The sequence below is a fragment of the Enterobacter sp. 302C9 genome (assembly GCF_034106085.1).
Lineage (GTDB): Bacteria > Pseudomonadota > Gammaproteobacteria > Enterobacterales > Enterobacteriaceae > Enterobacter > Enterobacter asburiae_B.
In genome coordinates this window covers 1-55,564 of sequence record NZ_JAWNBW010000009.1, presented here as the reverse complement: position 1 = coordinate 55,564, position 55,564 = coordinate 1, and the positions used below count along the sequence as shown (strand labels likewise).

The 55,564-nt window shown below is 59.2% G+C and carries 55 protein-coding genes and 5 tRNA genes (1 of these 60 cut by a window edge); 34 read left to right on the top strand and 26 right to left on the bottom strand.

Translation table 11 applies throughout. The annotated features are described in order from the left end of the window. On the top strand, positions 1-166 hold the 3' end of the coding sequence (rpoS, locus tag UR289_RS16510) for an RNA polymerase sigma factor RpoS (RefSeq protein ID WP_008499600.1). The gene continues 827 nt to the left of window position 1, outside the view; 166 of the gene's 993 nt are visible here — the last part of the coding sequence; its start codon lies beyond the left edge, outside the window; its stop codon occupies positions 164-166. Between the two features lie 52 nt (positions 167-218). Here the strand turns inward: rpoS and UR289_RS16505 are convergent, their stop codons facing one another. After that, positions 219-596, bottom strand: coding sequence for a DUF4440 domain-containing protein (locus UR289_RS16505; RefSeq protein ID WP_320710958.1), 378 nt, complete (start codon positions 594-596; stop codon positions 219-221). Then, positions 593-1,795, bottom strand: a complete 1,203-nt coding sequence (locus tag UR289_RS16500; protein ID WP_320710956.1) for an MFS transporter — start codon at positions 1,793-1,795, stop codon at positions 593-595. The genes UR289_RS16505 and UR289_RS16500 overlap by 4 nt, the downstream gene beginning before the upstream one ends. 108 nt (positions 1,796-1,903) lie before the next feature. Here UR289_RS16500 and UR289_RS16495 point away from each other — a divergent pair, with 108 nt between their 5' ends. Then, positions 1,904-2,791: a LysR family transcriptional regulator gene (locus tag UR289_RS16495; protein WP_320711029.1), complete on the top strand. Its 888-nt coding sequence runs from the start codon at positions 1,904-1,906 to the stop codon at positions 2,789-2,791. Here the strand turns inward: UR289_RS16495 and UR289_RS16490 are convergent. Beyond that, positions 2,788-3,195, bottom strand: coding sequence for a MarR family winged helix-turn-helix transcriptional regulator (locus UR289_RS16490; protein ID WP_023308984.1), 408 nt, complete (start codon positions 3,193-3,195; stop codon positions 2,788-2,790). The two genes, UR289_RS16495 and UR289_RS16490, sit on opposite strands and share 4 nt — an antisense overlap. 171 nt (positions 3,196-3,366) lie before the next feature. Here UR289_RS16490 and UR289_RS16485 point away from each other — a divergent pair, with 171 nt between their 5' ends. Genes UR289_RS16485 through UR289_RS16475 form a run of 3 tightly spaced genes read left to right on the top strand, consistent with a single transcriptional unit; the run spans position 3,367 to position 5,618 of the window. After that, positions 3,367-3,969: a non-oxidative hydroxyarylic acid decarboxylases subunit B gene (locus UR289_RS16485; protein ID WP_008499595.1), complete on the top strand. Its 603-nt coding sequence runs from the start codon at positions 3,367-3,369 to the stop codon at positions 3,967-3,969. Then, on the top strand, positions 3,959-5,386 hold the full coding sequence (locus tag UR289_RS16480; RefSeq protein WP_047059974.1) for a non-oxidative hydroxyarylic acid decarboxylases subunit C: 1,428 nt from the start codon (positions 3,959-3,961) through the stop codon (positions 5,384-5,386). Before UR289_RS16485 ends, UR289_RS16480 begins: the two co-directional genes overlap by 11 nt. A gap of 10 nt (positions 5,387-5,396) precedes the next feature. Further along, positions 5,397-5,618, top strand: coding sequence for a non-oxidative hydroxyarylic acid decarboxylases subunit D (locus UR289_RS16475; RefSeq protein WP_033146398.1), 222 nt, complete (start codon positions 5,397-5,399; stop codon positions 5,616-5,618). A 139-nt stretch (positions 5,619-5,757) separates the two neighbouring features. Here UR289_RS16475 and mutS read toward each other — a convergent pair whose 3' ends face one another. Next, positions 5,758-8,319 carry a DNA mismatch repair protein MutS gene (mutS, locus tag UR289_RS16470; RefSeq protein ID WP_039263367.1) on the bottom strand — a complete coding sequence of 854 codons (2,562 nt, stop codon included), beginning with the start codon at positions 8,317-8,319 and terminating at the stop codon, positions 5,758-5,760. Positions 8,320-8,432: 113 nt separating this feature from the next. Continuing rightward, positions 8,433-8,663, bottom strand: a complete 231-nt coding sequence (locus tag UR289_RS16465; protein WP_023333217.1) for a SymE family type I addiction module toxin — start codon at positions 8,661-8,663, stop codon at positions 8,433-8,435. Positions 8,664-8,838: 175 nt separating this feature from the next. Here UR289_RS16465 and UR289_RS16460 point away from each other — a divergent pair, with 175 nt between their 5' ends. Further along, positions 8,839-9,183, top strand: coding sequence for a nitrous oxide-stimulated promoter family protein (locus UR289_RS16460; RefSeq protein WP_048979264.1), 345 nt, complete (start codon positions 8,839-8,841; stop codon positions 9,181-9,183). Between the two features lie 5 nt (positions 9,184-9,188). On the opposite strand, the gene UR289_RS16455 is transcribed toward UR289_RS16460, so the two are convergent. From UR289_RS16455 to hypA, 10 genes are all read right to left on the bottom strand, one after another. Then, positions 9,189-10,409 (bottom strand): MFS transporter, encoded by a 1,221-nt coding sequence (locus UR289_RS16455; RefSeq protein WP_320710952.1) that lies wholly within the window; start codon positions 10,407-10,409, stop codon positions 9,189-9,191. A gap of 16 nt (positions 10,410-10,425) precedes the next feature. Further along, entirely contained in the window at positions 10,426-11,187 is a 762-nt protein-coding gene (locus UR289_RS16450; protein WP_167818884.1) for an ABC transporter ATP-binding protein, read from the bottom strand. Further along, entirely contained in the window at positions 11,187-12,224 is a 1,038-nt protein-coding gene (locus tag UR289_RS16445; RefSeq protein WP_033146393.1) for a FecCD family ABC transporter permease, read from the bottom strand. The genes UR289_RS16450 and UR289_RS16445 overlap by 1 nt, the downstream gene beginning before the upstream one ends. Next, positions 12,224-13,222 (bottom strand): ABC transporter substrate-binding protein, encoded by a 999-nt coding sequence (locus tag UR289_RS16440; RefSeq protein WP_033146392.1) that lies wholly within the window; start codon positions 13,220-13,222, stop codon positions 12,224-12,226. The genes UR289_RS16445 and UR289_RS16440 overlap by 1 nt, the downstream gene beginning before the upstream one ends. A 153-nt stretch (positions 13,223-13,375) precedes the next feature. Further along, positions 13,376-15,448 (bottom strand): formate hydrogenlyase transcriptional activator FlhA, encoded by a 2,073-nt coding sequence (gene flhA / locus UR289_RS16435; protein ID WP_320710949.1) that lies wholly within the window; start codon positions 15,446-15,448, stop codon positions 13,376-13,378. Positions 15,449-15,511: 63 nt separating this feature from the next. After that, entirely contained in the window at positions 15,512-16,522 is a 1,011-nt protein-coding gene (gene hypE / locus UR289_RS16430; protein ID WP_033146390.1) for a hydrogenase expression/formation protein HypE, read from the bottom strand. Further along, positions 16,519-17,640: a hydrogenase formation protein HypD gene (gene hypD, locus UR289_RS16425; RefSeq protein ID WP_320710947.1), complete on the bottom strand. Its 1,122-nt coding sequence runs from the start codon at positions 17,638-17,640 to the stop codon at positions 16,519-16,521. The genes hypE and hypD overlap by 4 nt, the downstream gene beginning before the upstream one ends. A 2-nt stretch (positions 17,641-17,642) precedes the next feature. Further along, positions 17,643-17,915, bottom strand: coding sequence for a HypC/HybG/HupF family hydrogenase formation chaperone (locus tag UR289_RS16420; protein WP_023308975.1), 273 nt, complete (start codon positions 17,913-17,915; stop codon positions 17,643-17,645). Further along, on the bottom strand, positions 17,906-18,769 hold the full coding sequence (hypB, locus tag UR289_RS16415) for a hydrogenase nickel incorporation protein HypB (RefSeq protein WP_320710946.1): 864 nt from the start codon (positions 18,767-18,769) through the stop codon (positions 17,906-17,908). The genes UR289_RS16420 and hypB overlap by 10 nt, the downstream gene beginning before the upstream one ends. Before the next feature lie 3 nt (positions 18,770-18,772). Then, the gene (hypA, locus tag UR289_RS16410) at positions 18,773-19,123 is read right to left on the bottom strand and encodes a hydrogenase maturation nickel metallochaperone HypA (RefSeq protein WP_047059961.1); all 351 of its coding nucleotides are present in this window, start codon (positions 19,121-19,123) and stop codon (positions 18,773-18,775) included. A 211-nt stretch (positions 19,124-19,334) separates the two neighbouring features. Here hypA and hycA point away from each other — a divergent pair, with 211 nt between their 5' ends. The 9 genes from hycA to hycI all read left to right on the top strand — a co-directional run bounded on the left by hycA (position 19,335) and on the right by hycI (position 27,143). Next, on the top strand, positions 19,335-19,799 hold the full coding sequence (gene hycA, locus UR289_RS16405) for a formate hydrogenlyase regulator HycA (protein WP_045404197.1): 465 nt from the start codon (positions 19,335-19,337) through the stop codon (positions 19,797-19,799). A gap of 70 nt (positions 19,800-19,869) precedes the next feature. Then, positions 19,870-20,478, top strand: coding sequence for a 4Fe-4S dicluster domain-containing protein (locus UR289_RS16400; RefSeq protein ID WP_320710945.1), 609 nt, complete (start codon positions 19,870-19,872; stop codon positions 20,476-20,478). After that, the gene (gene hycC / locus UR289_RS16395) at positions 20,475-22,289 is read left to right on the top strand and encodes a formate hydrogenlyase subunit 3 (protein ID WP_320710944.1); all 1,815 of its coding nucleotides are present in this window, start codon (positions 20,475-20,477) and stop codon (positions 22,287-22,289) included. The genes UR289_RS16400 and hycC overlap by 4 nt, the downstream gene beginning before the upstream one ends. A 1-nt stretch (position 22,290) precedes the next feature. Continuing rightward, entirely contained in the window at positions 22,291-23,214 is a 924-nt protein-coding gene (locus UR289_RS16390; RefSeq protein WP_320710942.1) for a respiratory chain complex I subunit 1 family protein, read from the top strand. A 15-nt stretch (positions 23,215-23,229) separates the two neighbouring features. Beyond that, entirely contained in the window at positions 23,230-24,939 is a 1,710-nt protein-coding gene (hycE, locus tag UR289_RS16385) for a formate hydrogenlyase subunit HycE (RefSeq protein WP_047059952.1), read from the top strand. A 9-nt stretch (positions 24,940-24,948) separates the two neighbouring features. Next, entirely contained in the window at positions 24,949-25,491 is a 543-nt protein-coding gene (locus tag UR289_RS16380) for a formate hydrogenlyase complex iron-sulfur subunit (RefSeq protein WP_182071570.1), read from the top strand. Next, positions 25,491-26,258, top strand: coding sequence for an NADH-quinone oxidoreductase subunit B family protein (locus UR289_RS16375; protein ID WP_320710940.1), 768 nt, complete (start codon positions 25,491-25,493; stop codon positions 26,256-26,258). The genes UR289_RS16380 and UR289_RS16375 overlap by 1 nt, the downstream gene beginning before the upstream one ends. Beyond that, entirely contained in the window at positions 26,255-26,665 is a 411-nt protein-coding gene (locus tag UR289_RS16370; RefSeq protein ID WP_039263385.1) for a formate hydrogenlyase maturation HycH family protein, read from the top strand. Before UR289_RS16375 ends, UR289_RS16370 begins: the two co-directional genes overlap by 4 nt. Beyond that, entirely contained in the window at positions 26,658-27,143 is a 486-nt protein-coding gene (gene hycI / locus UR289_RS16365; protein WP_048975984.1) for a hydrogenase maturation peptidase HycI, read from the top strand. Before UR289_RS16370 ends, hycI begins: the two co-directional genes overlap by 8 nt. A 108-nt stretch (positions 27,144-27,251) precedes the next feature. Here hycI and UR289_RS16360 read toward each other — a convergent pair whose 3' ends face one another. Both UR289_RS16360 and ascF read right to left on the bottom strand, forming a co-directional pair. Further along, a complete protein-coding gene (locus UR289_RS16360) occupies positions 27,252-28,676 on the bottom strand; it encodes a 6-phospho-beta-glucosidase (RefSeq protein ID WP_054830370.1) in 1,425 nt (474 codons plus the stop codon). Between the two features lie 18 nt (positions 28,677-28,694). Next, on the bottom strand, positions 28,695-30,146 hold the full coding sequence (ascF, locus tag UR289_RS16355; RefSeq protein WP_032660344.1) for a PTS cellobiose/arbutin/salicin transporter subunit IIBC: 1,452 nt from the start codon (positions 30,144-30,146) through the stop codon (positions 28,695-28,697). A 214-nt stretch (positions 30,147-30,360) separates the two neighbouring features. On the opposite strand from ascF, the gene UR289_RS16350 reads away from it, so the two are divergent. From UR289_RS16350 to UR289_RS16335, 4 genes are all read left to right on the top strand, one after another. Then, complete coding sequence (locus UR289_RS16350; protein WP_320710935.1) at positions 30,361-31,374, top strand: LacI family DNA-binding transcriptional regulator; 1,014 nt, start codon at positions 30,361-30,363, stop codon at positions 31,372-31,374. Positions 31,375-31,508: 134 nt separating this feature from the next. Next, positions 31,509-32,054, top strand: coding sequence for an electron transport protein HydN (gene hydN / locus UR289_RS16345; RefSeq protein WP_319876675.1), 546 nt, complete (start codon positions 31,509-31,511; stop codon positions 32,052-32,054). Positions 32,055-32,059: 5 nt separating this feature from the next. Continuing rightward, the gene (gene hypF, locus UR289_RS16340; protein WP_320710932.1) at positions 32,060-34,276 is read left to right on the top strand and encodes a carbamoyltransferase HypF; all 2,217 of its coding nucleotides are present in this window, start codon (positions 32,060-32,062) and stop codon (positions 34,274-34,276) included. A 1-nt stretch (position 34,277) separates the two neighbouring features. Next, a complete protein-coding gene (locus UR289_RS16335) occupies positions 34,278-35,300 on the top strand; it encodes a HoxN/HupN/NixA family nickel/cobalt transporter (RefSeq protein WP_033146376.1) in 1,023 nt (340 codons plus the stop codon). Between the two features lie 449 nt (positions 35,301-35,749). On the opposite strand, the gene norW is transcribed toward UR289_RS16335, so the two are convergent. Both norW and norV read right to left on the bottom strand, forming a co-directional pair. Then, positions 35,750-36,883 carry an NADH:flavorubredoxin reductase NorW gene (gene norW / locus UR289_RS16330; RefSeq protein WP_320710930.1) on the bottom strand — a complete coding sequence of 378 codons (1,134 nt, stop codon included), beginning with the start codon at positions 36,881-36,883 and terminating at the stop codon, positions 35,750-35,752. Then, entirely contained in the window at positions 36,880-38,325 is a 1,446-nt protein-coding gene (gene norV, locus UR289_RS16325) for an anaerobic nitric oxide reductase flavorubredoxin (RefSeq protein WP_064673533.1), read from the bottom strand. The genes norW and norV overlap by 4 nt, the downstream gene beginning before the upstream one ends. 186 nt (positions 38,326-38,511) lie before the next feature. Here norV and norR point away from each other — a divergent pair, with 186 nt between their 5' ends. Further along, on the top strand, positions 38,512-40,026 hold the full coding sequence (norR, locus tag UR289_RS16320; protein ID WP_320710928.1) for a nitric oxide reductase transcriptional regulator NorR: 1,515 nt from the start codon (positions 38,512-38,514) through the stop codon (positions 40,024-40,026). Here norR and gutQ read toward each other — a convergent pair. From gutQ to srlA, 7 genes are all read right to left on the bottom strand, one after another. Then, positions 40,023-40,988: an arabinose-5-phosphate isomerase GutQ gene (gutQ, locus tag UR289_RS16315; protein WP_033146372.1), complete on the bottom strand. Its 966-nt coding sequence runs from the start codon at positions 40,986-40,988 to the stop codon at positions 40,023-40,025. The two genes, norR and gutQ, sit on opposite strands and share 4 nt — an antisense overlap. Then, the gene (srlR, locus tag UR289_RS16310) at positions 40,981-41,754 is read right to left on the bottom strand and encodes a glucitol operon DNA-binding transcriptional repressor SrlR (protein WP_032640855.1); all 774 of its coding nucleotides are present in this window, start codon (positions 41,752-41,754) and stop codon (positions 40,981-40,983) included. Before srlR ends, gutQ begins: the two co-directional genes overlap by 8 nt. A gap of 63 nt (positions 41,755-41,817) precedes the next feature. Beyond that, positions 41,818-42,177 (bottom strand): transcriptional regulator GutM, encoded by a 360-nt coding sequence (gene gutM, locus UR289_RS16305; protein WP_236902443.1) that lies wholly within the window; start codon positions 42,175-42,177, stop codon positions 41,818-41,820. 67 nt (positions 42,178-42,244) lie between these two features. Then, entirely contained in the window at positions 42,245-43,024 is a 780-nt protein-coding gene (gene srlD, locus UR289_RS16300; RefSeq protein WP_320710925.1) for a sorbitol-6-phosphate dehydrogenase, read from the bottom strand. A 14-nt stretch (positions 43,025-43,038) separates the two neighbouring features. After that, entirely contained in the window at positions 43,039-43,401 is a 363-nt protein-coding gene (gene srlB, locus UR289_RS16295; protein ID WP_023308951.1) for a PTS glucitol/sorbitol transporter subunit IIA, read from the bottom strand. A gap of 12 nt (positions 43,402-43,413) precedes the next feature. Further along, a complete protein-coding gene (locus tag UR289_RS16290) occupies positions 43,414-44,373 on the bottom strand; it encodes a PTS glucitol/sorbitol transporter subunit IIB (protein ID WP_023308950.1) in 960 nt (319 codons plus the stop codon). Then, entirely contained in the window at positions 44,370-44,933 is a 564-nt protein-coding gene (srlA, locus tag UR289_RS16285) for a PTS glucitol/sorbitol transporter subunit IIC (RefSeq protein ID WP_023333189.1), read from the bottom strand. Before srlA ends, UR289_RS16290 begins: the two co-directional genes overlap by 4 nt. 252 nt (positions 44,934-45,185) lie before the next feature. Here srlA and mltB point away from each other — a divergent pair, with 252 nt between their 5' ends. From mltB to UR289_RS16215, 14 genes are all read left to right on the top strand, one after another. Beyond that, on the top strand, positions 45,186-46,286 hold the full coding sequence (gene mltB, locus UR289_RS16280) for a lytic murein transglycosylase B (protein ID WP_176690050.1): 1,101 nt from the start codon (positions 45,186-45,188) through the stop codon (positions 46,284-46,286). 313 nt (positions 46,287-46,599) lie between these two features. Continuing rightward, entirely contained in the window at positions 46,600-47,253 is a 654-nt protein-coding gene (locus UR289_RS16275; RefSeq protein WP_087823292.1) for a metal ABC transporter ATP-binding protein, read from the top strand. Next, positions 47,250-48,110, top strand: a complete 861-nt coding sequence (locus UR289_RS16270; RefSeq protein WP_039263400.1) for a metal ABC transporter permease — start codon at positions 47,250-47,252, stop codon at positions 48,108-48,110. The genes UR289_RS16275 and UR289_RS16270 overlap by 4 nt, the downstream gene beginning before the upstream one ends. A gap of 14 nt (positions 48,111-48,124) precedes the next feature. Then, positions 48,125-49,003, top strand: coding sequence for a metal ABC transporter substrate-binding protein (locus UR289_RS16265; RefSeq protein ID WP_320710921.1), 879 nt, complete (start codon positions 48,125-48,127; stop codon positions 49,001-49,003). A 129-nt stretch (positions 49,004-49,132) separates the two neighbouring features. After that, positions 49,133-49,630 carry a nicotinamide-nucleotide amidase gene (gene pncC / locus UR289_RS16260; RefSeq protein WP_023308944.1) on the top strand — a complete coding sequence of 166 codons (498 nt, stop codon included), beginning with the start codon at positions 49,133-49,135 and terminating at the stop codon, positions 49,628-49,630. 89 nt (positions 49,631-49,719) lie between these two features. Next, on the top strand, positions 49,720-50,778 hold the full coding sequence (gene recA, locus UR289_RS16255; protein WP_023308943.1) for a recombinase RecA: 1,059 nt from the start codon (positions 49,720-49,722) through the stop codon (positions 50,776-50,778). 68 nt (positions 50,779-50,846) lie between these two features. Next, positions 50,847-51,347: a recombination regulator RecX gene (gene recX, locus UR289_RS16250; RefSeq protein ID WP_033146366.1), complete on the top strand. Its 501-nt coding sequence runs from the start codon at positions 50,847-50,849 to the stop codon at positions 51,345-51,347. A 131-nt stretch (positions 51,348-51,478) separates the two neighbouring features. Then, positions 51,479-54,106, top strand: a complete 2,628-nt coding sequence (alaS, locus tag UR289_RS16245; protein WP_045888112.1) for an alanine--tRNA ligase — start codon at positions 51,479-51,481, stop codon at positions 54,104-54,106. Between the two features lie 241 nt (positions 54,107-54,347). Next, the gene (csrA, locus tag UR289_RS16240) at positions 54,348-54,533 is read left to right on the top strand and encodes a carbon storage regulator CsrA (RefSeq protein ID WP_000906486.1); all 186 of its coding nucleotides are present in this window, start codon (positions 54,348-54,350) and stop codon (positions 54,531-54,533) included. Positions 54,534-54,875: 342 nt separating this feature from the next. Next, positions 54,876-54,968: transfer RNA gene (locus UR289_RS16235), tRNA-Ser, on the top strand. Between the two features lie 4 nt (positions 54,969-54,972). Further along, a tRNA-Arg gene (locus tag UR289_RS16230) sits at positions 54,973-55,049 on the top strand. 64 nt (positions 55,050-55,113) lie between these two features. Further along, positions 55,114-55,190 (top strand) — tRNA-Arg (locus UR289_RS16225). 29 nt (positions 55,191-55,219) lie between these two features. Beyond that, positions 55,220-55,296 (top strand) — tRNA-Arg (locus UR289_RS16220). A gap of 160 nt (positions 55,297-55,456) precedes the next feature. Then, positions 55,457-55,533, top strand: a tRNA-Arg gene (locus UR289_RS16215). Positions 55,534-55,564: the final 31 nt, after the last annotated feature.

Sequence of the window (55,564 nt, the reverse complement as noted above, 5' to 3'; positions counted from 1 at the left end):
TCGTTTCGGTTTACTGGGGTATGAAGCTGCGACACTGGAAGACGTCGGCCGCGAAATTGGCCTGACCCGTGAACGTGTTCGTCAGATTCAGGTTGAAGGTCTGCGCCGCCTGCGTGAAATCCTGCAGGGGCAAGGTCTGAACATCGAAGCGCTGTTCCGCGAATAAGCAACCTTTCGTCAAAAAAGGCCCGTCGTGAGACGGGCCTTTTTCTTTTGCGCTACGGCTTAGCCGTTTCGTGCAGCAGACGCCACACTATCCGATCGCCTTCCTGATTGAGCACCGCGGTTGACCAGCGCACGTTGACGGGCAGGTCCGGCCGGGTTTGCGTCTCCTGGTAGTGGAGCACCGCGCCACGATCCCAGCGCTGGATCGTGGACAATTCGTCAATGACGATCTTCAGTCCTGGACGGCTTCCGCGCTGGTTTTCCAGAAAACTGGCAAGACCGATATAGTCGATCTGAACGCCGCCCGGCGGGATCATCAGAAAATCCGGGCTGAAGCGGGCGAGCAGGGCGTCGGGATCTCCTTCACCTTTGCCTAACCAGTTTTCAAGCGCAATGTGGAGGTCGATAATGTCGTGTTCGAAAGGCGTCATGAATTCTCCTGTCGCAGCTGGGTGAGCACCTGCGTATTGTTAAGACGAAAAACGTACGGTACAGGCAGCAAGGTCATGCCTGCGGCAAAAATAAACATCCCATGCCAGGCCGCGAGCGGCGGCAGCCAGACCTGCGCAAGGTTCAGCGCCTGCGCCAGCAGCAGGGCACCGGCAAAAAAGCTCAGCTGCCGATTTAGATTCCACAGCGCGCTGGCATCCGGCATCTCTTCCCGGCGCGTCGCCAGAAAAGCGCTGCTTTGAGCCGTACTGCTGCACAGGCTTCCCCCCGCGCCCATCAGGATAAACGCAGCGGCAGACAGCAGCGTAGCCGAACTGACGTTAATCAAAAGCAGAATACCCGTCGCCTGCAGCAGGCAGCCGATGACGATCAGCGGTCGGGGGCCGATACGGTTAAAATAGCGTCCCGTTGCCGTGATGGCGATAAAGGATGCCACGGACCACGGCAGCATGAGCATCCCCGTTGCGGCTGGGCTCATGTTCGCCACATGCTGAAGATAAAACATGCCCGTGACGTTCACCCCAATAAACATGCCGGGTACGCAGAGATAGACAAGCATGGAAAAACGCAAAAGCGGGTCCGCGAGCAACGACAGGTTTAGCAGTCTGGCCGCTTTCATCGCGGGCATTTCGTGTTTAAGCCACAGGCAGGCCAAAACAAAGGTCACGATAGCGACCGGTAGCGTGGCTAAAAATATCCATCGCCAGCTGAACGTCTGCACCAGCAGGCCTCCTATCGCAGGAGAGCAGGCCGGGGCAAGCAACGCCACCAGCATCACCGCCGAGGAGAGTCGGGCCCGCTCGTGAGGCCTGAACTGTTGCCAGGTCAGCGCCTGTCCGACGGGGATCAGTAAGCCCCCTCCCACGCCCTGGAGTACTCGCCAGGCGATCAGACTTTCAAGCGTTGCAGACAGGCCCGCCGCAGCGGAGGCAGCGCTGAACAGAAAAAGCGAGAGCAGGATGACTCGCTTTGGCCCGATGCGGCGCGTGAGCACGCTGCTAAACGGGATCACCAGCGTCAGGCCGGCAATGTACCCGTTACTGACCCAGGCAAGGGCTGAAAGCGTGGTGTTAAAGGCGTGAGCCATTGCCGGGAAGGCGACGCTGGCAATGAACATGTTGATCAAATCAAGAAAAAAGCCCAGCAGGTAAACAACGGCGACTTTGCTGCGATACGTCATGGTGGATCCTCCGGTGAGGTGGCGTATCGTATCGATCCGGGAAGAACGGATAAACCTGACAAAGCGCGATATACTGTCAAAAATATTTTGACAGTAAAAGGCGTGATGATGATTAACCTGCAGCGGGCGCAGATGTTTGTCGCGGTGGCCGATACCGGCAGTTTCACTGCCGCAGCCGAGGCAATGGGGCTGACAAAAGCCGTGGTCAGCTTCAATATTCGCCAGCTTGAAGATGAGCTGGGCGTTACGCTGCTGCTGCGCTCCACCCGCCGTCTGACGTTAACCGAGGCGGGCGCGCTTTTTCATCAACGCAGCGTGGCGCTTCTGAAGGATGCGGAACGGCTGCAGGAAGATGTCCGCGCGAATCATGCGGGGCTTACTGGCGAACTGCGGATCACGACGACGCCCGAGTATGGTTCACAGGTGGTGGTGCCGCTGCTGGCCAGGTTTAGCCAGCAACACCCGGATCTTCGCGTGCGGCACGTTTCGTCCTCCCTGCACGCCGACCTTATCTCGGAGCGCTTTGACGTAGCTATCCGGCTGGGAACGCTTGCCGATTCGCGCAACCACGCCGCGCTGATTTCGCACTTCTCGATTCTCCCCGTCGCGACGCCCGGGTGGCTCGTTAACCATCCGATCGAAACGCTTGCGCACCTTGCCAACGCCGACTGGATTATTCACGAGCGCCTGGCCTCGCCGCTGCGCTGGCAGGTGAAGGATGCCCGCGGTGCGCCCGAAACGCTGGAGATAAAAAAAGCGCCGCGCCTGTTTGCCGACAGCGCACAGGCTCTTATGGCCTTTGCACTCGCGGGCGGAGGCGTGGCGTTACTGCCGGAATGGCTGGCGCGCGATGCGCTTGATGCGGGAAAACTGGTCCCGGTTTTACCGGTATATACCTTTGCGCAGCAGGGCATCTATGCGGTTTATCCCGATGCCCGGCACGTGTCGGCGAAGGTGCGCACGTTTATCGATTTTATGCGCACCAGCGTGAATTAATCGTGCATCATCTTTTTGATGAGCGCGGAGAACTGCTCCCGCTCGGCCTTGTTAAGACGTCCTAAAAACGCCTCATCCACCTCGTTGCCAACCGGTTTACAGCCTGCAAGCAGGGCTTCTCCTTCCGGCGTCAGGAAGACAAACCGGCGGCGCTTATCGGCCGGATCGTGCTCGCGTTTGACCAGACCGCGCGCCTCCATGCGGCTGAGCATCTCCGCCAGGGTCGCTTTCGTGCTGACCGCCACTTCGGTCAACGCCACCTGTTCAATACCCGGATGCTCGGCAATAGAGCGCATCACCGCATACTGTGGCTTGGTCAGTTCCGGTAAGGCATGTTGCCACTGCGCGGTATGCTGTTGAAAAAGCTGACGTAACAGGTGGAACGCCTCTTGTCTTAGTTCCATGAACACTCCGACGGAAAAAATCTCCCCCTATGATAGCCGCTATTGCTCTCAATTTTAACGCGGCATCATTTAGTCATTCGTGTGATCGTATGCGAACGATCTTGTCAGGTAAACGATCCTGGAGTAGCTTATTTATAATGTTCGTACACGAACAAAATATTGAGGTGATGAATGAGATTGATAGTGGGAATGACGGGGGCAACGGGTGCACCGCTGGGCGTGGCGCTGCTGCAGGCGCTGCGGGAAATGCCGGAGGTGGAGACGCATCTGGTGATGTCTAAGTGGGCAAAAACCACCATTGAGCTGGAAACGCCCTACACCGCGCAGGACGTTGCTGCTCTGGCTGACGTTGTCCACAGTCCGGCTGACCAGGCCGCCACCATCTCCTCCGGCTCGTTTCGCACCGACGGCATGATCGTCATTCCCTGCAGCATGAAAACGCTGGCGGGGATCCGCGCGGGCTACGCCGAAGGGCTGGTGGGACGCGCGGCTGACGTGGTGCTAAAAGAGGGGCGCAAGCTGGTGCTGGTTCCGCGTGAAACACCGCTCAGCACCATTCATCTTGAGAACATGCTCGCACTTTCCCGCATGGGCGTGGCGATGGTGCCGCCCATGCCTGCGTATTACAACCACCCACAAACCGCAGATGACATTACCCAGCACATCGTGACCCGCGTGCTCGATCAGTTCGGGCTGGAGCATAAAAAGGCGCGCCGCTGGAACGGGCTGCGGGAGGCGAAACATTTTTCACAGGAGAATAAAGATGGCATTTGATGATTTGAGAAGCTTCCTGCAGGCGCTCGATGAGCAAGGGCAGCTGCTGAAAATTGAGGAAGAGGTTAACGCCGAGCCCGATCTGGCGGCGGCAGCCAACGCGACCGGCCGCATTGGTGACGGCGCGCCCGCGCTGTGGTTCGACAACATTCGTGGCTTTACCGATGCCCGCGTGGTGATGAACACCATCGGCTCCTGGCAGAACCACGCCATTTCGATGGGGCTCCCTGCGAACACTCCGGTAAAAAAACAGATCGACGAGTTTATCCGCCGCTGGGATAAATTCCCCGTCACGCCGGAGCGTCGCGCCAACCCGGCCTGGGCGCAGAATACGGTGGACGGTGAAGACATTAACCTTTTCGATATCCTGCCGCTGTTTCGCCTGAACGACGGTGACGGCGGTTTTTATCTCGATAAAGCGTGCGTTGTCTCGCGCGATCCGCTCGACCCGGACAACTTCGGCAAGCAGAACGTCGGGATCTACCGTATGGAAGTGAAGGGCAAGCGCAAGCTCGGCCTGCAGCCTGTTCCGATGCACGATATCGCCCTGCATCTGCACAAGGCGGAAGAGCGCGGTAAAGACCTGCCGATTGCGATTACGCTGGGCAACGACCCGATCATCACCCTGATGGGCGCCACGCCGCTGAAATACGATCAGTCCGAGTATGAAATGGCCGGCGCGCTGCGTGAAAGCCCGTACCCGATTGCCACCGCGCCGCTGACCGGCTTCGATGTGCCGTGGGGGTCTGAAGTGATCCTTGAAGGGGTGATTGAAGGCCGCAAGCGTGAAATCGAGGGGCCATTCGGCGAGTTTACCGGGCACTATTCCGGTGGCCGTAACATGACGGTGGTCCGTATCGACAAAGTCTCTTACCGCACCAGACCGATTTTCGAATCCCTTTACCTCGGCATGCCGTGGACCGAGATTGACTACCTGATGGGACCGGCTACCTGCGTGCCGCTCTACCAGCAGCTTAAAGCGGAATTCCCGGAAGTGCAGGCGGTGAACGCAATGTATACCCACGGTCTGCTGGCGATTATCTCCACCAAAAAACGCTACGGTGGTTTTGCCCGCGCGGTCGGTTTACGCGCCATGACCACGCCGCACGGCCTCGGCTACGTGAAGATGGTAATCATGGTGGATGAGGATGTCGATCCGTTCAACCTTCCGCAGGTGATGTGGGCGCTGTCGTCGAAAGTGAACCCGGCAGGGGATCTAGTGCAACTGCCGAACATGTCGGTCCTTGAACTCGATCCCGGTTCCAGCCCGGCGGGCATTACCGACAAGCTGATTATCGATGCCACCACCCCGGTTGCACCGGACACCCGAGGCCACTACAGCCAGCCGGTACAGGATCTGCCTGAAACCAAAGCCTGGGCCGAAAAACTGACCGCGATGCTGGCAGCACGCCAATAAGGAGGAAAAGATGATTTGTCCACGTTGTGCCGATGAGCATATTGAAGTGATGGCGACCTCGCCGGTAAAAGGGGTCTGGACCGTTTACCAGTGCCAGCATTGTTTGTATACCTGGCGTAATACTGAACCGCTGCGCCGTACCAGCCGCGAGCATTACCCGGAAGCGTTTCGCATGACGCAGAAGGATATTGACGAGGCGCCGCAGGTGCCGACGATCCCGCCGCTGCTGTAAAAAAAAGCCCGGTGGCGCTGCGCTTGCCGGGCGATAACATCGTGCGGTCTTTTGCCCGGTGGCGCTGCGCTTACCGGGCCTACGGTTTTGTAGGTCGGGTAAGGCGAAGCCGCCACCCGACAAAACAGACCGCAGAAAACTAAACCAGACTCTTCAACCTGTAAATCCACTCCAGCGCCTGACGCGGCGTCAGTGAATCCGGGTCGAGGTTCTCCAGCGCTTCCACCGCAGGCGACGTCTCTTCCGCAGGCACCAACAGCGACATCTGCGTACCATCAATCTGCGTCGCTGCCGCATTCGGTGACAGGCTTTCCAGCTCACGCAGTTTCTGACGCGCGCGCTTGATCACCTCTTTCGGCACACCTGCCAGCGCCGCGACGGCCAGGCCATAGCTCTTGCTCGCCGCGCCATCCTGCACCGTGTGCATGAAGGCAATGGTATCGCCGTGCTCCAGCGCATCCAGATGAACGTTCGCAACCCCTTCCATTTTCTCCGGCAGCTGCGTCAGTTCGAAATAGTGGGTGGCAAACAGCGTCATGGCCTTGATTTTATTCGCAAGGCTTTCCGCACAGGCCCATGCCAGCGACAGACCGTCATAGGTTGACGTTCCGCGCCCGACCTCGTCCATCAGCACCAGGCTGTGCTCCGTCGCGTTATGCAGAATGTTTGCCGTTTCGGTCATCTCGACCATGAAGGTTGAGCGACCGCTCGCCAGATCGTCCGCTGCCCCGACGCGGGTAAAGATACGGTCGATGGGGCCAATCTCCACGTTTTGCGCCGGGACGTAGCTGCCGATATACGCAAGCAGCGCAATCAGCGCCGTCTGACGCATATAGGTACTCTTACCGCCCATGTTCGGACCGGTAATGATCAACATTCTTCTCTGCGGTGACAGGCTCAGCGGGTTGGCGATGAACGGTTCGTTCAGCACCTGTTCTACCACCGGGTGACGGCCTTCAGTGATGCGAATGCCGGGCTTGTCGGTAAAGGTTGGGCAGGTGTAGTTCAGCGTTTCAGCGCGTTCTGCCAGATTGACCAGCACGTCCAGCTCCGCCAGCGCGCTGGCGCTCTGCTGCAGGTCGCCCAGGTGCGGCATCAGCATGTCGAACAGCTCTTCATACAGCTGTTTTTCCAGGGCCAGCGCCTTGCCTTTCGAGGTGAGGACTTTGTCTTCGTACTCTTTCAGTTCAGGAATGATATAGCGTTCGGCGTTTTTCAACGTCTGGCGACGCACGTAGTGAATCGGCGCCAGGTGGCTCTGCCCGCGGCTAATCTGAATGTAGTAACCGTGTACCGCGTTATACCCCACTTTCAGGGTGTCGAGCCCAAGACGCTCGCGCTCGCGGATTTCCAGCTTATCGAGGTAGTCCGTCGCACCGTCGGCCAGCGCGCGCCATTCGTCCAGCTCCTCGTTGTAGCCTGGGGCAATCACGCCGCCATCACGCACCAGAACCGGAGGTGCATCGATAATAGCGCGCTCCAGCAGTTCGCGAAGCTCGGTAAATTCGCCCATGGTTTCGCGGAGTTTCTGTACCGGCGCGCTGTCAACGTCACTCAGCTGCGCACGCAGTTCCGGCAGCTGCTGGAAAGCATGACGCATCCGCGCGAGATCGCGTGGTCGTGCTGTTCGCAGTGCCAGACGCGCAAGGATACGCTCCAGATCGCCCACCTGGCGCAGAACCGGCTGCAGTTCGGTATAGCGATCCTGCAGCGCGGCAATCGTCTGCTGACGGCAAACCAGCGTCTCGGTATCGCGGATCGGCATATGCAGCCAGCGTTTCAGCATGCGGCTGCCCATTGGCGTTACCGTACTGTCGAGGACCGACGCGAGCGTATTTTCTACGCCACCCGCCAGGTTCTGCGTGATCTCCAGGTTACGGCGCGTGGCGGCATCCATGATGATGCTGTCCTGCTGGCGCTCCATGGTGATAGAGCGGATATGCGGCAGTGCGGTGCGCTGGGTATCTTTCACGTACTGCAGGAGACAACCGGCCGCACATAGCCCGCGCGGGGCGTTTTCAACGCCAAAGCCAATCAGATCGCGGGTGCCAAACTGCAGATTCAGCTGCTGGCGCGCGGTATCAATTTCGAATTCCCACAGCGGACGACGGCGCAACCCGCGACGACCTTCAATCAGCGCCATTTCGGCGAAATCTTCGGCATAGAGCAATTCTGCCGGGTTGGTGCGCTGCAGTTCGGCGGCCATCGTTTCACGGTCAGCCGGTTCACTCAGACGAAAACGTCCGGAGCTAATATCCAGCGTCGCGTAGCCAAACCCTTTACCGTCCTGCCACAGCGCTGCCAGCAGGTTATCCTGGCGCTCCTGCAACAGGGCTTCATCACTGATGGTGCCGGGCGTAACGATGCGCACGACTTTGCGTTCCACCGGGCCTTTTGAGGTCGCCGGATCGCCGATCTGTTCGCAGATGGCAACGGACTCGCCCTGATTCACCAGCTTCGCCAGGTAGTTTTCTACCGCGTGGTGCGGGATACCTGCCATAGGAATGGGCTCGCCTGCCGATGCGCCACGTTTGGTCAGCGAGATGTCGAGCAGCTGCGATGCACGCTTAGCATCGTCATAAAACAGCTCGTAAAAATCGCCCATACGGTAAAACAGCAGGATTTCCGGATGCTGTGCTTTCAGCTTCAGATACTGCTGCATCATCGGCGTATGTGCGTCGAAATTGTCGATTGTGCTCATGGAGTTATGATGTCCATTTCTTTGAAAATAAACCGTTTTGATGGGCTCAATGGCCGTTTGTTCCTTCTATTGTCGCATGAAAAAAAGGTCCGGCGCAGAAAAATGTCGTGGCTTTACGAGGCATCTTCCGCCATTAATTCGATGACAATTTTTCCATGCTCCACGCCCACCCTGACTCGGGAATGGGTTGTAAATCCCGCCTTTTCAAGCCAGTCACCTTTCAAGCTCAGCGCCGCATGCACGCTGTAGCGCTTCGGTATCTTGGTATTGCGGTCTTCATGGCGCTTTCTAAAATATCCCACTTTCAAATGGCGATAGGGTTTGCCGATCGTGAGCTCTTGCATAGGGTCTCCAGACAACACGGACAAAGGTCATTTCTGATGCCTGTATAAAATACCAGTGATTGTTCGCCGGTGCAGGACTAAAACTGGAATCAGCCTTCAGGAAACGAAATGCAACCGCTGAAATCCAGCGTTGAAAGGTGTATTATTGATGCACTTTATTATTCGGTAATCCGCTATGTCCGGTAAACGCATCTCACGAGAAAAAGAGACCATCGCGAAAATGATCGCGTTGTATGAAAAGCAGTGCCCGCAGGCCTCTCAGGAGGAAGGGTATTATCAGGCGCTCAACGCGTATGCCGATAAGCGCCTGGATAAATGCGTTTTCGGTGAGGAAAAGCCGGCCTGCAAGCAGTGCCCCGTACACTGCTACCAGCCTGCCAGACGTGAAGAGATGAAGCAGGTTATGCGCTGGGCAGGCCCGCGTATGTTATGGCGTCATCCTATTCTTACCGTTCGCCATCTGATGGATGACCGCCGTCCCGTGCCGGAACTGCCGGAGAAGTACCGTCCGAAAAAGTGATCGGTTCAGCGTCTCAGCGGACGGCAAATCAGCTTCAGGGCCAGCGCGCTGCAGAGAGGGAAGAGGGCCAGCAGCAGCCAGGGATACATCGCCTGCGTAGAGGGCACCAGCGCGCGGTCCAGCAGGCTGCCAAACACCAGGTTTCCCGCCAGTACCGCTATGCCTCCGGCGGTGGCGAGTGCGCCGTAGTGCGCGCCAAGCGTGGATTCCTCCGCAAACCGAGGGATCAGATCTTTAGCCGAGGGCACCAGCAGCATTTGCCCCAGCGTCAACAGCGTCACAAAACAGACAGAAGGCAGTAAGCGCAGCCAGCCTTCCGGCGGCGTCATCGGGGCAAACGTCGCCACGCTCGCAAAGGCGGCTGAAAGGAGCAAAAATCCCACCGGCAAAATTCTCACCGCGCCCACGCGACGGGCGAAGCGCGCCAGCGGCAGCTGTAAGGTGATGATCAGAACGGAGGCCAGCATAAAAAGCGGGCCGAGATCTTTCTCGTTACCGCCAGAACGCTGGATTTCCACCGGCAGCGCCAGATAAAGCTGGTTATAGCTTAACAGCCACGAACTGTAGGCAATGATAAAGGCGACAAAGCGCGGCTGACGGAACGTTGTCCACCAGGGCTGTATTTTCAGCGTCTGTGAACGGTGGCCAGCAGCAGGCAGGCAAAAGTAGAGCACCACTAGCGCAATGATGAAGACGCCAGCTCCCGCCAGCGCCACCTGACGAAAGCCGAGGCCGGTGAGCAGGGCGCCAGCAACCGGGCCCAGTACCGCGCCGAGCTCTCCGCAGACGGCAAAGAGCGCAAACCACTCCGCGCGGCTGCGTTTGCCTTTTGCCTCACTGTGAGTGCCCGCTTTTGCCAGCAGTGCCTCAATCGAGGGGGAGAATAACGCGCCGCCAACGCCCGTCAGACACGCGCCCAGAATAATCGGCCACAGGGATTCCCCGAAGGCCAGCAGCAGATAGCCTGAAACACGAACAATACAGCCGCTGAGGATAATCACTTTCGCGCCAAACCGGTCCGAGAGCGCACCGCCAACGATAAACATCCCCTGCTGGGAGAAGGTACGCAGGCCCAGGATCAGCCCGATCAGTCCGCCGGAGAGCAGCATGTCGTCGCGCAGGAATATCGCCAGGAAGGGAACGACGGCGTAAAAGCCAATGTTGAAAACAAACTGGCTACCCAGTAAGACGGGCGGCCAGAGCGTGGCGGCAGGGCGAAGGGGCATCGTCGTTCACTCGCCCCTAAACGATAAAGTGGATGTGCTTTTTGCCATGGAACGGCGAGATCTCGATTTTGGTTTTGACCCGGAAGACATCCCACAACAATGACTCGGATAAGATGTCCTGCGGTGTCCCCGTCGCCACAATTTGCCCTTTCTGCATCACAATCAGCGAGTCGCAGAACATCGAGGCGTGGTTGAGATCGTGGATAGCGACAATGCTGGTGACCGGTAATTCGCTGATCAGCTGCATCAGCTGCATCTGATGATGAATGTCCAGGTGGTTGGTCGGTTCGTCCAGCAGGATTTCCGTTGGGGTTTGAGCCAGGGCGCGGGCAATATGCACGCGCTGGCGCTCTCCGCCGGAGAGGCTCAGCCAGCCCTGGCCGCTTTTATCCAGCATATCCACGCGCTGCAGGGCGGCGGTGACGGTTTCGTCATCGTGGTTGCTCCAGTTGGAAAAAGCGGAGTGGTGCGGAATACGCCCGAGTTTCACCACGTCGCGCACGCGCATGTTGGCGTCCGTCATGCCGTGCTGCTCGACGAAGGCGACCCGGCGCGCCAGCTGCTTTTTGGCGATGCGGGAGATGTCCTGCCCGTCCAGAGTGACGAGTCCAGCATCCGGGCGACGAAGCCCCGCGAGGATCCGTAAAAGAGACGATTTACCGCAGCCGTTAGGGCCAAGCAGCCCTACCGTTTCGCCCCGTGACACCTTCAGCGAGACGTTGTTAACGATGACCTTTTTGCCGACCTTCCAGGTAATATTTTCAGCGCAGATACTCATCACTTATTCCTTGAACGGTAGATAATCACGGCAAAGAAAGGCACGCCAACCAGCGCGGTGACCACGCCGACGGGCAGGCTTTGCGGCGCAATCAGCATGCGCGAGGCAATGTCTGCCAGCACCATCAGGATCGCCCCTGCCAGCGCGCTGGCAATCAGTAGCGTGCGGTGCAGCGGCCCGAACAGGAAACGCATCACGTGCGGGACCACCAGCCCGACAAAGCCGATTGAGCCCGCCATGCTGACAATCGTCGCGGTAATCAGCGCGGTAGTGGTAAAGAGCGTCAGGCGCACCCACGGGACGGCAATACCTAAAGAGGCGGCGGCGTCATCACCGAACGTGAAGGCATCCAGCGCCCGGGAATAGTAGAGGCAAACGGCTAATCCAGTCAGCACCACCACCAGCGCCAGCTGGAATTCCGGCCAGCGAACGCCGCTGAAGCTGCCCAGCAGCCAGAACATCACGTCGCGCGCCTGCTGGGCGCTGGCGGAGGTGCTGATGGTGTAGGCAGTAATGGCGTTGAACAGCTGTGAGGCGGCAACGCCAGCCAGAATGGTACGTTCATTTCCCCCGCGCGCGCCGTTCGTCAGAAACGCGACAAACGCAAAGGCGGCGAACGCCCCGGCAAAGGCCCCGGCAGACAACGACACCGCACCCGTGCCAATCCCCAAAACGACGACCGACACCGCCCCGGTTGAGGCACCTGCCGACACGCCGAGCACGTAAGGTTCCGCCAGGGCGTTCTTCAGCAGGCTCTGCAATACGGCACCGCAGATGGCCAGCCCCGCGCCGCAGCAGGCCGCCACCAGCGCGCGGCTCAGGCGAAAGTCCCAGATCACGCTCTCATAGATGCGGGTGAGCGGAACCTCGGTGAGCCCCATTTTATTGCTGATGGCGTAAAACACCTTATCCAGCGGGATGGACAACTCGCCGACGCTGACGCTCAGCGCGATCGTCAGAGATAACAGTACCAGGGCGAGCAAACCCGAGGTCGTCAGAACCAGGCTCTGCCGGGCCTGAAGAACGGCGGTTGTCATCAGTTCAGCCCCAGCTTTCTGAGCTGTTCGCCGACCTGCTCAGCCCCGTAAATCGTACGGATCGTCGGGTTCATCGCCTGGCCGTCCATCACCACGATATGGCCTTTTTTCACCGCGTCCAGCTGGCTGACCGCCGGATCGCTCTTCAGGAATTTGATTTTTTCTTCCGCGTTATCCAGCGCCCAGCGGTTGCGGTCCAGGCTGGACACCACAATGACATCCGGATTGGCGGCAATAATGCTTTCCCAGCCTACGGTTGGCCATTCGGTCTCGGACGTAATGGCGTTATGGCCGCCCATCAGGCTGGCGATAAACCCTGAGGGGCTATTTTTACCGCCGACGTAGGCGTCAGCAGAAGGGGACGAACTGGAGAACCAGAAGACAAACGAAAGGTCTTTTTTACTCTTGCCGAATTCCTTACGCAGGTCGGCCTCGCGGTTTTTGAAATCGGCAATAACGGCCTGACCGCGGTCTTCAACGTTAAAGATTTTGGCGAAATCCTCAATCTCTTTATAGAGATACGTCATATCCCACAGCTTCTGGCGGCTGCCGTACATATCGCCGGTGGCTTTTTTGGTCGCGCACATGCCCGGCGACACGTAGCTGTTCACGCCCAGGGTCATCAGGTCTTCGCGTTTTGCGACCTTACTTTCAGGCCCCAGCAGCAGCGGGGACTGCGCCGGGACAAAGTCAGGATTTTGCGCAAGAACGGATTCAAGGGTCGGGATTTCGACCGTCAGGGTTTTGATTTTTGCGTTCTGTTCCGCCAGCTGCGGCAGCACTTTGGTCGGCCAGAAGGCGCTGGCCTTCACCTTATCTTCCAGGCCCAGCAGGAGCAAAATTTCGACGGTGTTCTGGCCCAGGGCCACGACGCGTTCCGGCGCTTTGGTGAACGTCTCTTTGTAGCCACAGTTTTCAATCGTCAGGGGATAGGTGGTTGCCAGAGCAGAACCGACCGACGCAATCGCCAGGCCTAACGCGCAGATGACCTTTTTCATGAAACGCTACCCTTCATTAAAATTATTATTGATGCAAATGAAACTCATTATTAAGGCGGAATTTTATACAGAGGAAACGATTTTGTGTCAATGAGGGACAATTACGCAGGGGAACAAAAGGCGGTGTCAGAAAAACACCGCCGGAATAAGGTCTTAAATGAGGCTCTCTTTATCAATCCCGAGACGCTTCATGCGTGACAGCAGGGTGGTGCGTTTTAACCCCAGACGCTGGGCGGCACCTTTTGGCCCGGCGACCACGCCGTTGGTCTCTTTCAGCACGCGCATAATGAGCTGATATTCATCTTCTCCCTCTTTTGCGGTCTCGGCGGCGGGCGCGGTCACGTCAGGAAGCGTAACCTCAGGCAGGGAGAGTTGCAGCACGTTACCGCGCGTCAGCAGCACCGCGCGTTCGATGACGTTTTCCAGCTCGCGCACGTTGCCGGGCCATTCCATCGATGAAAGAGTGCGCAACGTCTCGGCAGGAATACTGTCGATGTTTCGCCCCATCCGGCGAGCGATCTTCGCGGTAAAGGCTTTGACCAGCAGGGGGATATCTTCCGGGCGCTCGCGCAGCGGCGGCAGGAAGATCGGGAAGACGTTCAGACGATAGTAAAGATCGCTGCGAAACTCGCGGTCGGCGACCATTTTTTTTAGGTCACGGTTGGTGGCGGCAATCAGCCGCACGTCGGTCTGGATAAGCTTGTTGCTGCCCAGGCGCTCAAACTCCTGCTCCTGCAGGACGCGCAGCAGTTTCGGCTGTAGCTCCAGCGGCATATCGCCCACTTCGTCGAGGAACAGCGAGCTTTTGTCCGCCAGCTCAAAACGGCCCAGCCGCTGGCTGCTGGCCCCGGTGAATGCACCGCGCTCGTGGCCGAACAGATCGCTTTCCAGCAGTCCCGCAGGCATCGCGGCGCAGTTCATCTTCACCATACGTCGGCTGTTGCGGTTGCTCAGGTTGTGGATGGCGCGGGCTATCAGCTCTTTACCCGTGCCGGTTTCGCCCAGAATCAGCACCGTGCTGTCGCTTTGCGCCACCATCTCAACCTGCTTAAGCACGCTGTACATGGCGTCGCTGCGCCCGATGATTTCACCAAACTCGCTGTCCACGTTGTTGAGCTGTTCGGTCAGGGCCAGGTTCTCATCCACCAGCCGCTCTTTCAGGCGATGAATTTCCTGATAGGCGAGGGCGTTATCCAGGGCAATAGAGATACGCTCGGCAATCTGGCGCAGCAGCTTCAGGTTAGCGGTGGTAAACACGCCCTCCTCGCACTGCGCCAGCTTTAGCACGCCCAGCATGGTGTTGCCGGACATCAGCGGCAGCAGGCACAGGGTCTGAATTTTATTGCCCCAGGTGTTAAACAGCATCCGCTCGTACGGCGCGACCGGGTCCTGCTCGTTCAGGTTGAGCAGGAGGATCTCTTTGCTTTTGAAGACCCGCTCGGAAAGGGTGCCCGCTTCGTCCACCTCGCTCTGCTCGTGAGCCGGGTTGGCTTCATCGAGATAGTGCGTGGAGTAGATGTTCAGCTTGCCCTTGCGATGGCCGCGCAGCGCAATGCTGATGGCGTCGATTTTGAAATAGTGGTGGATCTCTTTCGAGACTTCGCTGACCAGCTCGTCCATGTCCAGGCGGGAGAGCACGGCGTTGGTGATGGCGACCAGAATGCGGAAGTTGTCGCGCTCGCGGCTCAGCAGGTCGTAATCGACGTTATTGGTGACGCGGCTTTGGATCTGCTCCGCGACGACGGCCACAATCTGGGTAAAGGTATGCAGGCGCTCGTATTCCGCCTCGCTCCAGGGCTGGTCGGTCGTGCGGATAAACTCGCAGCGGCCAAAAATCTGGCCCTCTGCCGCCAGCGGCAACATGCAGTAATGCCCGAAAGGCTGATAGAGGTCGCTTTCCGCCAGCTTCGGCCACGCCTGACGGAATTCCGCAAAGTTGCAGTGCAGCACTTCAGGCCGGGAGAGTATGCGGCGCACCGGGCCGTGCGCAAGATACGTTTCGTCTTCGTATTCAAACGTTTTGCCATTATCACGCGTCGAGTAGTAGCTCGCGCGCTGCGTTCCGCTATGCCAGAGCACAATCGCGGCGCTGTCCGCCAGCGCCGATTGCCTGACCAGCCGCGTCAGGGCATCGCTCAGCGCGCCGAGATCGGGCTGCTGTAAAAGTGTGCGCGTGATGTCAAACAGGCCCTGCTGTCCAAGATCGCTCATCGGTGTATACGGCATATTGCTTTCCAATAGAAACTGGCAAAAAAGAGACATTCAGTGCTGACCGCTTTTGGCGCGGTTCTAGCAAATACGGGGTAAGGGTTCCGCATGCGGCAGATCCAGCGTCCGCTTCACGCCATACAGCCCGGCCAGGCGCACCCCTTTGCGCTCAACCACTTCACCAATCATCGCCGCCTCTTTTCCTGACGGATGAGCCCGCAGCTGTTCAAGAACCGCTTCCGCTGACGCGCGTTCAACGCCAATCACCAGTTTGCCTTCGTTGGCGAAGTTGAGCGGGTCAAGGCCCAGCAGTTCGCAAAGGCCGCGAACGGCAGGCTTAACGGGCAGGCTGCGCTCGGTGAGTTCAATCCCGTACCCGCAGCTTGCTGCAAATTCGTGGACCACGGCGTTCACGCCGCCTCGCGTCGCGTCCCGCAGGGCTTTCACGCCGGGAATACCCCGCAGCGTCTGGATCAGCGGGGTGAGTACCGCGCAGTCGCTGCGCAGTTCGCCATCCAGCCCCAGACCTTCGCGCAGGTTAAGGATGGTCGCCCCGTGGCAGCCCAGCGTCCCGGTCACGATCAGCACGTCGCCCACGCTAAGATGCTGTGCCGCCCAGTGAATATCGGCGGGGATCGCCCCCATGCCGGCGGTGTTGATAAACAGCTTGTCGGCCGCGCCGCGCTGCACCACTTTGGTATCGCCGGTGACGATAGCTATCCCCGCCTCGCGCGCGGTCTGCGCCATGCTGTTGACCACTGCCGTGAGCGTCTCCATCGGTAACCCCTCTTCGAGGATGAATCCGCAGGAGAGGTAGCGCGGAATGGCGCCGCTGACCGCCACGTCGTTGGCCGTGCCGCAGACGGCGAGCTTGCCGATATCGCCGCCGGGGAAGAACAGCGGGTCAATCACGTAACTGTCGGTGGAGAAGGCCAGCCTGTCGCCCTGCGCGGTGAGGGTGGCGAGGTCAATGCGCGCCTGGTCTTCCTGTTCGGCGAGCCAGGGGTTGTTGAAGGCTTCCATAAACAGCCGGTTAATCAGCTGCTGCATCGCCTGTCCGCCGCTGCCGTGCGCCATTTCAACCGTATTCATGCTTCACTCTCCTGGTTGCGATACTGATACCACGCGGCACACGCCCCTTCGGAGGAGACCATCAGCGCGCCAAACGCCGTTTGCGGGTTACAGGTATCGCCAAATAACGGGCATTGATGCGGTTTGCATTTACCGGTGAGCACGTCGCCGCAGCGGGCCCGGGGATCGTCGCAAACCTGCTGCGGCTGCGGGCGGAAATGCGCTTCGGCGTCGAACGCGCGATAGGTCGGCGTCAGGCGCACGCCGGATTCGGCAATCAGCCCCAGACCACGCCATTCGCTGTCGCCCTCAACGCTGAACACATCGGCTATCGCCTGCTGCGCCCGCTCATTTCCCGCATCCGGTACCACGCGGCGGTACTGGTTTTCCACGGTACTCAGGGCCGCTATTTTCTGCTCAACCAGCATGGTGACACCTTGCAGTAGATCAAGTGGTTCGAAACCAGCGACCACTAACGGACGATTGTACTGTTCAGCGATAAAACCGTAGGCGTCTGTGCCAATTACCATGCTGACATGCCCCGGTGCCAGAAAGGCGTCAATGCCGTTTCCCGGCTCTTCCAGCAGGCTGCGCAGCGTGGGAATGAGCGTAATGTGCTGGCAGAAGAAGAAAAAATTCCCGACGCCGCGCGCTTTCGCCTGCTGCAGCGTGATGGCGGTGGCGGGCATGGTGGTTTCAAACCCCAGGCCAAAAAACACCACCTTGCGCGCGGGGTTGTCCTCCGCCAGCGTCAGGGCATCCATCGGCGAATAGACGATCCGGATGTCGGCCCCGCGCGCTTTCGCCTGCAGCAGCGAGCCGTTTTTCCCCGGCACGCGCATCGCGTCGCCAAAGGTGCAGAAAATGACGTCGGGCTGGCTGGCAATTTCAATACAGCTGTCGATGCGCCCCATCGGCAGCACGCACACCGGGCAGCCGGGGCCGTGGATAAACTCGATATTCTCCGGCAGCAGCTGGTCGAGGCCAAATTTGAAGATGGCGTGCGTGTGTCCGCCGCACACCTCCATGATCCGCAGCGGTCTCTCTTTGGTGTAGTCCAGCAGCGCCGCGCGCGTTTTCAGGTGCCCGATAAGCTGCAGCACCTGCTCGGGCGCGCGGTATTCATCAACGTAACGCATGGCTAACGCTCCTCGCCGTACAGCAGCGCGCCCACGTCAGGCTCCACGTCGAACATGTTTTGCAGGGCATCCAGCGTGTCGCGGGCTTCCGCTTCGTTAATCACGCTCATGGCAAACCCCACGTGGACGAGCACCCACTGGCCGAGACGCGATGCGCCCGTTTCATCGCTGCTGCCCACCAGCGTCAGGTCCACGTCGCGCAGGATGCCGCAGACCTCCACTTTGGCCTGGTTCCCGTCAATGGAATGGATTTGTCCCGGTACGCCTATGCACATCGTTCACTCTCCAGCCAGTTCAGCCAGGCGTCCATGCCGTCGCCGCGCGTGGCGGAGACCAGCAGGATCTCAATCTCCGGGTTCACTTCCCGGGCGCAGGCCTGGCACTTGTCCACGTCGAAATTCAGGTACGGAAGCAGGTCAACTTTGTTCAGCAGCATGATGGAGGCGGCGGCAAACATATGCGGGTACTTCAGCGGTTTGTCTTCGCCTTCGGTCACCGAAAGCACCGCCACCTTGTGGCGTTCGCCCAGATCGAAGCTCGCCGGGCAGACCAGGTTGCCGACGTTTTCAATAAACAGAATGCCGTTATCCGCCAGCGGCAGACGCGGGGTGGCGTCGGCAATCATCTGCGCATCCAGGTGGCAGCCTTTGCCGGTATTGACCTGAATCGCCGGGGTGCCGGTTTCGCGAATGCGCGCCGCGTCGTTAACGGTTTGCTGGTCGCCTTCAATCACCGCGCAGGAGACGCGCCCGTTCAGGCGCTTGAGCGTTTCCGTTAACAGCGTGGTTTTGCCGGAGCCGGGGCTGGAGACCAGGTTCAGCACCAGCTGTTTGCGGGCGGCAAAGCGCGCGCGGTTGCGGGCGGCGATCTGGTTATTTTTGTCCAGCACGTTGATTTCCACTTCCAGCATCTGGCGCTGGCTGATGCCCGGCGCGTGGGTACCCGCTTCGCCGTGGCCGTAGTGCAGATCGCCCGCAGCGGAGCGTTGCGGGGCGAAGGTGATACCGGTTAAAGCCGCAGCAGGACGCGGGGCAGGGGAAAAGGGCGCGGAGCGAAACGCGGAATGGGGGCGATGTTCATCCCCTTCTATATACAGGTTGCCTTCGGCGCAACCGCAGGTGCTACACATACTTTACTCCTTCTCGATTTCGAGGCGTTGGATCTGCATGCCGTCGTCCGCCACGATGCGAAGACCGGTGCTCTGACACTGCGGACAGCGCTGAACCTTTGATGACAGCAGGGTGACGTACTGCTGGCACTGCTCGCACCAGCACTCCGCCTGCTGCTCTTCGATATGGAGCTCGCAGCCTTCCGCCAGCGTGCCGCGACACACCAACTCAAAACAGAAATGCAGGGCGCTGGGCTCGACGCAGGAAAACGCCCCGACCTTCAGCCAGACGCCGGTGACGCGCTTCGCGTGGTTTTGCACTGCCTGCTGTTCGATAAGCTCCAGAGCCCGCTGGCAGAGGGTGATTTCGTGCATGACGCCTCCTCAATGAATTGCGCCATTGAATGCAATAACGGTGCCAGCTTGATTTTTGTTAAGGCGTGACGATGTCAACGCTGTCGAAATGACACGTCGACACCGCGGCGTTGACAGCGGTTTTGTAATTAAATCTATTTAAAATCAGCAAGATAAAAACTGGCATGGAATCTGCTTAACAGCCGCTATCTCCATTAACCGGATACCTTCTATGACTATTTGGGAAATCAGCGAAAAAGCGGATTACATCGCGCAGCGTCATCAGCAGCTGCAGGACCAGTGGCACCTCTACTGCAACTCTCTGGTTCAGGGCATCACCCTCTCGAAAGCGCGTCTTCACCACGCGATGAGCTGCGCGGCGCAGGGCGACATGCGCTTCGTCCTGTTCGGCCATTTCATCATCAACGTTACCCTGGCGGACAACTTCAACAGCCACACCATTGAGTACCACCTCGAGACAAAAGACGGCGAAAAACAGTGTATTGCGAAGGCGCAGCTGATGGCCGATGGCATGGTGGATGGCCACGTCAGCAACCGCGATCGCCAGCAGGTGCTGGAGCACTATCTGGAAAAAATCGCGCCGGTCTATAACGGCCTGTACGCCGCCGTTGAGCACGATCTCCCGGTCAACCTGAAGCAGCTGATGGATGGAAATACCTCAGCGAACGTGGCCTGACTCCTGCGTGTCGAGAAGTGTCGACAAGACAGTTTTTCGTCAAAAATGACTATCACCAGAGGATAACCCGGTGAACCGTTTTGTAATAGCTGACTCGACGGTCTGTATTGGCTGTCGAACCTGTGAGGCGGCGTGCTCGGAAACGCATCGCCTGCATGGGCTGCAGTCCATGCCGCGCCTGCACGTCATGCGTAATGAAAAAGAGTCTGCCCCGCAGCTCTGCCATCACTGTGAAGACGCCCCCTGCGCGGGTATCTGCCCTGTGAATGCCATCACCCGCGTGGATGGCGCTGTCCAGCTGAACGAAAGCCTGTGCGTAAGCTGCAAGCTGTGCGGCATTGCCTGCCCGTTCGGCGCGATTGAATTTTCCGGCAGCCGTCCGCTGCATATTCCGGCGAACGCCAACTCGCCAAAAGCCCCGCCCGCGCCACCGGCTCCGGCACGCGTAAGTACGCTGCTGGACTGGGTGCCCGGCATCCGTGCCGTTGCGGTGAAATGCGACCTGTGCAGCTTCGATGAGCAGGGCCCGGCCTGCGTGCGCACCTGCCCGACTAAAGCGTTGATTCTGGTTAACATTCGCGACATCGCCCGTACCAGCAAGCGTAAACGCGAGCTGACCATCAACAGTGATTTTGGCGACCTTTCTCTGCTACAGGCGCTTAACGAGGGGGCGAAATGAACGCGGCGATAATGATTACCAGCGCGGTAGCCTGTTTTGCTGGCGCCGCTGTTCTGGCGCTGATTTTCTCATTCCATAAAGCCCTCAGTGGCGCAATCGCCGGGATCGGCGGGGCAGCCGCTAGCCTGATGACGCTGGCAGCAGGCGGCGTTGTCCTGCTCGGCGGCCAGTCCGCAGAAACCGTAATGCCGCTGATTCGCCACACCGTTGAGATCACGCCCCTGAACGCCATCTGGCTGGTGACGTTTGGCCTGTGCGGGCTGTTTATCAGCCTGTTCAATATCGACTGGCACCGCCATCCGCACGCCAGGGCTAACGGCCTGCTGGTTAACCTGCTGATGGCGGCGGCGGTCTGCACCGTTATCGCCAGCAACCTCGGCGCGCTGGTGGTGATGGCGGAAATCATGGCGCTGTGCGGCGTGTTCCTGACCGGCTGCAGCGCCTCCGGCAAGCTGTGGTTTGCGCTGGGACGCCTCGGGACGCTGCTGCTGACGCTGGCCTGCTGGCTGGTGTGGCACCGCTTCGGCACGCTGGACTTCGCTGCGCTCAACGGCCATCCGCTGGGGAACGACGTCTGGCTGCTGGGCGTGCTCGGCTTTGGCCTGCTCGCCGGGATTATCCCGCTGCACGGCTGGGTGCCGCAGGCGCATGCGAATGCCTCCGCGCCCGCCGCCGCGCTGTTTTCTGCGGTGGTGATGAAAGTGGGTCTGTTCGGGATTCTGGCGATTACGCTGACCGGCGGACAACCGCCGCTGTGGTGGGGCGTCGTGCTGCTGGTCGCCGGAATGATTACCGCGTTCGTCGGCGGCCTGTACGCGCTGATGGAGCACAATATCCAGCGCCTGCTGGCGTACCATACGCTGGAAAATATCGGCATTATCCTGCTCGGTATTGGCGCGGGCGTGACCGGGCTGGCGCTCAATCATCCGGCGCTGATTGCCGCCGGGTTTATCGGCGGTCTTTATCACCTCGTCAACCACAGCCTGTTTAAAAGCACCCTGTTCCTCGGCGCGGGCAGCGTCTGGTTCCGCACCGGCCATCGGGATATCGAAAAGCTGGGCGGGATTGGCAAAAAGATGCCGGTGATTTCGCTGGCGATGCTGGTCGGGCTGATGGCAATGGCCGCGCTGCCGCCGCTGAACGGCTTTGCCGGGGAGTGGGTGATCTATCAGTCCTTCTTCGCGCTCGGCCAGAGCGACGCATTTATCGCACGCCTGCTCGGCCCGCTGCTGGCGGTCGGGCTGGCGATTACCGGGGCGCTGGCGGTGATGTGCATGGCGAAAGTCTATGGCGTCACCTTCCTCGGCGCGCCGCGCACCCGCGAAGCGGAAAACGCCTGCTGCGCACCGTTGTTAATGGGGGTGAGCGTGGTCGCGCTGGCGCTGTGCTGCATCGCGGGCGGCGTCGCCGCGCCGTGGCTGCTGCCGCTGCTGGGCAACGCTATTCCTCTGCCGCTGACCGTGGCGAATACCACCGTCTCTCAGCCCATGATTGCGCTGCTGCTGATTGGCGCACCGCTGCTGCCGCTCGTCCTGATGCTGTTCTTCAAACGCGACCGGCTCGCCTCCCGCTCGCGCGGTGCGGCGTGGGCCTGCGGCTACGAACACGAACAGTCGATGGTTATCACCGCCCACGGTTTTGCCATGCCGGTGAAGGAGAACTTCGCCGCCGTGCTGAAGCTGCGCCACTGGCTGAACCCAGTAGGCTGGGTACCCGGCTGGCAGAGCGCCGCCGCACCCGCGCTGTTCCGCCGTCTGGCGGTCATCGAGCTGGCGGTGCTGGTGGTCATTGTGATTTCACGAGGAGCCTGACATGAGTCTGTTACTGGCAATTCTTCAGGCGCTGGTGCTGTTCGCCGCTGCGCCGCTGCTGTCGGGCATCACGCGCGTGGCGCGCGCCCGAATGCATAACCGTCGCGGGCCTGGGGTGCTTCAGGAATACCGCGATCTCTTTAAACTGCTCTCCCGTCAGAGCGTCGCGCCGGACGCCGCAGGCTGGGTCTTCCGCCTGACGCCGTTTGTGATGGTGGGCGTGATGCTGACCATCGCCACCGCGCTGCCGGTGGTGACGGTGGCGTCGCCGCTGCCCGTGCTTGGCGATCTGATCACGCTTATCTACCTCTTTGCCATCGCCCGCTTCTTCTTTGCGATTGCGGGCCTGGACACCGGGAGCCCGTTCACCGGCATCGGTGCCAGCCGCGAGGCAATGCTCGGCGTGCTGGTGGAGCCGATCCTGCTGCTGGGGCTGTGGGTCGCCGCGCAGGTGGCGGGTTCCACCCACATCAGCTTTATCTCCCACACCGTTTACCACTGGCCGGTGGCGCGCTCGATCCCGCTGGTGCTGGCGCTGTGCGCCTGCGCGTTCGCGACGTTTATTGAGATGGGCAAACTGCCGTTCGACCTCGCGGAAGCCGAGCAGGAGCTGCAGGAGGGGCCGCTTACCGAATACAGCGGCTACGGCTTCGCGGTGCTGAAGTGGGGCATCAGCCTCAAACAGCTGGTGGTGCTGCAGATGTTTGTCGGCGTCTTCTTCCCGTGGGGGCAGATGACGCACTTCTCCGCAGGCGGTCTGGTGCTGGCCGTCGTGATTGCCGCCCTTAAGCTGCTGGTCGGCGTGCTGGTGATTGCCCTGTTTGAAAACAGCATGGCGCGCCTGCGTTTTGTGGAAACGTCGCGCATCACCTGGGCCGGTTTTGGTTTTGCATTTTTAGCGTTCGTCTCCTTGCTGGTGGCGTGATTAAAGAGAGTATTTATGTCTGAAGAAAAGAAAGGTCAGCAGTATCTCGCCGCGTTGCATCAGGCTTTCCCCGGCGTGGTGCTGGAGGAGTCCTGGCAAACCAAAGACCAGGTAACCGTCACCATCAAGGTGAACTATCTGCCGGAAGTGGTCGAGTTTCTGTACTACCAGCAGGGCGGCTGGCTGTCGGTGCTGTTCGGCAACGACGAGCGCCAGCTGTGCGGCAACTATGCGGTGTATTACGTGATGTCGATGGAGCAGGGCGAAAAGTGCTGGCTCACCGTGCGCGTCGAAGTCGACCCGGCTAAGCCGGAATACCCGTCCGTCACGCCGCGCGTGCCCGCCGCCGTCTGGGGCGAGCGCGAAGTGCGCGACATGTACGGCCTGGTGCCGGTCGGCCTGCCGGACGAGCGCCGCCTGGTGCTGCCGGACGACTGGCCGGACGAACTCTATCCGCTGCGCAAAGACAGCATGGACTACCGCCAGCGCCCGGCGCCGACCACCGACAGCGAAACCTACGAGTTTATCAACGAGCTGGGCAGCAAGAAGAACAACGTGGTGCCGATCGGCCCGCTGCACGTCACCTCAGACGAACCGGGCCACTTCCGCCTGTTCGTCGACGGCGAAAACATCATCGACGCCGACTACCGCCTGTTCTACGTCCACCGCGGCATGGAAAAGCTGGCGGAAACCCGCATGGGCTACAACGAAGTGACGTTCCTCTCTGACCGCGTGTGCGGTATCTGCGGCTTCGCCCACAGCACCGCCTACACCACCTCGGTGGAGAACGGCATGGGGATCGTGGTGCCGGAGCGCGCGCAGATGATCCGCGCCATTCTGCTGGAGGTGGAGCGTCTGCACTCGCACCTGCTGAACCTCGGCCTGGCCTGCCACTTCGTCGGCTTTGACTCCGGGTTTATGCAGTTCTTCCGCGTGCGTGAAGCGTCAATGAAGATGGCGGAGATCCTCACCGGGGCGCGTAAAACCTATGGCCTGAACCTGATCGGCGGGATCCGCCGCGACCTGCTGAAAGACGACATGATCCAGACCCGCCAGCTGGCGCAGCAGATGCGCCGCGACGTGCAGGAGCTGGTGGACATGCTGCTCAGCACGCCAAACATCGAGCAGCGCACCGTCGGCATCGGCCGCCTTGACCCGGAAATCGCCCGCGACTTCAGCAACGTCGGCCCGATGGTGCGCGCCAGCGGCCACGCCCGCGACACGCGTGCCGATCACCCGTTCGTCGGCTACGGCCTGCTGCCGATGACCGTGCACAGTGAGCAGGGCTGCGACGTCATCTCGCGCCTCAAGGTGCGCATCAACGAGGTATTCACCGCCCTGAACATGATCGACTACGGCCTCGATAACCTGCCGGGCGGCCCGCTGATGGTGGAAGGCTTCACCTACATTCCGAACCGTTTTGCCCTCGGCTTTGCCGAAGCGCCGCGCGGGGACGACATCCACTGGAGCATGACCGGCGACAACCAGAAGCTCTACCGCTGGCGCTGCCGCGCGGCCACCTACGCCAACTGGCCAACCCTGCGCTATATGCTGCGCGGCAACACCGTATCCGATGCGCCGCTGATCATCGGCAGCCTCGACCCGTGCTACTCCTGCACCGACCGCATGACCGTCGTCGACGTGCGCAAGAAGAAAAGCCAGGTGGTGCCGTACAAAGAGCTTGAGCGCTACAGCATCGAGCGTAAAAACTCGCCGCTGAAATAAGGACTCGCCATGTTTACCTTTATCAAAAAAGTAATCAAAACGGGCACGCAGACCAGCCGCTATCCGCTGGAGCCGATGCCGGTGGATAAAAATTTTCGCGGCAAGCCGGAGCACAACCCGCAGCAGTGCATCGGCTGCGCGGCCTGCGTCAACGCCTGCCCGTCGAACGCCTTAACGGTAGAAACGGATCTCAAAACCGGCGAGCTGGCCTGGCAGTTTAACCTCGGGCGCTGCATCTTCTGCGGCCGCTGCGAGGAGGTCTGCCCGACGGTCGCCATTCGCCTGTCGCAGGAATTCGAGCTGGCGGTGTGGAAGAAAGAGGACTTCCTCCAGCAGTCGCGCTTTGACCTGTGCCGCTGCCGCGTCTGCCAGCGCCCGTTCGCCGTGCAAAAAGAGATCGACTACGCCATCGCGCTGCTGCAGCACAATGGTGACGCCCGCGCGGAGCACCACCGTGAAAGCTTTGAAACCTGCCCGGAGTGTAAGCGTCAGAAGTGCCTGCTGCCGTCCGACCGTATTGATATCACCCGCCATATGAGAGAGGCCAGCTGATGGAAAACCTACTGGGCCCGCGCGACGCTAACGGCATTCCGGTGCCGATGACGGTGGAGGAGTCCATCGCCAGCATGAAGGTGTCGCTGCTGAAAAAAATCAAACGCTCGGCCTACGTCTACCGCGTGGACTGCGGCGGCTGCAACGGCTGCGAGATCGAGATCTTCGCTACGCTGTCGCCGCTGTTTGACGCCGAGCGCTTCGGCATCAAAGTGGTGCCGTCCCCGCGTCATGCGGACATCCTGCTGTTTACCGGGGCCGTCACCCGCGCCATGCGCTCGCCGGCGCTGCGCGCCTGGCAGTCCGCGCCGGACCCGAAAATCTGCATCTCGTACGGGGCCTGCGGCAACAGCGGCGGCATCTTCCACGACCTTTACTGCGTCTGGGGCGGTACCGACAAAATCGTGCCGGTGGACGTCTACATTCCGGGCTGTCCGCCAACGCCCGCCGCGACGCTGTACGGCTTCGCGATGGCGCTTGGCCTGCTGGAGCAGAAAATCCACGCGCGCGAGCCGTGCGAGCTGGACAACCGGCCTGCGGCCATCCTGCACCCGGACATGGTTCAGCCGCTGCGGGTGAAGATTGACCGCACGGCGCGCAGGCTGGCGGGCTATCGCTACGGGCGCCAGATTGCCGATGATTATCTGCGCCTGCTGAGCCAGGGCGACCATCAGGTGGCGCGCTGGCTGGAGGCGGAAAACGATCCGCGTCTCAATGAGATCGTGGCGAACCTGAACAGCATCGTGGATGAGGCGCGTATCCGATGAGTGAAACGGTGGTGTTCAGCCAGCTGAGCCGTAAGTTTATTGATGAGAACGATGCCACGCCGGATGCGGCGCAGCAGGTGGTCTATTACAGCCTGGCGATTGGGCATCACCTCGGGGTGATTGACTGCCTGGAGGCGGCGCTGAGCTGCCCGTGGCCCGAGTACCTGGCGTGGATCGCCACGCTGGAGGAGGGCAGCACGGCGCGGCGCAAGATGGAGGGCGTGCCGAAGTACGGCGAGATCGTCATCGACGCCAACCACATTGCAATGCTCGCCAACGCCTTTGACGCGGCGCTCGCCAGGCAAACTCCCGAGCAACAGGCGTGGAGCAAAACGCTGCTTAGCATGCTGCACGATATTCATCAGGAGAGCGCCATCTACCTGATGGTGAGGAGATTACGTGACTGACGTTTTACTGTGTGTCGGCAACAGCATGATGGGCGACGACGGCGCGGGCCCGCTGCTGGCAGAGATGTGCGCCGCGAATCCGCAGGGCAATTGGGTGGTGATTGACGGCGGCAGCGCGCCGGAAAACGACGTGGTCGCCATCCGCGAGCTGCGTCCGGAGAGGCTGTTAATCGTCGATGCCACCGATATGGGGCTCAACCCCGGCGAGATCCGCCTGATTGACCCGGACGACATCGCCGAGATGTTTATGATGACCACCCACAATATGCCGCTGAACTACCTGGTCGATCAGATTAAAGACGACGTGGGCGAGGTGCTGTTTTTGGGGATTCAGCCGGACATCGTTGGGTTTTATTACCCGATGACGCCGCCGGTGAAGGAGGCGGTAGAACGGGTCTATTCACGGCTTGCGGAGTGGGTTGGGGATGGAGGGTTTGAACCCCTCACCCCGGCCCTCTCCCCAGAGGGGAGAGGGTGAAAACCGCGCCGAGCAGTCCTTTATTCCCGGAGTAAAGAGGGTGAAAACCGCACCAAACGGTTCCCTCTCCCCTATGGGGAGAGGGTTAGGGTGAGGGGTAAGGACAGGCTACTCGAGATCCGCCCCGTTACTCGCAATCACCTTCTTATACCACCAGAACGATTTCTTGCGCTTGCGGTCCAGCGTGCCGTTTCCGGCGTCGTCGCGGTCAACGTACACAAACCCGTAGCGCTTGCTCATCTCGCCCGTTGAGGCGGCCACCAGGTCGATACAGCCCCAGGTGGTGTAGCCCATCAGCGGCACGCCGTCCTCAATCGCGTCGCCCATCGCGCGGATGTGCTCGCGCAGGTAGCTGATGCGGTAGTCGTCGTTGATCTCGCCGTTTTCATCAATAACGTCTTTCGCCCCGAGGCCGTTTTCCACCAGGAACAGCGGCTTCTGGTAGCGGTCGTACATCATGTTCATGGTGATGCGCAGGCCGAGCGGGTCGATGCCCCAGCCCCATTCGCTCACCTGAATATGCGGGTTACGCAGGGACTTCACGATGTTCGCCGCGCTGGTGTTGCCCGCGTTCATATCCGCCGACGCGCAGCGCGAGGCGTAATAGCTGAACGAGACAAAGTCGACGGTGTTTTTTAACAGCTCGTCGTCGCCGGGATCTTTCACAATCACCACGCCTTTTTCGCGGAACACGCGGGCGGAGTAGGCCGGATAGCTGCCGCGCGCCTGCACGTCGATAAAGAACAGGTTCTCGCGGTCTTTCTCCAGCGCCATCCACACGTCTTCCGGCTTGCAGGAGTACGGATAGAAATTTCCGCCCGCCAGCATGCATCCGACCTGGTTTTCCGGGTTCACCTCGTGGGCGATTTTGGTCGCCAGCGCGCTTGCCACCAGCTCGTGGTGCGCGGCCTGGTATTTCACCTGGTCTTCGTTTTCGCCTTCCTCAAACACCAGCCCCGCGCCGGAGAACGGGCTGTGCAGCATGATGTTGATTTCGTTGAAGGTCAGCCAGTATTTCACCAGCCCGTTAAATTCTTCAAAGCAGGTGCGGGCGTAGCGGGCAAAGAAATCGACCATCTTACGGTTGCGCCAGGAGCCGTATTCCGTCACCAGGTGCATAGGCACGTCGAAGTGGCAGAGCGTCACCAGCGGCTCAATGTTGTACTTTTTGCACTCCTCGAACACCGCGCGATAGAAGGCAATGCCCTCTTTGTTCGGCAGCGGTTCGTCGCCGTTCGGGTAGAGGCGGCTCCAGGCAATGGAGGTGCGGAACACCGTAAAGCCCATCTCCGCCATCAGGGCAATGTCTTCTTTATAGCGATGGTAAAAATCAATCGCTTCGTGGCTCGGGTAGAACTCGTCGTCACGCAGCGAAAAACGCTTTTCCTTACCGATCTTCACCGCCAGGCGATTCGCGCCGTGGGGGATCATATCGACCGTCGTCAGTCCTTTGCCGCCTTCACGGTAAGCACCTTCACTCTGGTTGGCGGCAAGCGCGCCGCCCCATAAAAATCCTTGTGGAAAAACAGACATTCTTACCTCGCTTTCAATTTATGCTTTTGCTGCGTTGTTCTGTACCGGTGCGGTCTGCAGGGCGCGCGCTTTTTCAGCCTCGTCTTCGACCGGGATATCCTCAAACCCTAAAAGCAGGGTCAGAACAAACGACAGCACCACTGCCAGCCCCATCACGCCGAACACCCAGACGATGGTCATCGGGTTGGCCGGGTCAAAGAACTGCACGCTGGTGAACAGCCCCGGTGCCGCCATCGAGTGGCTGGCAAGACCGGCCATGCCGGCGACCGCCCCGCAGATAAAGCCGCTGATCAGGCTCGCAATCAGCGGACGTTTCAGACGCACCGCCACGCCGTACAGGGCCGGTTCAGAGATCCCCGCCATAATGGCGGAGGCTGCCGCCGCCAGCGCCGTCTGGCGCAGCTCCGGGTTTTTGGTTTTCCACGCCACTGCCAGCGACGAGCCGCCGAGCGACAGGTTGGCGCCGATTTCCGACGGCATCACCATCCCTTCCTTGCCCGTTTCGGCAATGGTCTGAATGATGGTCGGCGTAAACACGCGGTGCATCCCGGTCATCACCAGCAGCGGCCAGAGCGCGCCCATGATGGCGACGGAGAGCCAGCCCAGGTAGCCGTGAATGGTGTAGACCAGCGCGGAGATGGCGCTACCGATCCAGATCCCCAGCGGGCCAATCAGCACGATGGCGAGCGGGGCGGCAATCAGCACGATCAGCATCGGCTTGAGGAAGTTTTTCGTCACCGCCGGGGTAATGCGATCCACCCAGCGTTCGATATACGACAGGCACCAGGTCATCACCAGCGCCGGGATGACGGTGTAGGTGTATTTCACCGCCGTCACCGGAATAAAGGCGAACTCAACGTGCTCGCCCTGCGCGGCTTTCGCCATCAGCTCGATAAAGCTCGGGTGCACCAGCACGCCCGCGATGGCGATGGCCAGTGACATGTTGGTTTTGAACTTCACCGCCGCCGAGGCCGCCACCATCAGCGGCAGGAAGAAGAAGGCGCCGTCGCCGATGACGGTCAGAATAGTGAGCGTCGGCGCGCCTTTTGGCAGCACGCCGGTCATCTCGAGGATCATCGCCAGCAGCTTGACCATCGAGCCGCCAATGATCGCCGGGATCAGCGGGGACATGGTGCCGATCAGCGCGTCGAGGATCCCGGCGCCAATGCGGCGTAAGGTCATCTTCTGCGGACCTTCCGGCACTGCGGGCTGCAGGTCCGTGGGCAGCAGGCTCACCACTTCGCGGTACGCCTGTGAAACCGTGTTGCCAATAATGACCTGGCACTGGTTGTCGTTGCGTACCACGCCGAGCACGCCGCTGATGCTTTTCAGTCGCGCAGCGTCGGTCAGGCTTTCGTCTTTCAGTACGAAACGCAGACGCGTCATGCAGTGGGTGACGGCGACGATGTTCTCTTTGCCGCCCAGCGCGCTGATAACGTCGTTCGCCAGCGCAGCGTAATTTTTGGCCATCGGATGTGATCCTGTTATTGTTGTGAGACATGTAGGAAACCGGTTTCACATAATCATCATGAGTTTCTGTGAATGAAACAAGATCGCTTTTTGACCATTTTTTCGTTTCGTGATGCAGATCGCAATGAGGTATCGAAAGCGTGATTTCACCGCTGCGACAATTTTTTTGCAGTGCAGTACACTGCGCTCCATCAGATTCAGACGGAATAACACTATGACCACGATGCTTGAAGTGGCGAAGCGGGCAGGCGTTTCGAAAGCCACGGTTTCCCGGGTGCTGTCGGGAAATGGCTACGTCAGCCAGGAGACCAAAGACCGGGTGTTTCAGGCCATTGAAGAGAGCGGCTATCGCCCGAATTTGCTGGCGCGAAACCTGGCAACCAAACGTACCCAGACGCTGGGGCTGGTGGTGACGAACACCCTCTATCACGGCGTCTACTTTAGCGAACTGCTGTTTCACGCCGCGCGCATGACGGAAGAAAAGGGGCGGCAGCTGATCCTCGCGGACGGCAAGCACAGCGCGGATGAAGAGCGCGAGGCGATCCAGTACCTGCTCGATATGCGCTGCGACGCGGTGATCATCTATCCGCGTTTTCTGAGCGTGGAAGAGATGGATGAGATCGTCGAGAAGTGCGAGCAGCCGATTATGGTGCTCAACCGCCGCCTGCGGAAAAACAGCAGCCACTGCGTCTGGTCAGATCATAAAGCCTCCAGCCAGGAGGCGGTGTCGCAGCTGATTGCGAAAGGGCACCGGGAGATCGCGTTTATCACCGGCTCGCTGGATTCCCCCACCGGGGTTGAGCGTCTCTCCGGCTACCGGGATGCGCTGACGCAGCACGGTATTCCGCTGCGCGAGGGGCTGATTGCGCAGGGGAAGTGGAACCCCGCCAGCGGCGCGGCGGCGGTTGCCGAACTGCTTGCGCGCGGTGAACGGTTTACGGCGCTGGTGGCGAGTAATGACGATATGGCAATCGGCGCCATGAAGCAGCTCCACGACAGCGGCGTGGCCGCACCGGACGCGGTGTCGGTGATCGGTTTCGACGACGTGGCCATCGCGCCCTACATCGTGCCGTCGCTCTCCAGCGTGCGTATTCCGGTGACGGAGATGATCAAAGAGACCATCAGCCGCCTGATCTTCATGCTCGACGGCGGTGAGTTTAAGTATCAGCAGACCTTCTCCGGCGAGCTTGTCCTGCGCGACTCCGTTATTGACGGCCCGCACCGCTGATGTCGACAGCTGTCATCGTCATAAGTGACGATGACAGCACCATTGTGATTTTTAAATTCATCTAAAATCAACAGGTTAATTATTGGCACGGTTTATGAATATCTCCGCGCATAACTGTAATGCTGGAGAAGCAGATGAACCGTTTTATTATGGCCGATGCCAGTAAGTGTATTGGTTGCCGTACCTGTGAAGTGGCGTGCGTGGTTTCCCATCAGGAGGAGCAGGACTGCGCGTCGCTCACCCCTGACACCTTCCTGCCGCGCATCCACGTCATCAAAGGCGTGAATATTTCCACCGCCGCTATCTGTCGCCAGTGCGAAGACGCACCGTGCGCGAACGTCTGCCCAAACGGGGCAATTAAACGCGAGAAAGGCTTTGTGCACGTCATGCAGGAGCGCTGCATTGGCTGCAAAACCTGCGTGGTCGCCTGCCCGTACGGCGCGATGGAGGTGGTTGTTCGTCCGGTGGTACGCAACAGCGGCATGGGGCTGAGCGTACGTGCGGAGAAAGCCGAAGCCAACAAATGCGATCTTTGCTATCACCGCGACGCCGGTCCGGCCTGCATGGAAGCCTGCCCGACGCATGCGCTGGTCTGCGTGGATCGCGACAAGCTTGAGCAGATGAGCGCCGAAAAGCGCCGTCGCGCGGCATTCGACACGTCGTCATCGCTGCTGTTCTGAACCGTATGTGCAGCAACGGCGTACAGCTGCGCGTGCGCGGCAAGGTGCAGGGCGTGGGGTTTCGCCCCTTCGTCTGGCAGCTGGCGCAGGCGCTTCAGTTGACCGGTGACGTCTGCAATGATGGAGAGGGCGTGCTGGTGCGCCTCGCGGGTAATGGGGGGGCCTTTACCGCGAGGCTGCATCAGGACTGCCCACCGCTGGCACGCATTGACCACGTTGAAACGCAGCCGTTTACCTGGGCGCAGGTGCCGGAGGACTTTACCATCCGCCACAGCGCGGGCGGGGCGATGGACACCCAGATCGTCCCCGACGCCGCGACCTGCCCGGCGTGCCTGGCTGAAATGCGCGACCCCGGCGAGCGCCGCTATCGCTATCCGTTCATCAACTGTACGCACTGCGGGCCGCGGTTTACCATTATCCGCGCGATGCCCTATGACCGTCCGGCCACGTCAATGGCCGCATTTCCCCTCTGCGTGCCGTGTGAGACGGAATACCGTAACCCGGCTGACCGCCGCTTTCACGCCCAGCCGGTAGCCTGCCCGGACTGCGGGCCCGCGCTGGAATGGCGCGCGGGCAACATCACCGCAGCCCGTGAGGGCGCGCTGAGCGCGACGGTGGCGATGCTGAAAAGCGGCGGCATAGTCGCGGTCAAAGGGCTGGGCGGTTTTCATCTCGTCTGCGATGCGCGTAATTCGCAGGCGGTTGCGACGCTTCGGGCACGCAAACAGCGACCGTCTAAGCCGCTGGCGGTAATGATCCCGAATGCGGACGGCGTGCCGGAGGCGATCCAGACGCTGTTACGCTCCTCCGCAGCGCCGATTGTGCTGACCCCAAAAGCCTCGCTTCCCGGGTTTCCCGAAGGGATTGCACCCGGGCTCGATTGTATTGGCATCATGCTTCCCGCTAACCCGCTGCAACATTTGCTGATGATGGACTGCCGGCGCCCGCTGGTGATGACTTCCGGCAACCTCAGCGGCAGACCGCCTGCCATGACCAACCAGCAGGCGCTGGATGAGCTCGGCGACGTCGCGGACGGCTTCCTGCTGCACAACCGCGATATCCTGCAGCGGATGGATGATTCGGTGATGGATCGCGACGGCGCGATGCTTCGCCGCGCGCGCGGTTTTGTGCCCGATGCCGTCGCGCTGCCTGCGGGTTTTGAGAATATCCCCGCCATGCTATGCACCGGCGCGGAGATGAAAAACACCTTCTGCCTGGTGCGTGGCAGCCAGGCGGTGCTGAGCCAGCATTTTGGCGATCTCGGTGACGAGGGTGTCGAAGCGCAGTGGCGCGGCGCGCTATCGCTGATGCAGAAAATTTACGCCTTTCAGCCGGATCGCGTGGTGTGTGACGCCCATCCGGGTTATCACACACAACGGTGGGCGCAGGCGCAGGGGCTGCCGGTCGAAACCGTACTGCACCATCACGCCCATGCGGCGGCGTGCCTGGCGGAGAACGGCTGGCCGCTCGACGGCGGAGACGCGATTGCCCTGACGCTGGACGGGATCGGCATGGGCGAGAACGGCGCGCTGTGGGGCGGGGAGTGCCTGCGGGTGAACTATCTCGCGTGCGAGCGTCTGGGCGGGCTGCCTGCCGTTGCGCTGCCGGGGGGCGATCTGGCGGCGCGGCAGCCGTGGCGCAATTTACTCGCCCACTGCCTGGCGTTTGTCCCTGACTGGCAGCAGTACCCGGAAACGCGCGCGGTTCAGCGCCACAGCTGGCCGCTGATGGCAACGGCGATCCGGCGTGGCATCAACGCGCCGCAGGCCTCGTCCTGTGGTCGCCTGTTTGATGCGGTCGCCTGCGCGCTGGGTATTGAAACCCAATCCTGGGAAGGTGAAGCGGCCTGCCGGCTGGAAGCGCTGGCCTCGCAGTGCGCGGGCGTCGACCATCCGGTGACGCTGGACGTGGATAACCTCGCGCAGTTCTGGCAGCAGTGGCTGAGCTGGCAGGCGGAATCCTGCCAGCGCGCGTGGGCGTTTCACGACGCGCTGGCAAAAGGGCTGGCGCAACTCGCCGCACGCCATGCCCGACGCCTGTCGCTGTCGACAATCTGTCTCAGCGGCGGCGTGCTGCACAACCGTCTGCTGCGCGCGCGCCTGCGTCATTATCTTTCTGACTTTACGCTTCTTTTTCCTTCGCGCCTGCCCGCAGGTGACGGAGCGATCTCCTTCGGGCAGGCGGCGATCGCCGCTGCCCGGTCATGTTCACAAAGGACTTAAAATGTTACGACTCTTACACAATGAACCTCGCGCCGCGCTTCTGCTGCTGGCTCTGGTAATGGCAAACCTGCTGGCCTGGGGATGGGCATGGCACGCTTTTAGCGGCAGCACGGCGCTGATGGCCGCCAGCCTGCTGGCGTGGTGCTACGGGCTGCGTCACGCGGTGGACGCTGACCACATCGCGGCGATTGATACCGTGACGCGTAAGATGATGCAGCAGGGCAAACGTCCTTCCGGCGTGGGGGCGTGGTTCTCGCTGGGGCACTCCACCATCGTGGTGCTGGCCTCTATTGCTATCGCCGCGACCGCGACGGCGTTTCAGAAAAACATGGAATGGTTCCACGAAACCGGCAGCCTGATTGGCACCGCCGTTTCCGCCACCTTCCTGCTGGCGATGGCGCTGGTGAACATGGTGATCCTGCGCGGCGTCTGGCGCAGTTTTCAGGCGCTGAAACAGGGCAGGCCCGTGCAGGGCGACATCACGCTCCCTGCCCAGGGCGGCGTCATGAACTGGCTGTTTGGCAAAACCTTCCGCCTGGTGAATAAAAGCTGGCAGATGTACCTGGTCGGTTTCCTGTTTGGCCTCGGCTTTGACACGGCCACCGAGATTGGCGTGCTGGGGATCTCTGCCGCCAGCGCGTCAAGCGGGATGTCGGTGTGGTCAATCATGGTCTTCCCGGCGCTCTTCGCCAGCGGCATGGCGCTGGTGGATACTCTCGATAACCTGTTGATGGTCGGTGCCTACGGTTGGGCGTTCAACAAGCCGCAGCGCAAGCTCTACTACAACATGACCATCACCGGCACCTCCGTGGTGGTGGCGCTGTTTATCGGCGGGCTGGAAGCGCTGGGTCTGCTGATGGACAAATTTGCCCTCAGCGGCGGCGTGTGGGATCTGATTGGCACGGTAAACGACAATCTGGGCAACGCCGGGTTTGTGGTGGTCGGGCTGTTTGTCGCCTGCTGGCTGATCTCCATGGTCAACTACCGCTGGCGCGGCTACGACGCGCTGGTGGTACGTTCCTGAACCGGCTCCTGCACGGCGCAACCTCCGCGACTTCGTCAATGGCTGGCGCATAGCGGCATACCGATAAAAAAGATGCTGAAATGTAGAACTTTTGCGGAATAAATATATTCCGCATTCTTCGCTTGTGTGAAATAACGAGAAAGATAATTGAGTTATTTATAAAAATTCGCCATGATTCGCCTCCTGCTGATGATGTCTTTTCAGACTGAGTCGGCTGCCAATAATAAAGCTGGATGATGTTTTTAATCTGTTTCAGATTAAAGTATTTACGAAAATAATAAATAAGGTATTGATAGCGATGATATATCTACTTTGCATTTATTTGATGAATAGAATACGTAAAAAAAAGCCCCGGAATATCGGGGCGGTGAATAATAAAATCCAAAGATTAAGACAGCGTAGACTTGCTGTTGGCCGGGTAAACGAAGCGCCGCCCGGCAAAGCGAGGGTTAAGCAGGTAACAGTTTTAGCAGAGCGAAAGCCTCCTTCATCCGGTCTTCACTAACCACAAAAGCGCGCATCTGACCCTCGTTATCCGCGCCGCGCGCGACCATTCCCTGCGGTTCGAGGGTAATTTGCCAGTTCAGATCCTGACGCTGTGTTTCACCGGCAAGATGCAGCGGTAATTCCGGCGTTTTGACTTTAATCAGCATGGCGGGTAATTTCAGCGGCGCGCTGCCGCCGAGCAGGTTTTTCGCCAGATACATCGCGCTTAATTGAATTGGCTGTAAAAAGGGCAGCACCTGACCGTTAATTTCAGCGCAGTCACCTAACGCGTAAATATCAGGTTGCGTGGTTTGCAGGTAGCTATTTACCATCACGCCACGCTGTATTTCGGCGCCTGCGCGATGCGCCAGCGCGGTTTCCGGGCGCAGGCCCGTTGCAGCGATTACCACATCCACCTCAACGCTGCGGCTGCGGTCGAGCGTGGCACGAATGCCGCCTTCGGTTTTGCTCAGGCTTTGCAGCTGCGATTTCAACAGCAGATGCACCCCCATGTCGGTCAGGCGATGCTGTAAGCGACTGCTTACTTCTGCCGGCATCAGCGACGACAGAATGCTCGCCGCATGGTCGACCAGGGTGACGGATTTACCCGCCCGGCAGAAATCCATCGCCAGCTCGGTGCCTATCAGCCCGCCACCAACAATCATTACCCGCTGCGCGTCGCGAAGCGCCGTTTCGCTGGCCTGATACTCCTGCTGGCTGTTGAGGGTGATCGTCAGCTCGCGGCCTTCAACCGGCGGCACAAACGCAGAGGCACCCGTGGCCAGCACCAGTTTGTCGTACTGCCAGGTTTTCTCTTTTGCTTTTACCACGTGGGCGGCGGCGTCGATGTCGGTGACCCAGGTGTAGGGAAACAGACGCAGGTTAAACTGTTCCGCGAACTCCCCCGCCGTCTGGCGGGTGAGGTCCTCTGCGCGCTGATTCTGGCTAATGACGTGGCTCAGATCGGGCTTGTTATACTCGTCCATGCTGTCGGCGGCGATCACCGTCAGCGGCACGCTGGCGTCCTGCTTGCGGATATTTTTCACCAGCTGGCGGGCGGCAAAGCCCGAGCCGATGATGACGATCCCGTTGCTCATTTTGCCTCCGTACCCAGTTCGTCAAAGACGTCTTTCCCGAGGGAACATTCCGGGCAGAGGAAATTGTCCGGCACGTCACTCCAGGGTGTACCTGGCGCAACGTCCTGCAGCGGCTCGCCCAGTTCAGGATCGTAAATCCACTGGCAGACGCTGCACTGCATGCGCGGTCCGGGATCGGCGGCTGCCGCGGCGGCGCAGGCGCAGGTTTCCTGCTGTGCGGTCGGTTCGGCAGCTTGCGGAAGCGGTGCGAGCGCCCACTGGCGGGCAATGTCGCGGCCGTGCTGGCGGCAGATCTCCAGGGCGTCGATATCCGGACGCCATTTCGCCTTCAGGCTGAGGGACATTTCAAAGCCCGCATCCTGTAAACGGGTGGAGAGACGGTCTACCGCGCCGCCGCTCCAGCCGTGGGAGCCAAAGGCGCTGGCGCGCTTGTTGCGAAAACGCAGGCCGGTCATCTCTTCCACCAGACCGGCAATTTTCGGCATCATCACGTTGTTCATGGTGGAGGTGCCCACCAGCACGCCCTTAGAGCGGAAGACGTTGGTCAATACCTCGTTCTTATCGCTGCGCGCCACGTTGAAGATTTTCACCGCCACGTTGGGGTCCACTTCGTTGATGCCCTGGGCAATGGCGTCCGCCATCATGCGGGTGTTGTTGGACATGGTGTCGTAGAAAATAGTGATGCGGTCTTCCTGATAGTCCGCCGCCCATTTCAGGTAGAGCTCCACAATCTGGGTGGGATTTTCACGCCACACCACGCCGTGGGAGGTGGCAATCATATCCACAGGCAGGTTAAAGCCGAGGATCTCGGTGATTTTCGGCGTCACCAGGCGGCTGAACGGCGTCAGGATGTTGGCGTAGTAGCGCTGGCACTGCTCGAACAGCTCGGTCTGGTCCACTTCGTCGTTGAACAGGCGTTCGTCGCAGTAGTGCTGGCCGAAGGCGTCGTTGCTGAACAGCACCGCGTCGCCGGTCATGTAGGTCATCATGCTGTCCGGCCAGTGCAGCATCGGGGTTTCCACGAAGATCAGCTGCTTGCCGTTGCCGATATCCAGCGCGTCACCGGTTTTCACGGTGTGGAAGTTCCACTCCGGATGGTGGTGGTGGCCGTTGATCGAGTCGATGGCGTTAGTGGTGCAGTAGATCGGCGTGTTCGGAATGTAGGACATCAGCTCGGTCAGCGCGCCGGCATGGTCCTCTTCCGCGTGGTTGATGATGATGTAGTCGATGTCGTCCAGGTCGATTTCACTGCGCAGGTTCTGCACGAACTCGCGGCTGAACTTGTGATCGACGGTATCGATCAGCACGTTTTTACCTTCACGAATGAGATAGCTGTTGTAGCTGCTGCCGCGCAGCGTTTTGTATTCCGTCCCGTGGAAATCGCGCACTTCCCAGTCACGTTGACCCACCCAATGAATGTTATTTTTAACCAGAATAGACATAGCAACCTCTACGTAATACAGCATTTTCAAATAAGATGGTTTGCCTATATCAAGTTGCGTGCCAGTTTTTAACTTATTGATTTCAATTAATTAATATTTTTATGATCCGTAATGGGTAGTCATTATGACTATCAAAAGCAGTGTCAATATGACAACATGCATTGTCAAAATGACAGCGAGGTCACTATGAGCTTTTCCGTAGACGTGCTGGCGAAGATCGCCATTGAGCTGCAGACCGGTATCGGCCATCAGGACCGCTTTCAGCGGCTGATCTCCACGCTGCGCCACGTGCTTGAGTGCGATGCGTCCGCGCTGCTGCGCTACGAGGGGCGGCAGTTTATTCCGCTGGCTATCGACGGGCTGGCGAAGGACGTGCTTGGACGGCGTTTTACCCTTGAGGGCCATCCGCGTCTGGAAACTATCGCCCGCGCGGGTGACGTGGTGCGCTTTCCGGCGGACAGCGATCTGCCCGACCCGTACGACGGACTTATTCCCGGACAGGAGAGCCTGAAGGTGCACGCCTGTATCGGCCTGCCGCTGTTTGCCGGACAAAACCTGATCGGCGCACTGACCCTCGACGGCCTGTCGCCGGACCAGTTTGACACTTTTAGCGACGAAGAGCTGCGTCTGATTGCCGCCCTGGCCGCCGGGGCGCTGAACAATGCCCTGCTGATTGAACAGCTGGAGAGCCAGAACATTCTTCCCGGCAGCCCGGCGGCGTTTGAGCAGGTGACGCACACGGAGATGATCGGCCTCTCTCCGGGCATGGCGCAGCTCAAAAAAGAGATTGAGATTGTCGCCGCCTCAGATTTAAACGTGCTGATCTTCGGGGAAACCGGCACCGGCAAGGAGCTGGTGGCGAAGTCCATTCACGAAGCGTCGCCGCGCGCGGTGAACCCGCTGGTGTACCTCAACTGCGCCGCGCTGCCGGAAAGCGTGGCGGAAAGCGAGCTGTTTGGTCACGTAAAAGGGGCGTTTACCGGGGCCATCAGCAACCGCAGCGGCAAGTTCGAAATGGCCGATAACGGCACGCTGTTTCTGGATGAAATCGGCGAGCTCTCCCTGTCGCTGCAGGCCAAGCTGCTGCGCGTGCTGCAGTACGGCGACATCCAGCGCGTGGGGGATGACCGCAGTCACAGAGTGGACGTCCGCGTGCTGGCGGCCACCAACCGTGACCTGCGTGAAGCGGTGCTGGCAGGGCAGTTCCGCGCCGACCTGTTCCATCGCCTGAGCGTGTTCCCGCTTACCGTGCCGCCGCTGCGCGAGCGCGGTGATGACGTGGTGCTGCTGGCGGGCTTTTTCTGCGAGCAGTGCCGTCTCAGGATGGGGCTTTCCCGCGTGGTGCTGAGCCCGGGAGCGAGGGCGCATCTGCTGAGCTACGGCTGGCCGGGCAACGTGCGCGAGCTGGAGCATGCGATCCACCGCGCGGTGGTGCTGGCGCGGGCGACGCGTTCGGGTGACGAAGTGGTGATCCACGCGCGTCATTTTGCGCTGCAGGATGAAACCGCACCGGCTGTTGCGCAGGCGGTGCCAGAGATAGCGAATGAAAATCTGCGTGAAGCCACGGAGGCGTTTCAGCGTCAGAGGATTACCCACGCGCTGGAGCAGAATAACCGCAGCTGGGCGGCGTGCGCCCGGGCGCTGGAGATGGACGTCGCCAACCTGCACAGGCTGGCGAAGCGTCTGGGACTGAAGGGTTAGATAATCCCGGCCTGATAGAAATCCTGCAGGTTGATGGCGCCGCACAGCCTGCCGGCGTCATCCACCACCGGTGCGGCGGTAATTTTGCGCTTCATCAGCACCTCTTTGGCTTCAATGGCGCGGCTCTCGGCGTTCAGCGTCAGCCCGCCTTTGGTCATGGCGTCCGACACTTTGGTTTCCAGCCTGCCGCCGCCCACCAGCCAGCGGCGCAGGTCGCCGTCGGTGAACACGCCCTTAACGCTCCCGCCGTCATCGCACACCGCAACCAGCCCAAGGCCGGTGCGGCTGAGCTCCAGCATCGCGTCCATGACGCTGGTATCGAGTTTGACCTGCGGAATGGCATCGTCGGTGCGCATCAGGTGGTGAACCTTGTTGAGCAGGCGTGCGCCGAGCGCGCCCGCCGGATGCGAACGGGCGAAATCTTCTTCGTTAAAGCCGCGCGCCTGCATCACCGCCATTGCCAGCGCGTCGCCCATCATCAGGGTGTTAACGGTGCTGGAGGTCGGGGCGAGGTGCATCGGACAGGCTTCACGCTCAACGGAAATATCCAGCGTCGCCTTGGCGGCCAGCGCCAGCGGCGAGCGGGATTTTCCGGTCATCGCCAGCAGGGCGACCGATTTTTCCTGCAGGCGCGGAATAATCAGATCCAGCTCTTTGGCCGAACCGGAGTAGGAGATAAACAGCATCACATCGCGGCTTTCAATCATCCCCAGATCGCCGTGCAGCGCCTCTGCCGGATGCACGAAGAACGCCGGGGTGCCGGTGCTGGCGAGCGTCGCGGCAATCTTTTTGCCGATATGGCCGGATTTACCGATGCCCGCCACGATCACTTTGCCTTCGCAGTGGATAATGGTGTTGGCGGCGCGGACAAAATCCTCGCCCAGACGTTCCGGCAGGCGGCTGGCTTCCTGCAGTTCCAGCATCAGCGTCTGGCGGCCCGTTTCTAACAGAAAATCACTCATCTCTCTCTCCGGTTACGATCACGTCGATTCCTTTCTCTTCCAGCGCTTTCTTGAACGCCGGGTCGATACCCGCGTCGGTAATCAGCTTATCAACGCTTTCAAGGCTACAGACAATGTTGGGGCTTTTGCGGCCAAACTTCGACGAGTCTGCCATCAAAATCACTTCCCGCGCGGCGTTGCACATGGCTTTACTGACGCTGAACACCTCGTTGAACGTCGTAACGCCGGCGTTCAGGTCGATGCCGTCGGTGCCCATAAACAGTTTATCAAAGCTGAAGTGGTCGAAGGCATTCTCCGCAAGCTGGCCGTGAAACGACGCCGATTTTTTGCGGAAGGTGCCGCCGGGCATCAGGATGGTCTGCTCGCTGTCGAACTCCGACAGGGCGTTGACGATGTGCAGGCTGTTGGTCATCACCGTGATGTTGTTAAAGCGGCTGAGCAGCGGGATCATCTGCAGGACGGTGCTGCCTGCATCCAGAATGATGGAATCGCCATCGTGGATAAATTTGACGGCGGCTTCGGCAATCAGCGCTTTCTGGTGGGTATTAATCAGCGTTTTGTGGTCGATAGGCGGGTCCGCTTCGTCCTTATTGAGCACCACGCCGCCGTAGGTTCGAATGACGGCACCAGAGTTTTCGAGCAATACCAGGTCCTTGCGTATTGTCGTGCCGGTGGTGTCAAAGTAGTGGGCCAGATCCTCTACCGAGCATTTTCCCTGCTTTTGCAGATGCTCGAGAATGGCCGCCTGCCGCTGACGAGGTTTCATAGGCGCTTCGTTCCTTAGGTTGCGAAATGATAATTTCGCAAGTCTATAGCTTTCACAACGAAATTATCCATGTTTCAGATTAAGCGCTAATGATAGTGCATTCTGACAGAGTGGATCATGGGGAAAGATCACATCAGGCCGTAATTCCTGCAGCGAAATGCCGTTGATTGCCTGGATTTTCATCGGCCGGGCAAAGACGGTCATGCCGCGCATGATGAGGGAATCGCAGACGTGATTGTTTTCATCCAGCGCAACGGCGACGACCACGCGCGGTTTGAAGCGTCCACCGGAACGCCCGACCCCGACGCGACCTTTCTGACACAGCGCGTCAAACGCGCGGTTAAACTGGTGGATCTGCCAGCCGCCAAACGCCATCTGGCAGATCCAGGCGAGGGCGGCGAGGGTGATGAGTGCGGTGACCATATCGGCTCCTTGTTTTGTTCCCTCTCCCGGTGGGAGAGGGTTAGGGTGAGGGCATCAGGCCGCTCGATCAGAACATCACCTGCCCGCCGGTGACGTTAATCGACTGTCCGGTGCAGTATGAGGCTTTCGGGCTGGCGTAAAACAGCAGCATGTTCAGCACGTCCTGATAATCGCACCCGCGCTTCAGCGGCACTTTATCGATGTAGTACTGCTCAACTTCCTCAGCCTTGATGCCGAGCTTGGTGGCGTACTGCGGCAGCAGGGACTGGAACATCGGCGATTTCAGCAGGTTGCCCAGCATCAGCGAGTGCACGGTAATGCCGTACTCGGCCAGATCCAGCGCCAGAGACTGCGTCAGCCCCACGCCGCCAAACTTCGCCGCGCTGTAGCCGGAGTTATGCTTGCTGCCCACTTTCCCCGATTTGGAGTTGATCTGAATGATGCGCCCCTGAATGCCGTCGCGGATCATCAGACGGGAAAACTCGCGAGCGCAGAGGAAATAGCCCACCAGATTCACCTGTAGCGAACGGTCAAAATCCCCCAGTTCGAAATCGCTGATAAAGGCCGCTTTCGCAACCCCCGCGCTGTAGACCAGCAGGTCGGTACGCCCAAAAATCTCGTCCACGCCGCGGGCCAGCGCCATCACGCTCTGTTCGCTGGTGGCGTCGGCGCCAAACCCGTACGCCATCCCTTCACCAAACTCGGTGTTAATGGTGTCCGCCACGCGGGCGGCTTTTTCACTCTGAATGTCCACTACCGCCACGCGGTAGCCCTCTGCGGCAAGCCCACGGCAGAGGAACTCGCCTAAGGTTTGTCCTCCACCAATGACAACGGCAACCTGACTCATGTGTTTCTCCTTAATTACGCAACAAATTTTAACGTGCAGCCTGGGGTGACAGCCTGCGGAACCGGGCCCGCCACGTGAACCGTGCCGGGATATTCGGCCTGCGGCTGGCCGTCGAAACGCAGGGTGATGTGGCCCAGCTCGCGCAGGTTTTGCTCGGCCACGTCGCCGACGGCGGTCACGGCATAGCGCGCCTCGCCCAGCTCCAGCTGGCTCCCGGCCTTCAGCTCGCCCTTCAGCTCGCCGTGACAGTGGATAAAGCAAAACTCTTCGATATCCGCCGGGGCGCCTTCGCGGAAGGTGATCAGCATCTGGTCGCTCAGCGCGTCAGCCGCGCTCTGGCCGATGCGGGTAATGGTGGTCTGGTAAATCACGGTCATCGCAGGAACCTCTTATTGATAAATAAAGCCGGAGACAAACCAGGCAATCAGCACCGTCGGCGCGCCCGTCAGGAAGCGGCTCACCAGCACGGACGGCACGCCCACGCGCACGGTGTCCTGGCGTGCTTCCGCCAGCGACAGCCCTACGGGGATGAAATCGCACGCCGCCTGGGCGTTAATGGCGAACAGGGCGGGCAGGGCGAGGTGCGGGGGAATGTTCCCCAGACCAATCTGCACGCCAATCAGCACGCCGATGACCTGGGCAATCACCGCGCCCGGGCCGAGGAACGGCGACAGCAGCGGGAAGGAGCAGATCAGCGCCAGCGTCACCAGCCCGAGCGGGTGGCTGGCGAGCGGGGCGAGGCCGTGGGCAATCCAGTCGCCCAGACCGGACGCCATGATGATGCCGATCAGCGCCGAGACGAAAGCCATAAACGGCAGGATGGTTTTCAGCACCGTGTCGATGGTGTCGCGCCCGGACTGGAACAGTACCGCCACGGCGGAACCCATACCCATCCCGACCTTCGCCAGCAGGCCGTCGCTCTGCTCGGTGATCTTCTTGCTGGTGTCGTACTCGCGCGGGGCCGCTTTTTGCGGCGCGGCAGTGCCATTCACCAGAGTGATGTTGTCCTCCTTCACGCCTGAGACATAAATGTCCTCAAGGATGTACTGCGCCAGCGGGCCGGATTTTCCGGTGGAGTGAATATTCACTGTCGGAATGCGGCGCTTCGGATAGATACCGCAGCGCAGCGTGCCGCCGCAGTCGATCACCGCCACGCCGATTTCCGCTTCCGGCGGCTCGCCCTCCTTGAAGCCGTCGACCGCTTCCCAGCCGGTCAGCTCGCGCAGCCTGTCGACGATCGCCGGGCGCGTGCCTGCGGTGATGTAGACGATCTTTTTGCCTTCGGTGGCGTCGAACTCCAGCGGGCCGCCCCAGCCGCCCGTGCCTTTCTCAATGCGGATCCGGTTCATGCTGTGGCTCCTGAAAGATGGACTTTCTGTTCAAGCTGGATGCCCATTTTTTTCTCAAAAATGGCGGTGGTGAGGTCGGTCACCCAGCCGCGGAAGAAGTTGGTGACCAGGCCAACCAGCAGGTAGCTCACCGCCAGCGGGCCGAGCGGCAGGCCAAGGGTGGTGAGACCGCTGGCGATCCCGAGATAGACGAACAGCTCGCCGGGGTTAATGTGCGGGAACAGGCCGTTCATGGAATGGCAGCTGTAGGAGGCGGCGGCGTAGTAGCTCGGCTTGTACTTTTCCGGCATGAAGCGGCCGAGGCTTAAGGTCATCGGGTTGCAGAACACGAAGGTGCCGATGAACGGCAGTACCAGGTAGCGGGACAGCGGATTACCGGCACAGCGCTGGGCGAAGCGTTCAATACGCTGCTGGCCGATAAAGTTAATAAGCGCGTTCATGATCACCAGCAGGCTGATCAGCAGGGGCAGGATCCCGGTCACCATGCCGGTGAACACTTCTCCGCCTTTCTGAAACAGCCCGATGAACCACTCGGCGCCGTGGGTGATGGTTTCTATCATTCTTCTCTCCTGTGAGGCTTTTTTGTTTTTGTCTGACTGGACTAATAATAATCACTTTGAAAGGTTTTAAAGTGTTAGTTAGATCTCACAATGAAAGAAAAATGGATTATTTTGAAAGTTTATTGATGGGGTCAATGATTTTCGGTGGAAAAAAGGGCGGATTTGCGTGGGGGAGGCGTGTACCGCTTCCTTGAGGTGTTGCGGATGCTTTACCATACTGGGTTCTTATCGAACCCGTTAAATGGATGTCTCATGTTCAAGCGTCGTTATGCAGCGCTGTTGCCTGCGCTTATTCTGCTGTCTGCCTGTAGTAGCAAACCTAAGACCGAAGCCGTTCAGCAAACGGCGGGCGCGCCTTCCGGAGGATTCCTGCTGGAGCCGCAGCACAATATGATGCAGATGGGCGGCGACTTCGCGAATAACCCGGCGGCCGAGCAGTTCATCGATAAAATGGTGAGCAAGCACGGCTTTGACAGACAGCAGCTGCACGAAATTTTGTCTCAGGCCAAGCGTCTGGACTACGTGCTGCGCCTGATGGACAGGCAGGCGCCGACGGCCCAGGTGCCGAGCGGGCCGAACGGCGCGTGGCTGCGCTACCGCAAACAGTTTATTACCCCGGACAACGTGCAAAACGGCGTGGTGTTCTGGAATCAGTATGAAGATGCGCTCAACCGCGCGTGGCAGGTGTACGGCGTACCGCCGGAAATCATCGTCGGGATTATCGGCGTGGAAACCCGCTGGGGCCGCGTGATGGGTAAAACCCGCATCCTGGACGCGCTGGCGACGCTCTCCTTTAACTATCCGCGCCGCGCGGAGTATTTCTCTTCCGAGCTGGAAACCTTCCTGCTGATGGCGCGCAGCGAGCAGGACGATCCACTCGATCTGAAAGGGTCGTTTGCCGGCGCGATGGGCTACGGCCAGTTTATGCCGTCCTCCTATAAGCAATATGCCGTCGACTTTAACGGGGATGGTCATATCAACCTGTGGGATCCGGTGGATGCCATCGGCAGCGTGGCGAACTACTTCAAAGCGCACGGCTGGGTGCCGGGCGGCCAGGTGGCGGTGCAGGCGAACGGTCAGGCACCGGGGCTGGAAAACGGCTTCAAAACCAAATACAGCGTTGCGCAGCTGACGGCGGCGGGCTTAACACCGACTCAGCCGTTGGGCAATGTCGATCAGGTAAGTCTGTTGCGTCTGGATGTCGGGACGGGCTATCAGTACTGGTACGGCATGCCGAACTTCTACGCCATCACCCGCTATAACCACAGTACCCACTATGCGATGGCCGTATGGCAGCTGGGGCTGGCGGTATCGCAGGCCCGCGTGCCGGCAGCGTCTCCGTTTAGTCAGTAAGTTGCTCAGACGGGTAGGCCGGGTAAGGCAACGCCGCCACCCGGCATGGCTGCACGCACGGTGCGGCCTGATGCCCTCACCCTGACCCTCTCCCACGGGAGAGGGAAATTCCGCAGAAACATTTCGGCACACTCCCTTTTCAAACCCGCCATTTACATCTTCACCGCCTTTCATTATTGTTATGTTATAACATTTATTGCGGTGTCAAAATGTCAACGTCCCTTTTTTCTTTGTCTGCTCTGGCTCGGCTTTTGCTGGCGCTGGTGCTTGTTGCCTTTATCGGGCTGGCCGTGCGCTGGGCGGTGGCATTGCCATGATTGTGATGAATGAACTGGTCGCGGGATATGAACGTCAGCCCGTTACGCGGCCCCTTTCGGGCACGATTGAGCGCGGCAGCATGACCGCCATTATCGGCGCTAACGGCTGCGGGAAATCCACGCTGCTGAAAACGCTGGCGGGATTTATTCCTCCCGTCAGCGGCGGCTTCCGCTGGCAGGGGAAGCCGCCGGTAATCGGCTGGCTGGCACAGCGTCACGCGCTGGAGGCGCAGTTTCCGCTGACCGTACAGGACGTGGTAAGCATGGGCTGCTGGCCGGGCATTTCGCTTTTTTCCGGGTTTCGTCACGAAACGCGGCTGCGCATTGCCAGCGCGCTTGAGCGCGTCGGGCTTGAGTCCATGGCGTTATCCACCATCGATGAACTCTCCGGCGGTCAGTTTCAGCGCATGCTGTTTGCCCGCGTCCTGGTGCAGCAGGCGCCGCTGGTGATGCTGGATGAACCCTTTACCGGGGTCGATGAAGCCACCTGCAGCGTGCTGATGGATCTGATGCTGGAGATGTATATGCAGGGGCAAACGCTGCTCGCGGTACTGCACGACAGCGAGCGTGTGTCGCGCCATTTCCCGCAGACGCTGCGGCTGGATGCTGACGTTCCCCAGTGGAAAACCGAGCGGGTGAGGGTGGCATGATCTGGCATCTCTTTTTTCAGCCGTTTATTGAGTACGGCTTTATGCGTCGCGCGCTGGTGGTTTGCCTGGCGCTCTCGGTCAGCACCACCGCGCTCGGCGTGTTTCTTCAGCTGCGTCGGATGAGCCTGATGGGCGACGCCCTTTCTCACGCCATTTTGCCGGGTGTCGCCGTGGGGTATTTGCTCAGCGGTATGTCGCTGCTGGCGATGAGTATTGGCGGTTTTATCGCGGGAATTACCGTGGCGCTGCTGGCCGGTCTGGTCAGTCGACGCACGCCGCTGAAAGAAGATGCCAGCTTTGCCGGGTTTTATCTTGGCTCGCTGGCGCTGGGGGTTACGCTGGTATCGCTGCGCGGGTCGAATGTCGATCTGCTGCATCTGCTGTTTGGCTCCATACTCGCCGTGGACAACGACGCCGCGCTGTTTGTCACGGGCGTGTGTATGTTCACCCTTATCACGCTGGCGCTGTTTTATCGCGGGCTGGTCACAGAAGCGTTTGATACCGCCTGGCTGCAGGTGAACGCCCGCTGGCTGCCTGGCCTGCTGCACGGACTGTTTCTGGCGCTGCTGGTGCTTAACCTGGTGGCCGGTTTTCAGGTGCTCGGCACGCTGATGGCCGTCGGGCTGATGATGCTTCCGGCCGTGGCAGCCCGCTGCTGGGTGCGCACGTTACCTGCCTTACTCCTGATGGCGGGTATCAGCGGTATCTTTTGCGCATGGCTGGGGCTGAGCCTCTCCTGGGCGATGAGTCTGCCGGCCGGGCCGTCCATCGTGCTCACCGCCAGCGCGCTGTTCTTTATTTCCATTTTACTGGGTACGCGAAGCAGGCTCGCTGGCAGCCTGCGGGCGTATTTTTAACGCAAGGGGAAACGATGAAACGTACAGGATTTGTAGTGGCGCTCGCGCTGGGGATGATGTCGCACGGCGTGATGGCGAAAACGCTGAATGTGGTGACCAGCTTTTCGATACTGGGGGATATCACGCAGGAGGTGGGCGGCGACCATGTGAACGTGACGACGCTGGTCGGGCCGGACGGCGATCCGCATACCTTCGAACCGTCGCCGAAAGACAGCGCGGCCCTGAGCAAGGCTGATGTGGTGGTGGTGAACGGCCTGGGGCTGGAAGGCTGGCTTGATCGTCTGGTGAAAGCCTCCGGGTTCAAAGGGCAACTGGTTGTCGCCTCAACAGGGGTGAAAACCCACACGCTTGAGGAAGATGGAAAGACTGTGACCGATCCCCATGCGTGGAACAGCGCGGCGAACGGGGCGCTCTATGCGCAAAATATTCTGAACGGGCTGGTGAAAGCCGATCCGCAAGATAAAGCGGCGCTCGAGGCTACCGGTAAGCCGTATATCGCGGAGCTGACGCAACTGGATCACTGGGCCAAAACGCGCTTTAGCCAGATCCCGCCGGCGAAGCGTAAAGTGCTGACCAGCCATGACGCGTTCGGCTATTTCAGCCGCGCTTACGGCGTGACGTTTATGGCGCCGCAGGGGCTGTCGTCTGAGAGCGAAGCCAGCGCGGCGCAGGTCGCTGAGATTATCAATCAGATCAAAGCCGACGGCGTGAAAACCTGGTTTATGGAAAATCAGCTCGATCCGCGTCTGGTGAAACAGATTGCGTCGGCGACGGGCGCACAGCCCGGGGGCGAGCTTTACCCCGAAGCGCTGTCGGCAAAAGGTGGGGTGGCAGACACCTACATTAAGGCGTTTCGCCACAATGTGAACACTCTCGCTGACAGCATGAAATAACCTTTCCACCGCCGGTGCGTCCGTACCGGCTTTTTTCTGAAGCCCCCTCGTAAAACCTGAAGTCCATCCCCACATCTGACGAGAAAGTGCTATCTTGTGCAGCACGTTTTTCTGATGCCTGGAGCGAGAATGACTGACCATGAATTGATGCAGCTTAGCGAGATCGTTGGCCTTGCGCTGAAGCAGCGTGGCGCGACAATCACCACCGCCGAATCCTGCACCGGCGGCTGGGTGGCGAAAGCGATTACCGATATTGCCGGCAGTTCCGCCTGGTTTGAACGCGGTTTTGTGACCTACAGTAACGAAGCTAAAGCTCAGATGATTGGCGTGCGTGAATCCACGCTTGAACAGCATGGCGCGGTCAGCGAACCGGTGGTGATCGAGATGGCCATTGGCGCGCTCAAAGAGGCGCGGGCAGACTACGCGATTTCCATTAGCGGCATTGCGGGCCCGGACGGCGGCAGCGACGTGAAGCCTGTCGGCACCGTCTGGTTTGGGTTCGCCACCTCCAAAGGGGAAGGGATCACCCGCCGGGAATGCTTCAGCGGCGATCGCGAAAGCGTGCGTCGTCAGGCAACCGTTTATGCGTTAAAAACGCTCTGGCAACAATTTCTACAAAACACTTGATACTGTATGACCATACAGTATAATTGCACCAACAGAACAGAAATCCACGGTGAAGCACAGTCGCTTCTCCCGGCATGACAGGAGTAATAATGGCTATCGACGAAAACAAACAGAAAGCGTTGGCGGCAGCACTGGGCCAGATCGAAAAGCAATTCGGTAAAGGCTCCATCATGCGCCTGGGTGAAGACCGTTCCATGGATGTGGAAACCATCTCCACCGGTTCGCTTTCTCTGGATATCGCGCTGGGCGCTGGCGGTCTGCCTATGGGCCGTATCGTAGAAATCTACGGGCCAGAGTCCTCCGGTAAAACCACCCTGACGCTGCAGGTGATTGCCGCGGCACAGCGCGAAGGTAAAACCTGTGCGTTTATCGATGCCGAGCACGCGCTGGACCCTGTTTATGCCCGCAAGCTGGGCGTGGATATCGACAACCTGCTGTGTTCTCAGCCGGACACCGGTGAGCAGGCGCTGGAAATTTGTGACGCGCTGGCGCGTTCTGGTGCCGTTGACGTTATCGTGGTCGACTCCGTTGCCGCACTGACGCCAAAAGCCGAAATCGAAGGTGAAATCGGTGACTCTCATATGGGCCTCGCGGCACGTATGATGAGCCAGGCGATGCGTAAGCTGGCGGGTAACCTGAAGCAGTCCAACACGCTGCTGATCTTCATCAACCAGATTCGTATGAAAATTGGTGTGATGTTCGGTAACCCGGAAACCACTACCGGTGGTAACGCACTGAAATTCTACGCCTCTGTCCGTCTGGATATCCGTCGTATCGGCGCGGTGAAAGAGGGCGAAAACGTAGTCGGTAGCGAAACCCGCGTGAAGGTTGTGAAGAACAAAATTGCTGCGCCGTTCAAACAGGCTGAGTTCCAGATCCTCTACGGCGAAGGGATCAACTTCCTCGGCGAGCTGGTTGACCTGGGCGTGAAAGAGAAGCTGATTGAAAAAGCGGGCGCCTGGTACAGCTACAACGGTGACAAGATTGGTCAGGGTAAAGCGAACGCGATCTCCTGGCTGAAAGAGAACCCGGCTGCGGCGAAAGAGATTGAGAAGAAGGTGCGTGAGCTTCTGCTGAACAACCAGGACTCCAAACCTGATTTCGTGGTCGATGCCGCGGATGCTGAAGAAACTAACGAAGACTTTTAATTGTTTCGTTTAAAAATGAAGGGCTGCTGATGCGGCCCTTTTTGCATTTCTGAATCAGCAGGTTTTTTATGAGTGAACCGACAACACGTCGACCCGCGTATGCACGCTTACTGGACCGCGCGGTGCGCATCCTGGCCGTTCGTGACCACAGTGAACAGGAGCTGCGGCGAAAACTGTCGGCTCCGGTGATGAGTAAAAACGGGCCGGAAGAGATTGATGCCACCGCTGAAGATTATGACCGCGTGATTGCCTGGTGCTATGAGCATCGTTATCTTGATGACGAGCGCTTTGCCTCACGGTTTCTCGCCAGCCGCGGCCGTAAAGGATATGGGCCCGCGCGCATCCGGCAGGAGCTGAACCAGAAAGGGGTGGCCAGGGAGTCCATCGAAAAAGCGATGCGCGAATGCGATACTGACTGGTGCGAGCTGGCCAGAGAACAGGCGATTCGTAAATACGGCGAACCGCTGCCGCGTGAGTTTTCAGAAAAAGTTAAAATCCAGCGCTTTTTGCTCTACCGCGGCTTTCTGATGGAAGATATTCAGGATATCTGGCGTAATTTTGCCGATTGAACGCATGCGGGATTTTACTTCCCACTAAAGAAAACTTATCTTATTCCCACTTTTTCCAGTAGCTGGTCTGTCCAACGGTTTACCGATACAGGCTGGCTACGACATTTCGTTAGCTTGATTTCAGGATAATTATGAGCAAGAGCACCGCTGAGATCCGTCAGGCGTTTCTCGATTTTTTCCATAGTAAGGGACACCAGGTTGTTGCCAGCAGCTCCCTGGTACCGAACAACGATCCGACTCTGCTGTTTACCAACGCCGGGATGAACCAGTTCAAGGATGTGTTCCTTGGTCTCGACAAGCGTAATTATTCCCGCGCCACAACCTCACAGCGTTGCGTGCGTGCGGGCGGTAAACACAACGACCTGGAAAACGTCGGTTACACCGCGCGTCACCATACGTTCTTCGAAATGCTGGGTAACTTCAGCTTCGGCGACTACTTCAAACACGATGCTATTCAATATGCGTGGGAACTGCTGACCGGTGAAAACTGGTTCAACCTGCCAAAAGAGCGTCTGTGGGTTACCGTCTATGAAACCGATGACGAAGCCTACGAAATCTGGGAAAAAGAAGTCGGGATCCCGCGCGAGCGTATCATTCGCATCGGTGATAACAAAGGCGCGCCATACGCGTCTGACAACTTCTGGCAGATGGGTGATACCGGCCCTTGCGGTCCGTGCACCGAGATCTTCTACGATCACGGCGACCACATCTGGGGTGGGCCTCCGGGCAGCCCGGAAGAAGACGGCGATCGCTACATTGAGATCTGGAACATCGTGTTCATGCAGTTCAACCGTCAGGCCGACGGTACGATGGAGCCGCTGCCGAAGCCTTCCGTCGATACCGGTATGGGCCTGGAGCGTATTGCAGCGGTTCTGCAGCACGTTAACTCCAACTACGAAATTGATCTGTTCAGCACCCTGATCAAAGCCGTTGCGAACGTTACCGGCGCGACCGATCTGAACAACAAATCGCTGCGCGTTATCGCGGACCACATTCGTTCCTGTGCGTTCCTGATTGCCGACGGCGTAATCCCGTCGAATGAAAACCGTGGCTACGTGCTGCGTCGTATCATTCGTCGTGCCATCCGTCACGGCAACATGCTGGGCGCGAAGGACACCTTCTTCTATAAACTCGTTGGGCCACTGATTGGCGTGATGGGTGCTGCCGGTGATGAGCTGAAACGCCAGCAGGCGCAGGTAGAGCAGGTTCTGAAAACCGAAGAAGAGCAGTTTGCGCGTACACTTGAGCGCGGTCTGGCGCTGCTGGACGAAGAGCTGGCGAAACTTAAGGGCGACACGCTGGATGGCGAAACCGCTTTCCGCCTGTACGACACCTACGGCTTCCCGGTTGACCTGACGGCGGACGTTTGCCGCGAGCGCAACATCAAAGTTGACGAAGCGGGCTTCGAAGCCGCGATGGAAGAGCAGCGTCGTCGTGCGCGTGAATCCAGCGGTTTTGGCGCAGACTATAACGCGATGATCCGCGTTGATAGCGCATCGGAATTCAAAGGTTATGACGCGCTGGAACTGACCGGCAAAGTGACCGCCCTGTTTGTTGACGGTAAAGCCGTGGACAGCATCAGCGCGGGCCAGGATGCGGTTGTCATTCTGGACAAAACGCCGTTCTACGCGGAGTCCGGCGGTCAGGTTGGCGATAAGGGCGAACTGAAAGGCAACGGCTTTAGCTTTAGCGTCAGCGACACCCAGAAATACGGTCAGGCGATTGGTCACCAGGGCAAACTGGTTTCCGGTTCTCTGAAAGTGGGCGAGGGCGTACAGGCTAACGTTGATGAAGCTCGCCGCGCGCGCATTCGTCTGAACCACTCTGCAACCCACCTGATGCACGCTGCCCTGCGCGACGTACTCGGTACCCACGTAGCACAGAAAGGTTCTCTGGTTAACGACAAAGTGCTGCGTTTCGACTTCTCGCATTTTGAAGCGATGAAACCGTCTGAGATCCGCGCGGTGGAAGATCTGGTGAACGCGCAGATCCGTCGTAACCTGCCAATCGAGACCCACATCATGGAGCTCGAGGACGCGAAGAAAAAAGGTGCGATGGCGCTGTTTGGTGAGAAATATGACGACCGCGTTCGCGTGCTGAGCATGGGCGACTTCTCTACCGAGCTGTGCGGCGGTACGCACGCATCGCGCACCGGTGACATCGGCCTGTTCCGCATTGTTTCCGAGTCGGGTACGGCGGCAGGCGTGCGTCGTATTGAAGCGGTGACCGGTGAAGGTGCGATTGCCAGCCTGCATGCGCAGAGCGATCAGCTGCACGACATCGCGCAGCTGCTGAAAGGCGATAGCCAGAACCTGGGCGAGAAAGTGCGCGTTGCGCTGGATCGCACGCGTCAGCTGGAAAAAGAGCTGCAGCAGCTGAAAGAGCAGGCTGCGGCGCAGGAGAGTGCAAACCTCTCCAGCAAGGCTGTAGACATTAAGGGCGTCAAACTGCTGGTCAGCGATCTGGCGGGCGTTGAGCCTAAGATGCTGCGTACTATGGTCGACGATCTCAAGAACCAGCTTGGTTCTACCGTTATCGTGCTGGCGACAGTGGCAGAAGGTAAGGTTTCTCTGATTGCGGGCGTCTCTAAGGATGTGACCGACCGCGTTAAAGCAGGGGAACTGATTGGTATGGTCGCTCAGCAGGTGGGCGGCAAGGGTGGCGGTCGTCCGGACATGGCGCAAGCCGGTGGTACGGATGCGGCGGCACTTCCGCAAGCTTTGGCCAGCGTTGAAAGCTGGGTAAGCGCGAAACTGTAATAACTACAAAGCACAAGCAGACGCCATAGCGGTAACGTTATGGCGTCTTGTTCACTGTGCTATCGATAACGATAAAGTCAGGTTGAGTTTGTGTATATCGGCTAAACTTACGTTTAACAGAATGTGATGCCGTGACTGCTTACACTTTACGTGTTTGTCATCGCTTACTTTTTGGCGTTATATGATGGATAATGCCGGGATACAAGAGACCCGACTCTTTTAATCTTTCAAGGAGCAAAGAATGCTGATTCTGACTCGTCGAGTTGGTGAGACCCTCATGATTGGGGATGAGGTCACCGTGACAGTTTTAGGGGTAAAGGGTAACCAGGTACGTATTGGTGTTAACGCTCCTAAAGAAGTATCTGTCCACCGTGAAGAGATCTACCAGCGTATCCAGGCTGAAAAATCCCAGCAGTCCAGTTACTGATATTGTCGCGTCTCGCTGTCGGGCGAGCCGCAACCCTCCTGTCATTTTTCCTGCTCAACGTTACCGTTTAATTTCAAACGCTCTCTTTTTAACCACTCCGTTGCCCTAAACTCGCCCTTACGCCGCTATTTCTGCAAAGGTTTTCTGTGAAGATGCCTGCAAAATCCGCTTATAAAACACCCTCTTTGCGGCTTTTACATGCGAATTGCGTGTGATTTGTGCAAACGATAAAAGCTTTTGGAAAATTGTTTGACTTATAAGTCCCAGAAAGTAATATATGCGCCACGCAGCGACGAGAAGCTCTTAACGAGTAACTCGAAGCACTCGAAAGAGGCGTTGTGTGGTGAGGTGGCCGAGAGGCTGAAGGCGCTCCCCTGCTAAGGGAGTATGCGGTCAAAAGCTGCATCCGGGGTTCGAATCCCCGCCTCACCGCCATTTTGCATCCGTAGCTCAGCTGGATAGAGTACTCGGCTACGAACCGAGCGGTCGGAGGTTCGAATCCTCCCGGATGCACCATCTATTACTTCATATTGCTTTAGAAGTGATATGAATATCGAGCAGTACAATAGTAAATCCCGATGCATCCGTAGCTCAGCTGGATAGAGTACTCGGCTACGAACCGAGCGGTCGGAGGTTCGAATCCTCCCGGATGCACCATTTACTATTTCTGAAAGCAGTACCCTGATGCATCCGTAGCTCAGCTGGATAGAGTACTCGGCTACGAACCGAGCGGTCGGAGGTTCGAATCCTCCCGGATGCACCATATTCTCCGAGATAATAGCCACGCTGTTGTTTCAAGGTCTGCGAGTTAATCGCGAGCACCAGGGAGGATAACGTTGCTTCAGCAACGGCCCGCAGGGCGAGGCGCAGCCGAGTAATCCTCCCGGATGCACCATTTACTGTTTCTAAAAGCATTTCCCGATGCATCCGTAGCTCAGCTGGATAGAGTACTCGGCTACGAACCGAGCGGTCGGAGGTTCGAATCCTCCCGGATGCACCATATTCTCCGAGATAATAGCCACGCTGTTGTT

Bases quoted from the DNA above. Each gene is read 5' to 3' on its own strand.
- UR289_RS16505 (WP_320710958.1), bottom strand. From the start codon at position 596: ATGACGCCTTTCGAACACGACATTATCGACCTCCACATTGCGCTTGAA.
- UR289_RS16500 (WP_320710956.1), bottom strand. From the start codon at position 1,795: ATGACGTATCGCAGCAAAGTCGCCGTTGTTTACCTGCTGGGCTTTTTT.
- UR289_RS16495 (WP_320711029.1), top strand. From the start codon at position 1,904: ATGATTAACCTGCAGCGGGCGCAGATGTTTGTCGCGGTGGCCGATACC.
- UR289_RS16490 (WP_023308984.1), bottom strand. From the start codon at position 3,195: ATGGAACTAAGACAAGAGGCGTTCCACCTGTTACGTCAGCTTTTTCAA.
- UR289_RS16485 (WP_008499595.1), top strand. From the start codon at position 3,367: ATGAGATTGATAGTGGGAATGACGGGGGCAACGGGTGCACCGCTGGGC.
- UR289_RS16480 (WP_047059974.1), top strand. From the start codon at position 3,959: ATGGCATTTGATGATTTGAGAAGCTTCCTGCAGGCGCTCGATGAGCAA.
- UR289_RS16475 (WP_033146398.1), top strand. From the start codon at position 5,397: ATGATTTGTCCACGTTGTGCCGATGAGCATATTGAAGTGATGGCGACC.
- mutS (WP_039263367.1), bottom strand. From the start codon at position 8,319: ATGAGCACAATCGACAATTTCGACGCACATACGCCGATGATGCAGCAG.
- UR289_RS16465 (WP_023333217.1), bottom strand. From the start codon at position 8,663: ATGCAAGAGCTCACGATCGGCAAACCCTATCGCCATTTGAAAGTGGGA.
- UR289_RS16460 (WP_048979264.1), top strand. From the start codon at position 8,839: ATGTCCGGTAAACGCATCTCACGAGAAAAAGAGACCATCGCGAAAATG.
- UR289_RS16455 (WP_320710952.1), bottom strand. From the start codon at position 10,409: ATGCCCCTTCGCCCTGCCGCCACGCTCTGGCCGCCCGTCTTACTGGGT.
- UR289_RS16450 (WP_167818884.1), bottom strand. From the start codon at position 11,187: ATGAGTATCTGCGCTGAAAATATTACCTGGAAGGTCGGCAAAAAGGTC.
- UR289_RS16445 (WP_033146393.1), bottom strand. From the start codon at position 12,224: ATGACAACCGCCGTTCTTCAGGCCCGGCAGAGCCTGGTTCTGACGACC.
- UR289_RS16440 (WP_033146392.1), bottom strand. From the start codon at position 13,222: ATGAAAAAGGTCATCTGCGCGTTAGGCCTGGCGATTGCGTCGGTCGGT.
- flhA (WP_320710949.1), bottom strand. From the start codon at position 15,448: ATGCCGTATACACCGATGAGCGATCTTGGACAGCAGGGCCTGTTTGAC.
- hypE (WP_033146390.1), bottom strand. From the start codon at position 16,522: ATGAATACGGTTGAAATGGCGCACGGCAGCGGCGGACAGGCGATGCAG.
- hypD (WP_320710947.1), bottom strand. From the start codon at position 17,640: ATGCGTTACGTTGATGAATACCGCGCGCCCGAGCAGGTGCTGCAGCTT.
- UR289_RS16420 (WP_023308975.1), bottom strand. From the start codon at position 17,915: ATGTGCATAGGCGTACCGGGACAAATCCATTCCATTGACGGGAACCAG.
- hypB (WP_320710946.1), bottom strand. From the start codon at position 18,769: ATGTGTAGCACCTGCGGTTGCGCCGAAGGCAACCTGTATATAGAAGGG.
- hypA (WP_047059961.1), bottom strand. From the start codon at position 19,123: ATGCACGAAATCACCCTCTGCCAGCGGGCTCTGGAGCTTATCGAACAG.
- hycA (WP_045404197.1), top strand. From the start codon at position 19,335: ATGACTATTTGGGAAATCAGCGAAAAAGCGGATTACATCGCGCAGCGT.
- hycC (WP_320710944.1), top strand. From the start codon at position 20,475: ATGAACGCGGCGATAATGATTACCAGCGCGGTAGCCTGTTTTGCTGGC.
- UR289_RS16390 (WP_320710942.1), top strand. From the start codon at position 22,291: ATGAGTCTGTTACTGGCAATTCTTCAGGCGCTGGTGCTGTTCGCCGCT.
- hycE (WP_047059952.1), top strand. From the start codon at position 23,230: ATGTCTGAAGAAAAGAAAGGTCAGCAGTATCTCGCCGCGTTGCATCAG.
- UR289_RS16380 (WP_182071570.1), top strand. From the start codon at position 24,949: ATGTTTACCTTTATCAAAAAAGTAATCAAAACGGGCACGCAGACCAGC.
- UR289_RS16375 (WP_320710940.1), top strand. From the start codon at position 25,491: ATGGAAAACCTACTGGGCCCGCGCGACGCTAACGGCATTCCGGTGCCG.
- UR289_RS16370 (WP_039263385.1), top strand. From the start codon at position 26,255: ATGAGTGAAACGGTGGTGTTCAGCCAGCTGAGCCGTAAGTTTATTGAT.
- UR289_RS16360 (WP_054830370.1), bottom strand. From the start codon at position 28,676: ATGTCTGTTTTTCCACAAGGATTTTTATGGGGCGGCGCGCTTGCCGCC.
- ascF (WP_032660344.1), bottom strand. From the start codon at position 30,146: ATGGCCAAAAATTACGCTGCGCTGGCGAACGACGTTATCAGCGCGCTG.
- UR289_RS16350 (WP_320710935.1), top strand. From the start codon at position 30,361: ATGACCACGATGCTTGAAGTGGCGAAGCGGGCAGGCGTTTCGAAAGCC.
- hydN (WP_319876675.1), top strand. From the start codon at position 31,509: ATGAACCGTTTTATTATGGCCGATGCCAGTAAGTGTATTGGTTGCCGT.
- hypF (WP_320710932.1), top strand. From the start codon at position 32,060: ATGTGCAGCAACGGCGTACAGCTGCGCGTGCGCGGCAAGGTGCAGGGC.
- UR289_RS16335 (WP_033146376.1), top strand. From the start codon at position 34,278: ATGTTACGACTCTTACACAATGAACCTCGCGCCGCGCTTCTGCTGCTG.
- norW (WP_320710930.1), bottom strand. From the start codon at position 36,883: ATGAGCAACGGGATCGTCATCATCGGCTCGGGCTTTGCCGCCCGCCAG.
- norV (WP_064673533.1), bottom strand. From the start codon at position 38,325: ATGTCTATTCTGGTTAAAAATAACATTCATTGGGTGGGTCAACGTGAC.
- norR (WP_320710928.1), top strand. From the start codon at position 38,512: ATGAGCTTTTCCGTAGACGTGCTGGCGAAGATCGCCATTGAGCTGCAG.
- gutQ (WP_033146372.1), bottom strand. From the start codon at position 40,988: ATGAGTGATTTTCTGTTAGAAACGGGCCGCCAGACGCTGATGCTGGAA.
- srlR (WP_032640855.1), bottom strand. From the start codon at position 41,754: ATGAAACCTCGTCAGCGGCAGGCGGCCATTCTCGAGCATCTGCAAAAG.
- gutM (WP_236902443.1), bottom strand. From the start codon at position 42,177: ATGGTCACCGCACTCATCACCCTCGCCGCCCTCGCCTGGATCTGCCAG.
- srlD (WP_320710925.1), bottom strand. From the start codon at position 43,024: ATGAGTCAGGTTGCCGTTGTCATTGGTGGAGGACAAACCTTAGGCGAG.
- srlB (WP_023308951.1), bottom strand. From the start codon at position 43,401: ATGACCGTGATTTACCAGACCACCATTACCCGCATCGGCCAGAGCGCG.
- UR289_RS16290 (WP_023308950.1), bottom strand. From the start codon at position 44,373: ATGAACCGGATCCGCATTGAGAAAGGCACGGGCGGCTGGGGCGGCCCG.
- srlA (WP_023333189.1), bottom strand. From the start codon at position 44,933: ATGATAGAAACCATCACCCACGGCGCCGAGTGGTTCATCGGGCTGTTT.
- mltB (WP_176690050.1), top strand. From the start codon at position 45,186: ATGTTCAAGCGTCGTTATGCAGCGCTGTTGCCTGCGCTTATTCTGCTG.
- UR289_RS16275 (WP_087823292.1), top strand. From the start codon at position 46,600: ATGATTGTGATGAATGAACTGGTCGCGGGATATGAACGTCAGCCCGTT.
- UR289_RS16270 (WP_039263400.1), top strand. From the start codon at position 47,250: ATGATCTGGCATCTCTTTTTTCAGCCGTTTATTGAGTACGGCTTTATG.
- UR289_RS16265 (WP_320710921.1), top strand. From the start codon at position 48,125: ATGAAACGTACAGGATTTGTAGTGGCGCTCGCGCTGGGGATGATGTCG.
- pncC (WP_023308944.1), top strand. From the start codon at position 49,133: ATGACTGACCATGAATTGATGCAGCTTAGCGAGATCGTTGGCCTTGCG.
- recA (WP_023308943.1), top strand. From the start codon at position 49,720: ATGGCTATCGACGAAAACAAACAGAAAGCGTTGGCGGCAGCACTGGGC.
- recX (WP_033146366.1), top strand. From the start codon at position 50,847: ATGAGTGAACCGACAACACGTCGACCCGCGTATGCACGCTTACTGGAC.
- alaS (WP_045888112.1), top strand. From the start codon at position 51,479: ATGAGCAAGAGCACCGCTGAGATCCGTCAGGCGTTTCTCGATTTTTTC.
- csrA (WP_000906486.1), top strand. From the start codon at position 54,348: ATGCTGATTCTGACTCGTCGAGTTGGTGAGACCCTCATGATTGGGGAT.